A 57,671-nucleotide genomic window follows, 5' to 3' on the forward strand; every position below is an offset into this window, starting at 1 on the left:
AGGGATCCTTCAGAAGGAAAAGTTTCTATCTTCGGTAAGAGCCCAAAACACCGAGATGTTCGCAATCGCCTTGGAGCAATGCTGCAAGAAGTGAGCGTCATTGATAGTGTGTCAGTAGAAGAAGCAATTGATTTGTTTCGTAGTTATTATACGAATCCAATTGCAAAAGAAACATTACTTAAGTTATCAAATTTAGAATCAGAAAGAAAGCAAAGGTGTGAAAAGCTATCTGGCGGGCAAAAAAGACGTTTAAATTTTGCACTCGCGCTTGCTGGGAATCCCGATTTACTTTTCTTAGATGAACCAACAGTAGGGATGGACATCACGTCTAGAAAAAGCTTTTGGGATACAATTCGAAAATTGGCAGATGAAGGAAAAACAATAATTTTAACAACACATTACTTAGAAGAAGCAGATGCATTAGCAAATCGAATTTTATTATTTGCAAATGGAAAAGTGATTGTTGATGGAACACCAGATGAGATGAAAGCAACAATTTCTCAAAAAACAATATCGTTTTATGTAAAAGAGGAAGTGCCGACGAGTATGCTTCGTAGCCTACCTCATGTTACAAGTGTCCAGTGGCATGAAAAGCGTGTGGTGCTGACAACAGATGATCCAGATGCTACGATACAGGAAATTTTTAACAAAAATTTGCCGGTCATGGATATTGCTGTGGAACGGGGCAGCCTGGATGAAGCTTTTGAACAGTTTGTTGCAAATCAGAAGGAGGGAATTGCATGAGAGCGTTTTGGATGCAATGCAAAATAGAAATATTACGTACGTTTCGCAATAAATTATTTATCTTTTTCTCATTATTAATGCCGGTTATGTTTTATTACATTTTTACAAATGTGGTGCCAGTGCCGCAAAACGGAGATGCATGGAAAGCACACTATTTAATTTCGATGGCTACTTTTAGTATTGTAGGAACAGCACTCTTTAGTTTTGGTGTTCGTCTGTCACAGGAAAAGGGGCAAGGGTGGACACAGCTTTTACAAATTACACCGCTGCCAGAGGGAGTATATTTAGCAGCTAAAATTATTGCTCAAACGGTTGTAAATGCTTTTTCAATCATCGTTATTTTCATCGCGGGTATAGTCATGAATGATGTACAGTTAACAATTGGACAGTGGATTGGCGCTGGATTATGGTTATTGGTTGGTGTTACACCATTTTTAGCACTTGGAACAATTATCGGTGCAATTAAGAAAGCGGATGCGGCTACTGGACTAGCGAATATATTAAATATGTGTTTAGCGATTCTAGGCGGCTTGTGGATGCCGATTGAAATATTTCCAAAGACGTTAAGAAGCATTGGGGAATGGACACCGACATATCATTTTGGAAGTGGAGCTTGGGACATTGTTGCTGGCAAGACAATTGGTTGGGAAAATGCGGCAATTTTGGGAGGTTATTTTATCGCTTTTGTTGTACTATCAATATATATAAGAAAAAGACAGGAAGCGGTATAAAATGATCGAAAAGAAGCAGTTTGAAATTTTTCCAAAACATATGGGATTTTTCCCTTATATATGGCTCGTATATTTGTTTTTTCCTCTTTACTACCTGATGGGGCAATCAGGATGGAAATTGATATTAGGAGGCGGGATGCTTATACTCTTTGTTATTGCATACCGCCAGCTTTATTTTGTGCCAAAGAATTATGTGATGTGGGCCTGTATTCAAATTGTAATTACGTTCTTATTTAGTACGTTTTATAACCCATATATGATTTTCTTTGGGTTTTTTATAGCCAATGCAGTGGGATTTGCACCGACAAAAAAACAATTTCGATTGTTATTTTTCTTTTTGATCGTCATGATTGGTTCTTTTATGTTGGTGAATATGCGCGTGTTTATAAATACGTCTGCCATAACTGCAATCCCGATGTTTATTTTAATGATTGTTACACCATTTGGCATGCGGAATTTTAATCAAAAAAAGATATTAAGAACACAATTAAGTGAAGCAAATGAACAAATTCGCGATCTAGTGAAGCGCGAAGAACGTCAGCGTATTGCAAGAGATTTACACGATACGTTAGGACATACGTTATCGCTTATTACATTAAAAAGTCAGCTTGTTGAGAAGCTGATTGTGAAAAATCCGGAACGCGCTTGTCTAGAGGCAAAGGAAATTACGCAAACATCAAGAACGGCGTTAAAACAATTACGAGAATTAATTTCTGATATGCGGATGATTACTGTCGAAGAAGAGTTAGAGCAAGTGAAGGTAATTCTTCAAGCTGCTAGTATGTCGCTTGAGGTGCACCAGGAGACAAGTACGAATGTATTATCGCCGCTAGAACAAAACATTGTGGGAATGTGTTTACGTGAAGCGGTGACAAATGTGGTTAAGCATAGTAAGGCAACAGAGTGCGTGATTTCGTTACTTGAAGCACAGGGGAAATTGATCGTACAAGTAAAGGATAATGGCATTGGATTACAAAAAAATCACGATGGGAATGGTATTCTTGGCATGAGGGAGCGATTGGCTCTTATTGATGGAGTACTTAAATTAGATGATATTCATAATGGAACGATGTTAACGATACATGTTCCAATTGTTATAAGAACAGGGAAAGAGGGTGTGCGTGCATGATCCGAATCATCATTGCAGAAGATCAGCGTATGCTTCGCGGAGCGTTAGGAGCTTTACTAGATTTAGAGGATGATATTGAAGTTGTTGGGCAAGCGGAAAACGGAGAAGAGGCTTTAAAGCTAATTGAAACATTGCAGCCGGATATTAGTATTATGGACATTGAAATGCCGATTCAAAGCGGGCTGGATGTTGCTGAAACATTACGGAAGCAGCAATCATCGTGCAGAGTTATGATTTTAACAACATTTGCTCGTCCCGGTTATTTTGAGCGCGCAATGAAAGCAAATGTACATGGATATTTATTAAAAGATAGTCCGAGTGAAGATCTTGCAGCGGCAATTCGTAATGTTATGAATGGAAAACGAGAAATTTCTCCTGAGCTTATGTTTGGACTATGGCAAGAACAAAATCCGTTAACAGATCGGGAAAAAGAAGTTCTCCTATTAGCGAAAGAAGGAAAGACGACAAATGAAATCGCAAAAACACTATATCTTTCATCTGGAACCGTTCGAAATTATATTTCGGATGTTTTAACAAAGTTGGATGCAAAAAATCGGATTGAGGCGATTACGATTGCAGAAGAAAAAGGGTGGATATGAAAAAAGATGTTTACCAATGTGAATCGGTAAACATCTTTTTTATTATTTTCTATTTTGTACATCAATCACTTCATTCACTTGTGGTAATGCTTTGTAACCGTGTGCTAGGAATGCTTTGTCTACTTCTGTTGCTACGGCATTACCATATAAGTCTTTTGCAGCTTGTACAATGTGAGAGTGAAGAGATTCGAAATCTTCTGCTGATGTTGCATAGTTTTGCAGGGCACGCATAACGATTTTACTTACTTTATCGTTACCTTGTTTTGCAACTGTTACACCGTTATATGTTTTTCCTTCTACCAATTGATAAAGAACGTGACTAATAATCCCTGAATTTTGATGAGACTCTTGGTTGTTTCCATCATTATAGAAATCTTGTAAGTTTGTATATAGTTTTTTACCATGGTCACCGATTTCGTTTGGAATATCACGAATTGTTGGGCCGTCTAATGTATCACCCATAATCCAGTTTCCTTTGTCTTTCTTTACGTAAAACTCTATTTGTGTTCCCCAGAAGTCCGCAAGCCCTTCATTTAATGCATTTGTTTCATCGTTTGGATATTTTACAACTTTATTTTTAGTTGTTCCGCTAAATACAGCATGTCCAAATTCATGTGCGGTTACATCAATAGCAGATGTTAATTTTCCGTTTAAGCCATCGCCAAACACCATTTGGTTCCAAACTGGATGCCAAAAGGCGTTTTCATAGTTTGTTTTTACACCATCACTTACTTCAGTAGAATCAAATCCATGTACGCTTGCAACAATTTTTGCATCTTTATTATCGTAGCTTTTTAGATTGTGTTTCGTTTTATAATAATCATAAATAGCACTCATGTTTTTCATAACACCAACAGCTTCTTTATCGACAAATGTAGTTGATGTACTAGAAACGAGTGTACCAGGATAACCAGCTTGATCATATCCGCCTTGCGAATCTGCATAGTTTGCATCATAAATATAAATACCATTACCACGCATTAAATCAGCTAAATAAAATTTTCCATCAGTTCCTTTTGCGATATTAAATAATGTCTTTTCTAGTAGTGCGTTTACACCAGCTCCGTGTTTTTTTACTGAAGATAACTGCGGAATCCCAGCTTGTGGAACAGGTTGTTTTTCTTTATTTTTTACGATTTTTTCTTGGAATAACATTTCACTATGGATTAAATCAATAATTGCTTGACCGTTAATGATTTGATCGTCATTTTCATATGTAAATGTAATAACATCTGCATATGTGTAGCTACCGTCTTGTTTTTTATAAATGACAGTTTCACCAGTAAATTCTTTTTCTAACGCATCATTTGGAGTTTGAAGAGCATTTCGTAAGAAAGTTTTCACTTCATTTTTCGACAAAAAATTTGTTATAGTAAGATTAGGTTGTTGTGCTAAATTTTGGGCAACCTTACCGCTGACAGTTGTAATTACTCCATTTTTATCTACTTTTACAATTAAGTCTTGGCCGTATACTTTGTAGCTTTTATAAGTTTGGGTAAGACGTACTTCTGTTTGATTTTCTTTTGTCTCTTTATTTGTCAGTTGGAAATCAACGCTTTTTTCAGTGGTAACTTGTTCTTGTTGTGCTTTTGACCCTTGCACTTCACCTTTTAAGTACTTTTTCGCGATGTTTTCTTTCGTGTCATTTTGAGGTTCTGTTAATTTTCCGATTGTTAGACCGGGCTGAGCAACTTCAACTTTTACTTGGTTATTATTAATTTCTTGAGCATGAATTGCTTCAGTTGATAAAGGACAGAGTAGACCGAAAGTAAGAAGGGCACTAGTCATTTTTTTATAATTCATCTCTAACACTCCTAATCTTGTATTTGTATGAGATAAATTGTAAGAGGAAGTTGCTAAATTTTATATAAATTATGCAATATTTCATATCGAAAATTGTCGAAAGGGCCTTATTGTAGTGGTATGACCACTTAAAAAATAAACTGCTATAAACGGGATGGTGAGCTAACATGCATGCACAAAAGCTGGGAGCCGAAATTAAAAACATTAGAGTAATGAGAGGTTTGACACAAAAGCAGCTATCTGATAACATATGTCATCAGTCGGAAGTGAGTAGAATAGAATCAGGAGTAGTATATCCAAGCATGGACATACTTCAGGGAATTGCAGCGAAGCTAAAAGTACCTATCATTCATTTTTATGAAGTACTGGCTTATTCTGATATTGAACGAAAAAAACAATTTAAGAGTCATATTAAATCGCTAAGCAAACAAAGGAGATATGAAGAAATTTATAAAAAGGTATGGGATGAATTAAAGAAAGAAGAAGATCATCCAGAGTTTCAACAGTTTCTTCTTTGGTACCATCACTTATCGGCGTATGTGTTGAAAAAAGTGAATTATGAATACTGCATTTTGGAATTAAAAAAATTAATAAATCAGCAATTAGTAGGTATAGATGTATTTCAAAATTTATATATCGAAAATTCAATTGCAAATATTTATGCGGAAAATGGATGTATTCAAAAAAGCATCGAACTTTATCAAAATATTTTAAAACAGTTGGAGTCGTTACATAGTAGCGAGGAATTTGCTATAAAGGTTGGCTATAATTATGCAAAGGCATTGTATTTAGATGAACAGTATGAGAAAGCGCTTAAGCAAGTTGAAAAAGCAATTGAAACATCATGCTGTAATAGTAACATGACACTCATTGGGCAGCTGTTTTATCAAAAAGGAGAATGTCTTGAAAAGCTAGGGCATTCAGAAGATGATATTAGAATTGCTTATGAAAAAGCTCTTTTCTTTTTTGAACTATTAGATTTATGTTCTTACAAAAAGACGCTTTTAAAAAAAATGAATGTTTAAATATGAAAAAAATGGATATGCATAATTACATGTTTTGTGGATAAAATTTCATGTTATATTAAAAGAAAGATATGGAGGGAATGGAATATGAAGAAACTTCTTGTTGGTAGTTTATTGACGTTAGCAATGTTAGCGGGTATTTCATTTGGAACTGCGGTAGTAGATCAAAATCAAGCAGTAACAAATCATAACGAGGTAGTACAATTAGCTTCAGACTTACCATTTGAATATTAAAATAGAAAAAAACAACCGTCTAATTAAGACGGTTGTTTTTTTATGTCTTTTTCTAAATTTGTATTCCCTTTTGTAATAAATTCTATACGTCTTCAGCATAGACTAGTTTACCATTCAAGGGTATTGCTGCTCCGGCGTTTTATTCCCCTAATGGATGAAAGGTCCGCTACTAATTTAAATAGTGTTAAATCTTTTTGCAGGAGAACAGTTCCACAATGCAAGTGCATGTGCGACATAACCAAATCTTATTTGCATAGGTACCCCGCCTTTTCTGTATTTATAGAAAAAAAGAAAATAATGTTCCGATCCATTCCTTTCCTTTGTCAGAAAGGGATAGAGAAGAAACATCATCCATAGAAAGTAAGATGGAAGCTTTTAAGTCTTGCTCAATTTCTTTCTTTACTTGTTCTAAAAACGGTGAGTCATATAATATACAATTGATTTCATGATTAATATATAAGCTTCGCTTATCAAAATTTGCAGTTCCAATATCACAAATACAGCCATCTACCATTACAATTTTTGCGTGAAAAAATCCATCTAGAAATTCATGAATATGACACCCTGCTTTAATAAGCTTCCGACAATATGGAAGTTTTGCTTCACGAACAAATGGATGATCTGCTTTTTTAGGAACGAGTATAATAATACGAACGCCTCTTTTTCGAGCGCGCAGCAATGCGTTCATTAGTTTTTTTCCAGGAATAAAATAGGGCGTACCAATATACAGTTCTTTTGTGGCCTTTTCAATAAGGTCGAGAAATGTTTGTTGTAAATATGCACCGTCAGTTGGTATGAACCGATGAGAAGTTTCTCCTTTTTTTAGTATTGGAAAATAACAATTTTCATGCAATAAGTCTTCATTTGTATCATCGCGCCAATCATGTAGAAACTGCGTTTGTAAATCTTGTACACCTTCTTCAGTAAGGCGTAGATGATAGTCACGCCAAGGCCCTAGTTCTTGGTTGTGCCCTAAATATTCTTCCCCGATGTTGAATCCTCCAATGTACCCAATTTTTCCATCAATAATTGTAATTTTTCTATGATTTCTTTGGTTAACGGAGAAAAAGAGAAATGGAAGGCGAATTTTATGACAAAATGAAAAGTGCACACCGTGTTGTTTTAATTTACAAATCGTTTGTTTTGATAAATGATGGCTGCCGATTCGATCAAGAAGAAGGCGCACTTCAATACCTTGCTCTGCTTTTTCCATTAAAAGCTGTAAAAATGTGTGACTAATTTCATCATTTTTTACGATAAAAAACAAAATATGTACATGGTGTTTAGCGTGTTGTATATCAGTAAATAGTTCCTTATATAATGTTTGACCATATGTATAAAGTTTAAAATTACTATGGCGTACAGGAAAGGAACGCGGTTTAAGATTGTTCAAATGAATTTTTCTTCCATAGATGAAGTCAAAAGTTGCCCACAGTAAGAGAAAGATAAGGACGAGAAATAAAAAGTTCATGTAATCATTCCCCCCTCTATATTCATTTTTATCCTGCTATTCGAAGACAGTAATCCCCAGCCCTGAATATTCAGAGGCTACTGGCATTGGCATGAGCCAAATTGATTCAACTAATCATCAATGGGAATGAAAAAACCCTACTGATGGAAGTGTCGCTTTATAGTTTCACCGAAATAAAAAGCTTTATGAAAAAATATATTGTTGTATAACAAAAAACTGTTGACTGAATGCTCACTCATCATATAATGGGAGTAGGGGTAACAAATTCAGAAAATTATTTATTTTCGAAGATTCGAAAATAAAAATCATACTACATGGAGAGGGGCTGGCAGAAATTATGAATAGCTTATTAATTGTAAATTGGTTGGCGACAATTGCCATCATAGCGTATGCAGCATATTTATTTGTGTATCTAATACGAACACGAATTACCTACATACGATTAGGAAAGAAAGTAGAGTTTGATCGCCGCTTTAAAGAAAGATGGGACCTGATTAAAGGGAATGTCTTCGGACAAAAGAAGCTGCTCAAAGATAAAAAAAGCGGCATTATGCACGTTATGTTTTTTTACGGATTTATTCTTGTCCAGTTTGGAGCAATTGACTTCATATGGAAAGGCTTAGCACCAGGATCACATCTTCCACTTGGACCACTATATTCTGCATTTACATTCTTCCAAGAAATCGTCACACTTATCATTTTAATCGCAGTCTTTTGGGCTTTTTATAGAAGGTATATTGAGAAGCTTGTTCGTTTAAAGAGGAACTTTAAAGCAGGGCTAGTTTTAATTTTTATCGGCGGCTTAATGTTATCTGTTCTCCTTGGTAATGGAATGGGCATCATTTGGCATGGCGAGGAATTATCATGGAGTGAACCGATCGCTTCTGCAATCGCTTACTTATTTTCTGGAATTGGCGAAACAGCTGCAATTACCCTGTTCTATTTTGCGTGGTGGATGCATCTACTTATTTTGTTAACGTTTTTAGTTTACGTTCCACAATCGAAACACGCGCATTTAATTGCAGGACCAGCAAATGTATACTTTAGCCGTTTAACAAACCCAGGGAAATTAGAAAAAATTGATTTTGAAGATGAAACGCAAGAAACGTTTGGCGTTGGGAAAATTGAAGACTTCAAACAAACGCAGCTTATTGATTTATATGCATGCGTAGAGTGCGGCCGCTGCACGAATATGTGCCCGGCAACAGGAACTGGTAAGATGCTGTCGCCAATGGATTTAATTTTAAAATTGCGTGACCATTTAACAGATAAAGGTGCAGCAGTAACGTCGCGCGCACCGTGGGTACCAACCGTTGCATTTAACAATACAAAAGGCAACCAATTAGCGATGATGGCAGCTGGAGATGGACAACATGAATCGGCAGCAACGCTCACATACAATCCAAGTTTAATTGGCGATGTCATTACGGAAACGGAAATTTGGGCTTGTACAACGTGCCGTAACTGTGAGGATCAATGTCCGGTTATGAACGAACATGTTGATAAAATTATTGATTTACGTCGCTACCTCGTTTTAACCGAAGGAAAAATGGATCCAGAAGCGCAGCGTGCTCTGACAAATATCGAACGTCAAGGAAACCCTTGGGGATTAAATCGTAAAGAGCGTGAAACGTGGCGTACGATGGAAGAAGAAGTTGCCATTCCAACTGTGAAAGAAAAAACGAAAGCAGGCGAAGAGTTTGAATATTTATTCTGGGTAGGGTCTATGGGATCTTATGACAACCGAAGCCAGAAAATTGCGTTATCATTTGCGAAGTTAATGAATGAAGCTGGTATTTCCTTTGCGATCCTCGGAAATAAAGAGAAAAACTCAGGAGATACACCGCGCCGCCTTGGAAATGAATTTGTTTTCCAAGAGATGGCAAGTAAGAATATTGAAGAGTTCGAGAAAGCGGGCGTGAAGAAGATTGTGACGATCGATCCGCATGCGTATAACACGTTTAAAAATGAGTATCCGGACTTTGGATTACAAGCAGAAGTCTATCATCATACAGAACTGTTAGCACAGTGGGTGAAAGAAGGGCGCTTAAAGCCAGTTCACCGCGTAGAAGAAACGATTACGTATCACGATTCTTGTTATTTAGGACGTTATAACGAAGTATATGAAGCGCCGCGCAATATTTTAAAAGCGATTCCAGGTGTGAAGCTTGTTGAAATGGAACGTAATCGCGAAACAGGAATGTGCTGCGGAGCTGGCGGCGGTCTGATGTGGATGGAAGAGACGGCTGGTTCGCGTATTAACGTGGCACGTACCGAACAAGCACTTGCTACATCGCCGACGATGATCGGTACGGGCTGTCCGTATTGCTTAACGATGATCAGCGATGGTACGAAGGCGAAAGAAGTGGAAGAGCGCGTGCAAACGCTTGATATAACAGAGATTTTAGAGCGCTCTGTCATCGGACCGAAGAAAGAAGCAATGTAACATATAAGAATCCGTACAACTTTAGATAAAAGGAGGTGCAAACCGTGCACCTCTTTCTCACAACAGCTGCACTGAACGAGCGTTCAATCAACGCCGTAATAAAAAGAAATGGGGGAATATGTTTTGACAAGAACAGTAATTTTAAGTGCTGCAAGAACACCTGTTGGAAAGTTTGGGGGAGCTTTAAAGGATGTAAAGGCAACGGAGCTTGGAGGAATTGCAATTGGAGCGGCATTAGAGCGCGCGAATGTTGCAGCAAGTGATATTGAAGAAGTTGTATTTGGAGCGGTTATTCAAGGAGGACAAGGGCAAATTCCATCTCGCCAGGCAGCTAGAGAGGCAGGGATTCCGTGGGAGACTCGTACAGAAACAGTGAATAAAGTTTGTGCATCCGGACTTCGTGCTGTAACGTTAGCAGATCAAATTATTCGTACTGGCGATCATTCGTTACTTGTAGCAGGCGGCATGGAATCGATGAGCAATAGTCCATATATTTTACGCGGCGCACGCTGGGGATATCGTATGGGGCATAACGAAGTTGTCGACTTAAATGTGGCAGATGGTTTAACGTGCTCATTTACCGGCATGCATATGGGTGTGTACGGCGGCGATGTTGCGAAAGAAGACGGTATTTCCCGTGAAATGCAAGACGAGTGGGCGTACAGAAGTCATATGCGTGCGACTGCAGCGCAAAAGGAAGGCCGCTTTGAAGAAGAAATTGTCCCTGTATCTGTGCCGCAGCGAAAAGGGGAACCGGTAGTCGTAGCGCACGACGAAGCACCGCGCAAAGATACAACACTTGAAAAATTAGCAAAGCTAAAACCTGTATTTGATAAGGATGCAGCGGTTACGGCTGGGAATGCACCAGGTTTAAATGATGGGGCAGCGGCGCTCGTATTAATGAGTGAAGAGCGTGCGAAGGCGGAAGGAAGAAAACCCCTTGCAACGATTTTAGGGCATACAGCAATTGCGGTTGAAGCAAAGGATTTTCCGAGAACACCAGGCTATGCCATTAACGAGTTATTAAAGAAAACAGGCAAGAAAGTGGAAGACATTGATTTATTTGAGATTAATGAAGCGTTTGCTGCTGTAGCAATTGCAAGTGCAAATATTGCAGGCATTGATCCAGAGAAGATTAACGTAAACGGCGGAGCGGTTGCGATGGGGCATCCAATTGGAGCAAGCGGGGCGCGCATTATCGTTACTCTTATTCATGCATTGAAGCAGCGCGGCGGCGGAATCGGAATCGCTTCTATTTGCAGCGGCGGTGGTCAAGGCGACGCAATCATGATTGAGGTTCAGTAAAAAAGGGGGCTATAAACATGACAGTACAAAAGATTGTCGTAATTGGTTCGGGGCAAATGGGTTCTGGAATTGCACAGGTGTGTGCGATGGCAGGGTATGACGTATATATGCAAGATTTAAAACAAGAGCAGTTAGACCGCGGAATTGGGATTATTACGAAAAATTTATCTAGACAAGTTGAGAAGGGCCGCATGAGCGAAGAGGATAAGCAGGCAACGTTAAATCGTCTGACAGCAACGCTTACACTAGATTGTGTAAAAGAAGCAGACCTTGTCATCGAAGCGGCTGTGGAAAGAATGGACATTAAAAAGCAAATTTTTGCGAATTTAGATGAATTAGCACCGGAGCATACGATTTTGGCAACAAATACATCTTCGCTGCCAATTACTGAAATTGCAGCTGTTACAAATCGTCCAGAAAAAGTCATCGGTATGCACTTTATGAATCCAGTTCCGGTTATGAAGCTTGTCGAAATTATTCGCGGCTTAGCAACAGAGGACGCTGTATATGAAACGATTGAGGATATTACAAAAAAAATCGGCAAAGTCCCAGTTGAAGTAAATGACTTCCCAGGTTTTGTTTCTAACCGTATTTTATTGCCAATGATTAATGAGGCAATTTATACGTTATATGAAGGTGTGGCAACGAAAGAAGCAATCGATGAAGTTATGAAGCTTGGGATGAATCATCCGATGGGACCGTTGACACTTGCTGATTTTATCGGTTTAGATACGTGTTTATACATTATGGAAGTACTGCATGAAGGATTGGGGGATAGCAAATATCGACCATGCCCGCTCCTACGTAAATATGTGAACGCAGGCTGGTTAGGACGTAAGACAGGACGCGGTTTTTACGTTTATGAATAATAAACACCTCTTTCGGTGTACTAGTGGTCTTACTAAATCGTTCAATCACAATAGAAAATAATTTGAGGTGGAGCAGATGAATTTTCAATTTACAGAAGAGCAGCAAATGATGCGGAAAATGGTTCGGGACTTTGCCGGGAAGGAAATTGCTCCCTTTGTTCCTACTATGGAACAAGGGGTGTTTCCTCGAGAAGTCCTAAAGAAAATGGGTGAGCTTGGACTAATGGGGATACCGATTCCAGCGAAATACGGCGGAGCGGAAATGGATTTTATTTCGTATATTTTAGCCATTCATGAAATTTCAAAAGTAAGCGCTACCGTAGGGGTGATTTTAGCGGTACATACCTCTGTTGGAACGAATCCTATTTTATATTTTGGAACAGAAGAGCAAAAACAAAAATATCTTCCAAAGTTGGCAGCTGGTGAATATTTAGGGGCATTTGCATTAACAGAGCCAAGTGCGGGATCAGATGCTGGGAGTCTGAAATCAAGAGCAGTTAGGCAAGGTGATGAGTACGTTATTAACGGTTCGAAAGTATTTATCACAAACGGCGGCGAGGCAGATACATATATTGTCTTTGCTTCTACGAATCCGGAGGCAGGTACACGCGGAATATCGGCATTTATTGTTGAAAAAAATACACCGGGTTTAATTGTTGGAAAAGATGAACACAAAATGGGGTTATTAGGTTCTCGTACAGTGCAATTAACGTTTGAAGATATGAAAGTTCCTGCTGAAAATTTGCTTGGCGAGGAGGGTCAAGGTTTTAAAGTGGCGATGGCAAATTTAGATGTTGGTCGCATCGGTATCGGGGCACAGTCACTTGGTATCGCTGAGGCAGCGCTGGAGTGTGCTACTGATTATGCGAAAGAGCGTCATCAATTTGGCAAACCAATTGCTGCGCAGCAAGGATTAGGATTTAAGCTAGCGGATATGGCAACAGCTGTCGAGGCAGCTCGCCTGCTCGTATACCGCGCTGCATCGTTAAGAGCACAAGGTTTACCGTGCGGGAAGGAAGCGTCAATTGCAAAATTATTTGCTTCCAAAACAGCAGTAGAAGTTGCTGTTGAAGGTGTGCAGGTGCTTGGCGGTTATGGCTATACAAAAGATTATCCTGCGGAGCGCTTCTTCCGCGATGCAAAAATATGTGAGATTTATGAAGGAACAAGTGAGATCCAGCGCTTAGTTATTAGTAGAGCGCTTTAAGGGGGAGATAGAGATGCATTTTAAACTATCAGAAGAGCACGAAATGATTCGGAAAATGGTTCGTGATTTTGCGAGAAATGAAGTGGCACCAACGGCAGCGGAGCGCGACGAAGAAGAACGCTTTGACCGCGCCTTGTTTGATCAAATGGCGGAGCTAGGTTTAACTGGTATTCCGTGGCCTGAAGAGTACGGCGGAATTGGAAGCGATTACTTAGCTTATGTGATTGCGGTAGAAGAGCTGTCACGCGTTTGCGCATCTACAGGTGTAACGTTATCGGCGCATACATCGCTTGCAGGATGGCCAATTTTTAAATTTGGTACAGAGGAGCAAAAGCAGAAATATTTACGCCCAATGGCAGAAGGAAAGAAAATAGGTGCTTATGGCTTAACGGAGCCGGGTTCTGGCTCTGATGCTGGTGGAATGAAGACGACAGCAAAGCGTGATGGCAATCATTATATTTTAAACGGTTCGAAAATTTTCATTACAAACGGCGGAATTGCGGATATTTATGTTGTATTTGCACTGACAGATCCAGAATCAAAGCAGCGCGGTACAAGTGCATTTATTGTGGAAAGCAGTACACCAGGATTTTCCGTTGGAAAGAAAGAGAGCAAGCTTGGTATTCGTTCTTCACCGACGACGGAGATTATATTTGAGGACTGCCGCATTCCTGCTGAGAACTTACTTGGCGAGGAAGGGCAAGGATTTAAAATTGCAATGCAAACATTAGATGGCGGCCGTAATGGTATTGCGGCGCAAGCGGTTGGTATCGCACAAGGCGCACTTGCTGCTGCTGCTGATTATGCGAAGGAACGCCAGCAATTTGGGAAACCAATTGCCGCGCAACAAGGAATTGGCTTTAAACTAGCGGATATGGCGACTGGGGTAGAGGCGGCGCGCTTGTTAACATATCAAGCGGCTTGGCTTGAATCAGAAGGTTTACCGTATGGAAAAGAATCAGCAATGTCGAAACTATTTGCAGGAGATACAGCAATGAAAGTGACAACAGAGGCTGTGCAAGTATTTGGAGGATACGGTTATACAAAAGATTATCCAGTGGAACGCTTTATGCGCGATGCAAAGATTACGCAAATTTACGAAGGAACGCAAGAAATTCAGCGCCTTGTTATTTCACGTATGTTAACGAAGTAGAAATTATCCCGCTATTCGTGGGCAGTAAGCCCCCACTTCAAGATGCAGAGAAAAGCGTTGTCCAGCTTTGCCTCCGCTTTTCTAAAGAAGCTAGGTGGGGGATAACTGCTGGCATGTGCCCGATTGGGCGGGCTTTCTATCAGTGGGGGATGAAGAACCCCCCCACTGATGGAAGTTTCATTTTATGAGAAGCGTAGGGAATCTCCTACGCTTCTTCCTGCAAATTGAGAAAAAAGGAGTGAAGGAGATGGTTAAGCGCAATGTACAAGCATCTGTGAAAGATGAAAGACTTATTGCACTTCGGCGTGAGCAAATGATTAAAGGTGCTGTGCAGCTCTTTAAACAAAAAGGATTTCCTCGTACAACAACAAGAGAAATCGCAAAAGCGGCAGGATTTAGCATTGGTACGCTCTATGAATATATTAGAACGAAAGATGATGTACTTTATTTAGTGTGCGATAGCATTTATGAACATGTAAAAGAGCGCTTAGAGCAAGTGTTGTGCAGAGAAAAAGGAAATGTTGATAGCTTAAAAGCAGCGATTACAAACTATTTTAAAGTTATGGATGAATTACAAGAAGAGGTTCTTATTATGTATCAAGAAGTTCGTTTTCTACCAAAAGAATCGCTGCCTTACGTATTAGAGAAAGAATTTCAAATGGTGGGGATGTTCGAAGATATTTTGCAGCAATGTGTTCAAAATAAAGTATTTACTTTAACAAAAAAAGAGATTCAACTGCTTGCTCATAATATTTTTATTCAAGGACAAATGTGGGGATTTCGTCGCTGGGCGTTGCAGAAACTTTATACATTGGAAGAGTATACAGAGATGCAAATTCGTTATGTATTAAATGGTGCTCATATGATTCAAAACGAAAAAGGAAAATAACCTTTAATATGCATAGGGAATCACTTTATGATTCCCTATTTTTTTTGTGGCATATTTGGTGCAGTTTTGTTTATAATGAATAGTATGGATTTTTTTGAACAGGCCTTTATATAATTAGGATATATTTTAAGAAAGGAAGTGTCGCACAAGTGAATTTAAAGCAATTTTCACCAGAAGAGCTAAAAGAATTGTCCATGATCGAAGTTGTACATAGCTTGTTAGAGGAAAAAAAACAAGCAACACCGTTTCATGATCTAGTTCAAGAAATTGCTCAATTACTGGAACTATCTGAAGAACAAGTTGCTGCGAGAATCGCGCAATTTTATACAGATTTAAATATCGATGGGCGCTTTATCAATCTTGGAGAAAATCGTTGGGGACTACGTGGATGGTACCCATACGAGCAAATTGATGAAGAAATTTTACCTCAGCCGAAGTCTAAGAAGAAACGTAAAGTGGAAGAAGATGAATTAGATGACTACATCGGTGATGATGAAGACTTCGAAGATGAAGAAGACTTCGGAGAAGAAGAAGAAGATGTAGAAGATCTTGATGAACTTCTTGATGAAGATGATGATCTTGATGATTTAGAAGAAGAAGAAGAAGATGATGAAGACTTCGTTGATGAAGATGAATTAGAATATGACGAATCAGAAGAAGAAGAAGAGGAAGAGCTGTAGTTCTTGACTTTTCATTATCGTCCATGTAGAATCATTTTTGGGCTCTTTAAAAAAGACGATAACAACTTTTACGTGTAAATATAAAAGAAAATTGCTCCCTACTTATTACTTTTTGTGATAAAGGGAGCAATTTTCTTTTTTGTTTTTTGTTTAGAAAAACGAAAGAGTCTAACAATAAGATAAGGTAAGTGTTATCTACATCCGTTGTGATTTGCAGCGGTAATTATATAACAGCAAAGTGGAAGGGAGTACATTCATGACTAAGTATATTTTTGTAACAGGCGGTGTAGTATCGTCTCTAGGAAAGGGGATCACAGCAGCATCCCTTGGAAGACTATTAAAAAATCGTGGTTTAAATGTAACAATTCAAAAGTTTGACCCGTATATTAACGTAGACCCAGGGACAATGAGTCCATACCAACATGGTGAGGTATTCGTAACAGACGATGGTGCAGAAACAGATTTAGACCTTGGTCACTATGAGCGTTTCATTGATATTAACTTAAATAAATACAGCAACGTAACAACAGGTAAAATTTACTCTTCTGTTCTTCAAAAAGAGCGCCGTGGTGAATATTTAGGAGGAACAGTTCAAGTTATTCCTCACATTACAAACGAAATTAAAGAGCGCGTATTCCGTGCGGGCCGTGAAACAAATGCGGACGTTGTAATTACAGAAATCGGCGGAACTGTTGGTGACATTGAGTCTTTACCATTCTTAGAAGCAATTCGCCAAATTAAGAGTGATATTGGCCGTGACAATGTAATGTACATCCACTGTACGTTAATTCCGTACTTAAAAGCAGCGGGTGAAATGAAAACAAAACCAACGCAGCACAGTGTTAAAGAACTTCGCAGCTTAGGTATTCAGCCGAACATTATCGTTGTTCGTACAGAACTTCCTGTTTCTCAAGATATGAAAGATAAGCTAGCATTATTCTGCGATATTGATCCAAAAGCAGTAATTGAAGCACTCGATGCAGATACATTATATGCAGTTCCATTATCTCTTCAAGAGCAAAACATGGACCAAATTGTTTGTGATCATTTAAAATTAGACAATCCAGCTGCAGATATGACAGAATGGAATGCGTTAGTTGAAAAAGTACGCAATCTGTCTAAGAAAACAAAAATTGCTCTTGTTGGTAAATATGTAGAGCTTCAAGACGCATACATTTCTGTTGTGGAAGCACTTCGTCATGCAGGTTATAAATTTGATACAGATGTAGAAGTGAAATGGGTAAATGCTGAGCACGTAACAGCAGAAAATGTGAAAGAATTAGTTGGCGATACAGACGGTATTCTTGTACCAGGTGGTTTCGGGGACCGTGGCGTTGAAGGTAAAATCGCTGCAATTCAATATGCACGTGAAAACAAAGTTCCATTCTTAGGAATTTGCTTAGGAATGCAACTTGCATCAATCGAATTTGCACGTAACGTATTAGGATTAGAAGGTGCAAACTCTTCTGAAATTAATCCTGACACGCCTTACGCAATTATCGATTTATTACCAGAACAAAAAGATGTCGAAGATTTAGGTGGTACACTTCGTCTTGGTTTATACCCATGTAAGCTTACACCAGAAACAAATGCTTACAATGCGTATAACGAACCGGTTGTATATGAACGTCATCGTCATCGTTATGAGTTCAATAACCAATTCCGTCAAGACATGGAAAATGCAGGGTTCATCTTCTCTGGTACAAGCCCAGATGGTCGTTTAGTAGAAATTATCGAATTAAAAGAACATCCTTGGTTCGTGGCAGCACAGTTCCACCCAGAACTTGTATCTCGTCCAAACCGTCCACAACCGTTGTTCCATGACTTCGTACAAGCTTCTATTATTAATAAAGAAGGTAAGTAATGAGAAAAAGGCGTCCTACTATAGGGCGCCTTTTTCTGTTACTCATATTCATTTATAATGTCATCGATTGTAAATTTTAATCCGTGATATGCAAATAAAGCTGTCATTAAACTTGGAAAGCCATAACGAGAGCCATCATCATCTGGAATTAATGGTTTTACAAGTTTTGTATCGATATGTGCATCGGTGAATTGTTCTAATGACACTTCGCCTTCTTGTTCAGCTGAAATACCAACAATAAAATGACCGTTTTCCTGCAAATGTTTTGCTAGTGAAATAATCTCTTCATCTGTGGAAAAACGGCTAATAAGTAGTACGCGATCGGCAGCGGTTACGTCTGCTTGTTTACCGTCTTCAAATAAACGTTTTGCATTTTGCATAGGCTCTGCTCCGTATAGGGCTTCGTAAATTACACCTTCCATCTCTTTCGTACCGTGCAAATAAATGTACCCATCTCCGACTAATGCTTGTGCAAGTAAACGAGCGCTATCTTCTATATTCATTTCTTCTTCCTGAGCAATTTTTGTGAAATAGCCACCTAACTGAGTGGAAAAAATTTTAAACATGGTGATGCTCCTTTCTAGCATGCTTGCCGGCTTTCATTATAGCTTATTTATTCATAACGGTGCTAGCGCTAGGAAATAGGAAGCGGTAAAATAAGAAAGAATAGGAAGGAATTTGATAAAATGTAGCGAAAATAATCGAAAGAGATGCGAGAAATATAAATTATGCGTTTATTATAGAAAGGTTGGGGAGCATGGAAGGGAAAATTTTAATCGTTGATGATCAATACGGCATTCGTGTTTTATTACATGAGGTGTTTCAAAAGGAAGGTTACGAAACATTCCAAGCAGCAAACGGTTTTCAAGCCCTTGATATTGTGAAAAAAGATTGTCCGGATTTAGTTATTTTAGATATGAAAATCCCGGGTATGGACGGAATTGAAATTTTAAAACATGTGAAAGAAATTAATCAAGATATTAAAGTAATTTTAATGACGGCTTATGGTGAATTAGATATGATTCAAGAAGCAAAAGAACTCGGTGCGTTAATGCATTTTGCAAAGCCGTTTGATATTGATGAAATTCGGGGAGCCGTGCGAAAAGAAATCGCTGTACAAGCATAATCGTGAATTTTTTATTAAAAAGTATGAAAAAAAGCGTTTTCATGAACTGATGAGCAGGTGAATGCGGTTGAGTTTTTGAGTACAAGTTGGTATCCTATGGAGTGTAGAAAAAAGTCCGGTATGTGGTTATACATATTTTCCCTTATCGTGGTCATACTACCACCGATAAGAACTTATCGGATACAAAAAAACGTTTTTAGGAGGATTTACCATGCCTTTAGTTTCCATGAAAGAAATGCTAAACAAAGCGCTAGAAGGACAATACGCAGTTGGTCAATTCAACATGAATAACTTAGAGTGGACACAAGCTATCTTAGCTGCTGCGGAAGAAGAAAAATCTCCTGTAATTTTAGGTGTATCTGAAGGTGCAGCTCGTCATATGACTGGTTTCAAAACAGTTGTAGCTATGGTTAAAGCTTTAATCGAAGAAATGAACATCACTGTTCCTGTTGCGATTCACCTTGATCATGGTTCAAGCTTCGAAAAATGTAAAGAAGCAATTGATGCAGGTTTCACATCTGTAATGATCGATGCTTCTCACCATCCATTTGAAGAAAATATTGAAACTACTAAAAAAGTAGTAGAATATGCACATGCTCGTAACGTATCTGTAGAAGCTGAGCTTGGTACAGTTGGCGGACAAGAAGACGACGTAGTAGCTGAAGGTGTTATCTACGCTGATCCAGAGGAATGTAAGGAACTAGTAGCTGCAACAGGTATTGACTGCCTTGCTCCAGCATTAGGTTCTGTACATGGTCCTTACAAAGGTGAGCCTAACTTAGGATTCAAAGAAATGGAAGAAGTTCGTGACTTAACTGGTGTACCTTTAGTACTTCACGGTGGTACTGGTATCCCAACAGCTGACATCAAAAAAGCTATCTCTTTAGGTACTTCTAAAATCAACGTAAACACAGAAAACCAAATCGAGTTTACAAAAGCGGTTCGTGAAGTATTAAATAAAGACCAAGAAGCTTACGATCCTCGTAAATTTATCGGACCTGGCCGTGAAGCAATTAAAGCGACTGTAATCGGTAAAATCCGTGAGTTTGGTTCTAACGGTCAAGCATAATTCTAAAAATGACTTTAGAAACCGTCTAGCCTTTTAGACGGTTTCGTTTCGTTGTATAATGAAAGCGTGAACATTTTATAGAATAGACAAATTTCTACTTGTTAGGGCATTTAAAGAGAAATATTTTTGTAATTGTGTAAAAATAAAGGAAACAAATAGCATGGACATACTCGCAAGTGTAAAAACGTATCCGAAATAGTGAAATTACCCGTTTAAATAGGGATTAGATCGGGGAATGAATTCACAAGAAGGGGGTTTGAGATGGATAAGTTGCTAATTGAAGGCGGTGTGCCCTTACATGGTTCGATTCGTGTGAGCGGCGCAAAAAATAGTGCTGTCGCGCTTATTCCTGCGACCATTTTAGCAGACACACCAGTTACAATCGGTGGTGTACCTAATATTTCTGATGTGAAAATACTCGGTGATTTATTGGAGGAAATTGGTGGATCTGTCACATATCATCCAGACGAAGAAATGACAATTGATCCTTCGAAAATGGTAGCAATGCCTCTTCCAAATGGAAAGGTAAAAAAATTGCGTGCCTCTTATTATTTAATGGGAGCAATGCTTGGTCGTTTTAAACAAGCAGTAATTGGACTTCCTGGTGGATGTCATTTAGGACCAAGGCCAATTGATCAACATATTAAGGGTTTTGAAGCGCTTGGAGCACAAGTAACTAATGAGCAAGGTGCAATATATTTACGCGCAGATGAACTGCGGGGAGCACGTATTTATTTAGATGTTGTTAGCGTAGGCGCGACAATTAATATTATGCTTGCTGCAGTGCGCGCAAAAGGTAGAACAGTCATTGAAAATGCAGCGAAAGAGCCAGAAATTATTGATGTAGCAACACTTCTTACAAGCATGGGAGCTCGTATTAAAGGGGCAGGAACAGACGTGATTCGTATTGATGGTGTTGAATCGCTTCATGGTTGTTATCATTCTATTATTCCTGATCGCATTGAAGCTGGAACGTATATGATTTTAGGAGCGGCTTCTGGCGGTGAAGTTGTAATTGATAATGTGATTCCGCAGCATTTAGAATCTATAACGGCTAAGCTTCGAGAAATGGGTGTAAGAGTAGAAACACACGATGATCAAATTGTGGTAGATGGGGACCGTCAGCTAAAAATGGTGGATGTAAAAACACTCGTATATCCAGGATTTCCAACTGACTTACAGCAACCGTTTACGACGCTATTAACGAAGGCAAGTGGAACGGCAGTTGTAACGGATACCATTTACGGAGCGCGTTTTAAACATATAGATGAATTAAGAAGAATGAATGCGCAAATTAAAGTAGAAGGTCGTTCTGCTATCGTGACAGGGCCTGTTTTAATGCAAGGAGCTAAAGTAAAAGCGAGTGACTTACGTGCCGGAGCTGCTCTTGTTATTGCAGGTTTAATGGCAGAAGGGGTTACAGAAGTTACGGGATTAGAACATATTGATCGCGGCTATGAAAATTTAGAAGACAAGCTCCGAGGTCTTGGAGCGAAAATTTGGCGTGAAAAAATGACAAGCCAAGAGATTGAACAGATGAAAAATGCCTAAAGAGCTTTGCGTAGGTAAAGCGACATAAGGTAAATGGTATTAAATGTTAATTGTGGGAGAAATATTAAGGTTTAAAGGAGAGGGATTATAGTGGAAAGAAGTTTATCCATGGAATTAGTACGTGTAACGGAGGCTGCAGCGTTATCATCAGCACGTTGGATGGGACGCGGTAAGAAGGATGAAGCGGATGGAGCTGCAACTTCAGCGATGCGCGATGTATTTGACACAGTGCCGATGAAAGGAACTGTAGTAATTGGTGAAGGGGAAATGGACGAAGCGCCAATGCTATATATCGGTGAAAAATTAGGAACTGGATATGGTCCGCGCGTTGACGTAGCAGTTGATCCATTAGAAGGAACAAATATCGTTGCAGCAGGAGGATGGAATGCATTAGCAGTTATTGCAGTAGCAGACCATGGAAACTTACTACATGCACCTGACATGTACATGGATAAAATTGCGGTTGGCCCAGAAGCGGTTGGTGCTATTGATATTAATGCACCAGTTATTGATAACTTACGTGCTGTTGCGAGAGCAAAAAATAAAGATATTGAAGATGTTGTAGCAACTATTTTAAATAGACCACGTCATCAGGCGATTATTGAGGAAATCCGTAAAGCGGGAGCGCGAATTAAATTGATTAATGATGGTGATGTAGCTGGTGCTATTAACACAGCGTTTGATCGCACAGGTGTTGATATTTTATTTGGATCTGGCGGTGCACCTGAGGGAGTTTTAGCTGCCGTGGCATTAAAATGTTTAGGCGGAGAAATTCAAGGAAAGCTCCTTCCACAAGACGAAGCGGAATTAGAGCGCTGCAAAAAGATGGGGATTAGTGATATCGACCGCGTTCTTCGTATGGAAGATTTAGTAAGAGGTGATGATGCAATCTTTGCAGCAACAGGTGTTACGGACGGTGAATTACTGCGCGGTGTTCAATTTAAAGGAAGTACTGGTACAACGCATTCCCTTGTTATGCGTGCGAAATCGGGAACAGTTCGCTTTGTTGACGGGCGTCACAGTTTAAATAAAAAACCAAATTTAGTTATGAAGTAAAACTTCCATTAGTGGGAATTTTTCTTCATCCCTGCTACTGGAAATTATAACTAATCGTGCTTTTTGGGGCAGTCATCTTCACCTATCTTCTTTGACTTTGCAGAATTTTGAACACGGGCAGAAGGTGTTTATGAAATGGAAATATGGCTGTCTGTATAGATAAAATAAGAAGTATGCAAGTGATGGATAGAGCGAAGACAAATTTTGTTGTCTTCGCTTCTTGTATTTGTCTCGTAACATATTGATTAAAATGAGGTAAAAGGGTTACAATAGTGAATATTACTCTACTTGTACTTATTGCCTTTCATTTTATATGTATTAGCCTTCCGCAATTACCTTTACCCAATGAAAAAGAGAATAATATTAAAGTGTGGTGTCCGAATGAATTTAACAATTTCAGCATTAGAGAACATGAAGTTAAAAGAGTTATATGAACTTGCAAAAGAATTTAAGATTTCTTATTACAGCAAATTAACGAAGAAAGAGCTAATTTTTGCAATTTTAAAAGCACGAGCAGAAAAAGAAGGTTTCTTTTTCATGGAAGGTGTACTGGAAATTATTCAATCAGAAGGATTTGGATTCCTACGTCCAATCAACTATTCTCCGAGTTCTGAAGATATTTATATTTCAGCTTCGCAAATTCGTCGTTTTGATTTGCGTAATGGAGATAAGGTTTCTGGTAAAGTGCGACCTCCGAAAGAAAATGAGCGTTATTTTGGATTGCTGCAAGTTGAAGCGGTTAATGGAGATGATCCAGAATCGGCAAAAGAACGTGTGCATTTCCCTGCGTTAACACCGTTATATCCAAATCGTCAAATGAAATTGGAAACGGAAACGAAGAAATTATCAACACGCATCATGGATTTAATTGCACCAGTTGGGTTTGGGCAACGTGGTCTAATTGTTGCGCCTCCAAAGGCTGGTAAAACAATACTGTTAAAAGAAATTGCGCACAGCGTTACAACAAATCATCCAGAAGCAGAACTGATTGTACTTTTAATTGACGAACGCCCAGAGGAAGTAACAGATATCGAGCGTTCTGTAAAAGGTGATGTTGTAAGTTCTACTTTTGATGAAGTCCCAGAAAACCATATTAAAGTAGCTGAGCTTGTGCTAGAGCGTGCGATGCGTCTTGTTGAACATAAAAAAGACGTTATCATTTTAATGGATAGTATTACTCGTTTAGCGCGTGCTTACAACCTTGTGATTCCGCCAAGCGGACGTACTTTATCTGGTGGTATTGATCCAGCGGCATTCCATAGACCGAAACGCTTTTTCGGAGCGGCTCGTAATATTGAAGAGGGCGGTAGTTTAACAATTTTAGCAACAGCTCTTGTTGATACAGGGTCTCGTATGGATGACGTCATTTATGAAGAGTTCAAAGGAACAGGAAATATGGAGCTTCACTTAGATCGTTCTTTAGCGGAACGTCGTATTTTCCCAGCTATTGATATTCGTCGTTCTGGTACACGTAAAGAAGATTTATTAATTCCAAAAGAACATTTAGACAAGTTATGGGGTATTCGTAAAACAATGAGAGATACGCCAGACTTCATAGAAAGCTTCTTGCGTAAGCTACGTCAAACAAAGACAAATGAAGAATTTCTACAAAATATCCCTGCAGATTCAAAGAGATATGTCACGATGAAGTAATGCTAAAAACAGGTAGTTGCAAAATGCAGATAGCCTTGTTATAATTTCATCATGTGCGTTTCATCGCTATAGTTGTGATTGCAGCTAACGATGAAAAAACTCTGTTTCGAAAATGATTCAGGGCGGAAGGAGATGAAAAGAATGAAAGCAGGAATCCATCCAGATTACAAGAAAGTTGTATTTATGGATACAAACACAGGCTTCAAATTCTTAAGCGGATCTACAAAAGGTTCTAACGAAACTATCGAGTGGGAAGATGGTAATACTTATCCATTACTAAAAGTTGAGATCAGTTCTGATTCTCACCCATTCTACACAGGACGTCAGAAGTTTGCTACTGCAGACGGACGTGTTGACCGCTTCAATAAGAAATACGGCCTTAAGTAATAACAAACATAAAGCAGGCAAGTGTATATATCCGCTTGTCTGTTTTTTTTGCGAAAATATAAACCTTTACTTACTTAGAGTAAGAATAAGTAGGTAAATCCAAATTAAAAAACGACATAAAACCATCTTTTTTAGGTGGGCGAGAGCGTCTGGCCATGCATAGAAGTGGTCAGGACCTTTTACTGCCACATGCGAAGTTCAAACAAAGGGAGAAAGTAGCAGGCTCCTTTTTTTTCTGCATAGCAGCAATCTATATGTCGAAAAATCAAAATGGGTTCATATAGGTGAAAGGAGGAGCTTTTATGTACTTAATAAATCAACACGGTTGGCTTGAAGTGATTTGTGGAAGCATGTTCTCCGGGAAATCAGAAGAGCTCATCCGCCGTGTGCGCCGTACGCAATTCGCAAAGCAAAACGCGATTGTATTTAAACCGTGCATTGATAACCGTTATAGTGAAGAAGATGTTGTGTCGCATAATGGATTGAAAGTAAGAGCAGTTCCTGTTGCGGCTTCAAAAGAGATGTTTGAACACGTAACAGAAGATATTGATGTTATAGCAATTGATGAAGTGCAATTTTTTGATGGGGACATTGTGGAAGTGGTGCAAGAATTGGCAAACCGAGGCTATCGTGTAATTGTTGCCGGTTTAGACCAAGATTTCCGTGGTCTACCATTTGGACAAGTTCCTCAGCTTATGGCAATTGCGGAGCATGTAACAAAACTGCAAGCAGTATGTGCTGAATGCGGATCTCCTGCAAGTCGTACGCAACGTTTAATCGATGGGGAACCAGCTTCTTTTGATGATCCAATTATTTTAGTTGGCGCATCGGAATCATATGAACCACGTTGTCGTCATTGCCATGCTGTATCAATTAAACAGAGATAAAAACTCGCTACATAAGGCGGGTTTTTTTAGAAAATGCGAATAGTTAGATGTGAATCTGTTTTTAGGAGATATCTAGTTCCGCCCCCGGGCCTGAACAGTCGGCTCCACTTTTAAAATATAATTTGCGTTTTTTTTGTTATGTACCATATACTATGTGTATTAGAGACTAGGATGTTGAGGTGAATGGTGTGTTAGATCGTTTGCAAGCTGTAGAAGATCGTTATGAAAAGTTAAACGAGTTTCTAAGTGATCCAGAGGTTATTAGTGATCCGAATAAACTGCGTGAATATTCAAAGGAACAATCTGATATGCAAGAAACGGTAGAGGTGTACCGTGAGTATAAAGATGTTCGTGAACAATTAAGAGATGCAAAAGCGATGTTAGAAGAGAAGTTAGATGCTGACATGCGTGAAATGGTAAAAGAAGAAGTTTCTGAGCTAGAGGGACAAGAGAAGGAATTATCAGAGCGTCTGAAAATTTTACTTGTTCCAAAGGACCCGAATGATGATAAAAACGTTATCGTTGAGGTTCGTGGGGCTGCTGGTGGCGATGAGGCTGCTTTATTTGCTGGTGACTTATACCGTATGTATAGCCGTTATGCAGAGGTTCAAGGCTGGAAAACAGAAATTATTGAAGCGAGTTACACAGAACTAGGTGGATATAAAGAGATTATCTTTATGATCAACGGTAAAGGCGCTTTCGCAAAATTGAAATTTGAAAATGGTGCACACCGTGTGCAACGTGTTCCCGAAACAGAATCTGGCGGACGTATCCATACTTCTACAGCAACTGTAGCTGTATTACCAGAAGCAGAAGAAGTAGAAATCGATATTCATGAAAAAGATGTTCGTGTTGATACGTTTGCTTCTAGTGGCCCTGGTGGACAAAGTGTTAATACAACGATGTCAGCGGTACGTTTAACGCATTTACCGACTGGTGTAGTTGTTTCTTGTCAGGATGAAAAGTCACAAATTAAGAATAAAGAAAAAGCAATGAAAGTATTACGTGCACGTGTTTATGATAAGTTTAGACAAGAAGCACAAGCTGAGTACGATCAAAACCGTAAACAAGCTGTTGGTACGGGAGACCGTTCTGAGCGTATTCGTACGTATAACTTCCCGCAAAACCGTGTTACAGACCATCGAATCGGTTTAACGATTCAAAAGCTAGATCAAATCTTACAAGGTAAGTTAGATGATTTCATCAACGCCTTAGTGATGGAAGATCAGGCGCAAAAGATGGAGGCAGCTGAGTAATGCGTGTCTATGAAGCCCTGAAATGGGCTTCTTCTTTTTTACGTGAACATGGACGTGATGAAAATGCGGGAGAAATTGTCCTTTGTCATGTATTAAAGACGAATCGAACAGGTTTGATGATGAACATGCGTGAAGAATTAACGGAAGAACAAGAGAAAACTTTTACAAACTTTATTCATAAGCATGTGGAGGGTATTCCTGTTCAGTATTTAATTGGATATGAAATGTTTTATGGGCGCCCATTTTTCGTAAATGAAGAAGTGCTCATTCCAAGACCAGAAACAGAGGAACTTGTGCTAGGGGTGTTAACACGTATTCGCCGTAAATTTGGGGATAAACACATCCATGTGGCGGACATTGGTACTGGCAGCGGTGCAATTTCAATTACTCTGGCTTTAGAAAATCCGCATTTACATGTATACACAGTCGATATTGTCACGGAATCAATTGAAGTGGCGCGGAAAAATGCGACAGAACTTGAGGCGAATGTAACGTTCTATCACGGTGATTTATTGTCGCCATTTCAGGAAACGAAGCAAAAACTAGATGTCGTTGTGTCAAATCCACCTTATATTCCAGAAGAGGATTGGAGAGGTCTTTCTTCTGTAGTGAAAGAGCATGAGCCAAAGCGTGCACTTGTAGGTGGTGAAGATGGGCTTGATTTCTATCGACGCTTTATGGAGGAATTGCCAAAGGTACTGCAAGAAGAATCGATTGTTGCTTTTGAAGTGGGTGTAGGACAAGGTGAGGATGTGCGTGCTTTATTGAAAGAAACATTCCCACATGCACATGTGGAAGTGGTCTTTGATATTAATGGGAAAGATCGCATGGTCTTTGCGGAAATGTAATTTTAATTTGGAGCTGACCTGAAAATGGACTTTTGTCAGCTCCCTTTAGTGTATCAAGCATGTTGAACATTGTTGAAGGATCTTTATGTTGTGTCTAATCGTCGATATATTGTGAAAATCTCCGATATATCAATGGGCATGTAAGAAGGAATTAACCTCCCAAAGAAATCTACATCCCTTTTGAGTCAGTTTTCTTTGACCCGTAGCAGGAAAATGGTTTTTATATCGATTTTTCAATTTGTATTTATATATAAATCCATTTTAATTTTTAAACATAAAATTCGCTGCTAGGGAGAAAAAAGTGCTCTGCACTCGTTTTCTCCTTTTGTTTTAACTCTTGTCCGTGGCAGAAAAAGGTCCTGACCGCTACTATGCATGGCCAGACGCTCTCGCCCATCTAAAAAGAAAAGGGTTTTTTGTTCGTTTTTCAATTTATATAACCACCTAAAAAACGAATAGATTCTGAATTTAGTAGTTTAGAAAGAAAAAAACTTGTCTACACTGTTTTACTGAAGGGGCGGTGGAGAGAAGATGAAAAAACAAGCGATTGCTTATCTACTTTTATTATTAATTGGTGCACAAATGATTGCGCACTTTGGATATATGAAAGCTGATGCAAAAGGACCTGTCGTAATTCCGAAAGAGGCGATTCGATTACGTATTTTAGCTAATAGTGATTCGAAGGAAGATCAAGAGTTAAAACGTAAAGTGCGTGATGAAGTGAAAGCGCAAATCGATGGTTGGGTGGCAGAGTTAAAATCGTTTGAAGACGCACGCCGCGTCATTCAAAGCCGTATCCCAGAACTTCAACAAACAGTCGCAAAAACGTTGAAACGAGAAGGCAGTAAGGAAACTTTTACAGTTCAGTTTAATAAACATATCAAATTTCCAACGAAAGTATATGGGAATTTTATTTATCCAGCTGGAGAGTATGAAGCGGTACTTGTGACAATCGGAAAAGGTGAAGGGGCAAATTGGTGGTGCGTATTATTCCCGCCTATGTGTTTCTTAGACTTCTCAAGTGGTACAGCTGTAAAGCGCGAAGAGAATGTTGTTCAAGCAGAAACAATTGATGAAGACGATATAGAAGAAAATTATGCACAGAAAGAAATTGTAAAAGAAGAAGTAAAACAATCTCTTAAAGTGAAGAAAGAGACGCACATCGCACCGAAACAAAAAGTGAAAGCAAAGGCTGCGCAAGAAAACCGTATTGAAAAGGAATTACAAGAAGAAAGTAAGCAAGAAGAACCGCGTGTTAGTAAACAAGAAGAGCAAGTGAAGGTAGTAGAAGAAACGGAAGAAAAGCCAGAAGTAAAATTGTTTATTGTAGAAGCATTTACATCTTTATTTTCAAAATAAGTTCTAAAAGAGAATCCCTCCTCATATATAAAAGTATGGGGAGGGATTGTGTATGAAGCAAATTCGTTTTGCTACAAAAGCAGATGTGGAAAGACTGAAAACCTTTTTTGGACAAGCTCGGATGAAAGAAGAACGCTTAGATCAATTGTACGGGAATTTTATGATATTAGTAGATGAGGAACAGATTCAAGCGGCTGTTGGGTATGAGCAAGCTGGAAATGATGCGCTTCTTCGTTCGTGTTTATTCACACCTACTGTGGATAAAGCTACGTTCTTACATTTTTTCGAAACGTTTTTGCAGTATATGAAAGAGAAAAGTATTGAACAATTATATTTACTCACGAATAGTCCACAGTCCGTTACAATATTTAAGTTTTTTCAATTTGAAACTGTGGAAAAGGATGTTGTGTCAAAAGAAATACAGACATTAGAACATTTTTGTAAAAATGTAAATCAACCAAATGTAATTATACTAAATTGTCAGCTATTCACAAAGTTATCCACTGATTAAATGAGTTTATCCACATTTTGTGGATAAACCTTATTTGGCTTTTGGATAAATTTCATAGTAAACTATAAATAACAAGCATTTCATGGCAGAAAAGGACGTGAAAAAAATGAATACAAAAATGTGGACTGTGGATAATGTTGTGGAAATAAAAAAAGATTATCCACAATTACAAGAAGCAGCGCATTTATTACGAGAAAATGAAGCAGTAGCGTTTCCGACTGAAACAGTGTACGGACTTGGTGCGAATGCATTAAGTGATGAGGCTGTTGCAAAAATTTTTGAAGCAAAAGGAAGACCAAGCGATAATCCGCTTATTGTACATATTGGTACGGAAGAACAATTAAATGGTATTGTGGCTCATGTTCCGCCAGTTGCAAATGTGTTAATGAAGCATTTTTGGCCAGGACCTTTAACACTTGTTTTCCCGAAAAAAGAAGGGATTTCTGAAAAAGTAACGGCTGGATTACAGACCGTGGCAGTTCGTATGCCGGATCATCCGGTAGCATTAGCACTTATTGAAGCAGCGAGTGTACCGGTAGCAGCCCCAAGTGCGAATCGTTCTGGGCGTCCTAGCCCAACTCTTGCTTCTCATGTATATGAAGATTTAGACGGAAAAATTGCTGGTATCGTTGATGGCGGGGCAACTGGTGTCGGTGTTGAGTCTACTGTAGTAGATTGTACGAGTGAAATACCGACAATTTTGCGCCCGGGCGGTATTACAAAAGAGCAACTAGAAGAAGTGATTGGTCCTGTTTTATTAGATCCAGCATTAAAAGATGCAACGGAAAAACCAAAATCGCCGGGAATGAAATATACACATTATGCACCGAAAGCCCCGCTTAGTATTGTTGAGGGATCGCGTACATTTATTCAGCAACTTGTGGATAATAAAAAGCAAGAAGGTTATAAAGTAGGTGTATTAACAACAGAGGAGTATGAGCATGTATATAAAGCAGCCGTTGTTCTCTCTTGTGGAAAACGCAGTGATTTAGCAACCGTTGCGACAAAGCTTTATGATGTATTGCGTACATTTGATGCAAGTGGTGTCGATATTATTTTTAGTGAGTCGTTCCCAAGTGAAGGGATTGGTAGTGCCATCATGAATCGTTTAACAAAAGCGGCCGGTCACCAAATCATCTTCGAAAAATAAATTCTATCTCTCCTCGAACGTGCATATTGTGAAGTAGCAAGTCCGAGGGGGGACATTATGACAATTGAACATATTATAAGCGAATTGTTGCCGCTATGTATTATGGCATTTGCGCTAGGGCTTGATGCGTTTTCTGTTAGTCTGGGTATGGGGATGATTACGCTTAAGCTGCGTCAAATATTTTATATCGGCATTACAATTGGTACATTTCATATAATTATGCCTTTTATCGGTATGATACTTGGCCGTTTTTTATCAGAGCAATTTGGCTCCATTGCCACTATTATAGGTAGTATTTTATTAATGGGATTAGGATTTCACATTGTGTATACGTCAATGTCTCACGATGATGAGCATAGAAATGTTCCGGCCGGGGCGAGTTTACTATTGTTTGCTTTTAGTGTGAGTATGGATAGTTTTTCTGTCGGCTTAAGTCTCGGTATTTATGGAGCGCGTACGTTTGTCACAATTCTCATATTTGGTGTTGTGAGTATGATGCTTACTTGGTTCGGATTGCTAATTGGCCGTAAGGCGCATAGTATTCTTGGAACATATGGAGAAGTACTTGGCGGCGTTATACTTGTTGGGTTTGGAATAAAATTATTGTTTTCGGTATGAACGCAGCCAACTTCTTAGAGGGGATCACGGTTATGGTTAAATTAGCGAAACCGAAGAAAGAAGAAATAGAATCATTTTGTGAAAAGTTATAGCATAAAAGCCCAGCTACGATAAGTGGCTGGGCTTTTATAGTATATACATAATATATCGGCGCTTCTATAATGTACGCCAAAAATATACTTCTTGGTTGGAGGTCTCCAGTTAATATCTAGCTCCAGCGGCTAGAACATTCGGTGGCTTCGCGTCTTCCACCGAGGCAAAAAGCGCCTCTATGTCAGAAGCTCCATCCCCCTCTTGTTCTGGGCGAGCCGCCTCCGCTTTTATTTATGGCCTTACAAGTTCAAATTGCTCTCCAAGCTTTGCGTAGTTATGTCCAGCTAATCGGCTTATTGGTTTTAGTTCTTCAGCATGAATGCGTCCATTTTCATATAAGTGCTTAGCGATATGGAACCGTACAATGCGACCGATTAATAGATCGCATGCTGGGGAATCTTCTGTTCCGCCTAATTGAAGAGCGCGTTCTAATACACATTCCATACGAATACTTGCTTCTTTTACCCCTGGTACAGAAATTACATCGCTATCAATTGGTGTTAGTTTCGCAAGTTTAATTTCGCTTTCATTCGGAGGAAGATTAGCTGCTGTTTCGTTAATGGCTTCTGCATAAGATTCATCAGAAATATGAACGACAAATTCTTCTTTTTCCATCGCATTTCGTGCTGTATCTTTTGGTTCTCCGTCTTTTCGTTGTACAGAAACTGAGATAAGAGGCGGATTCGCAGCAACAATATTAAAATAGCTAAATGGGGCGCCGTTTAGTACCCCGTCATTTGTAACAGTTGTGACGAAGGCAACTGGGCGCGGAATAATACTTCCCGTTAGTAATTTGTAATTGTCTTTTTCAGTTTGTTCATTTGGATTAATAGACAGCATATATGTAATCTCCCTTCTTATATCTGTAACGCTTCTTTGTTTGTTTACAAGATAAAGGAGGAAAACTCCTGCTGAAAAAATATATTTTTGTAAAGGGTATGAAAAAAACCCCACAATTGTGAGGTTTCTTTATCTTGAATTCAAGATATTTAATTAAATTAAAGTGTAAGCGCCAGGTCCAATAAGTGCAACGCCAACTGCAACTGTGATTAAAACAAGGTTATATTCAAAACCGTTTTGTGTAACCCAGTAGCCGTTTTTACCGTGAACTGTGATGATAGATACTAACATCGTACCGACAATAAATAGAGCACCTATCCAAGTGAAAATACCAGCAGCAAATAAGAAACCGCCTAGTAATTCAGTTGCCCCGGCCATAAATGCCATAAATACGCCTGGGCGTAAGCCAATTGATTCCATCCAGCCGCCGGTTCCTTTTAAACCGTGACCACCAAACCAGCCGAATAATTTTTGAGCGCCATGCCCCATGAAAGTAATCCCGATAATAAGACGAATAATAAGAAGACCAATGTTCATCATTTTATAAAACCTCCAAAAAGTTATTTACTTATCTTATGTAAGTAATAATAAAATAGTTACTTACTTTAGTCAAGTGCATTTTATAAAAAACGAAAATAAATTTTATAAATAGTAAATGAAAAAATAATGATGTTGTTATGTTAAGATTTTTAGACAATTTGTGGAAAAAAAGCAAAAGAAGTTTACTTCCTTTCCAATTGAATTCAGACAGTCTGAATTGACCGGAATTTTGCAAGGCGATACAATAAGAGGCGGGTTGATAACTTCATTTTTTTATATGGGAATGTTTTTATGCCACTAAAGCAGTGAGCTATATGAGGTTTATTGTTGAGTAAGGATTATAAGGAGGATTATCCTATGTTTAAAAAATTATTTGGTTTTGGTTCTAAAACAAATGCAGAAACAATTGTATCGCCATTAACTGGAGAAGTGAAAAATATTGAAGAAGTACCAGATCCAGTATTCGCTGGTCGTATGATGGGGAACGGTGTTGCAATCGAACCAACTGAAGGTGTAGTAGTATCTCCGGTAGATGGTGAGATTGTACAACTATTCCACACAAAACATGCTGTAGGTATTAAAGCGAAAAACGGTGCAGAGATCTTAATTCATGTTGGGTTAGAAACTGTAAAAATGGAAGGTGAAGGTTTCGAAACGTATGTATCGGAAGGGCAAGCTGTTAAAGCTGGCGATAAATTAATCTCTTTCGATTTAGAATTAATTCGTGAAAAAGCTAAAAGTACAATCACACCAATCGTTATTACAAACACAGATGCAACAGAATCTATTGAAACAACTGTAGGTGTAACAGCTACAAAAGGCTCAACTGGAGTAATGAAAGTAACAATGAAATAATCGTTTGATGAATCGGGAATCCATTTCATAATCGAAATGGATTTCTTTTTTATGTCTGGTGTTGGAGTGGGGAATAGTGGTAGATTTTTTGTTTTCTTATATTACTATATATCCGTTTTAATTTTCTAACATATAAGCTGTTGCTATATAGAATAAAACATGATTGCTACTTGTTTGCTCCTTTTGTTTGAAACCTCGCATGTGGCAGGAGAAGGCCCTGACCGCTTCTATGCACGGCCAGAAGCTCTCGCCCTCCCCTAAAAAGAAAGGTTTTTTATGTCAGTTTTTTAACTTATATATACATTTCTTTTTTTCGTTACCATTGTGAGTTATGATGAAAATAGATATTCATCATAAGGAGTGGTGTTTGGTGAAGCGAGTATTATTCGTTTGTACAGGCAATACGTGCCGCAGCCCAATGGCAGAGGCGCTATTACGTTATCATGGTAAGGAGCAGTTTGACGTGCAATCTGCTGGTGTTTTTGCGGCGGTTGGTAGTGATGCATCTACTCATGCTAAAAATGCGCTACAAGAAAAAGGTATTCGGGTTGCACATTCTTCAAAGCAAGTGACGGCAGAGTTGCTAGAGTGGTCCGATGTTGTATTGACGATGACAACAGGACATCGTCAACTTCTATTAGCGCACCATCCAGAAGTAAGTGAAAAAGTGTATACATTATATGAATTTGTAGAAGGTACAAATAAGGATATTTCTGATCCTTTTGGTGGTTCGCTTGCTATATATAAAGCAACGCTGGAAGAAATGGAACAACTTGTGCACACTTTGGTGAAAAAGCATTCAGAAGGTTGATGTTTCGTGTATAATACGATATTGGAGATTATGCTGATTTAATGGGTAATATATCTTCTATTCTCAGAGGTATGAGGCGGAAGATATTGTTTATTTCACTGTCAGTGGAAAGAAGCAATCTTCACTGATTGGAAGTTTCACTTTATATTTGGAGGGATTTAGAATGAAAGTAGTTGTAGCATCTGATCATGGCGGAATGAATATTCGTAAAGAAATCGTGAGTCTATTAGAAGAATTGAACATTGAATATATTGATTTGGGTTGTGAGTGTGAGGCTGGTTCAGTAGATTATCCTGATTTTGCATTTCCAGCAGCAGAAATGGTTGCAAATGGTGAAGTAGATCGCGGTATTTTAATTTGTGGAACAGGCATTGGTATGTCAATTGCGGCAAATAAAGTACACGGCGTTCGCTGCGCATTAGTGCATGATACATTTAGTGCAAAAGCAACGAGAGAACATAATGATACGAACATGTTAGCGATGGGTGAGCGTGTAATTGGAGCTGGCTTAGCACGCGATATCGCAAAAATTTGGTTAACAACGGACTATGAAGGCGGCCGTCACGAAAATCGTGTAGGAAAAATTAAAGCATACGAAGCGAAGTAATTGTATTCTAACTTCTAGTAAGAAGTAATATAATTTGTTGAACCTACCTGCGAAAGGAAGAGCGTAATGAGTGAAATATTACAATTAAAAGAGCAGTTGCAAACAGCGCTTTTTGAGTTTCAAGAGCAAGCCACGCTGCGAAATGGGAACCTTTTTGTTGTGGGCTGTAGTACGAGTGAGGTGCTTGGTGAAAGAATTGGAACATCGGGAACGATGGAAGTAGCAGAGGCAATTTTTTCTGAGTTAAAACACTTTCAAGAGCAGTGTGGCATTACCCTAGCATTTCAGTGCTGTGAACATTTAAACCGTGCTTTAGTGGTAGAAAGAGAAGTCGCAGAAAAGCATCAGTTTGAGATTGTAACTGTTACGCCTGTCAGATCAGCGGGTGGGGCTCTTGCAACATATGCATATCATAATATGAAAGCCCCTGTTATCGTAGAGTTCGTAAAAGCGGATGCAGGTATTGATATTGGAGATACATTTATCGGTATGCATTTAAAACATGTAGCTGTTCCGGTACGCACGCGAGTGAAAGAGATTGGGCATGCTCATGTAACGATGGCAAAAACGCGTCCGAAGTTAATTGGTGGAGCGCGTGCAGCATATGCAATAAAAGAGGAAACGTTTACTTGTAGTTAAGTAATAAGCTTCTAATAAAAAAGGGCCAAATTTGGTCTTTTTTTCTTTTATCATGTGTGGAGTCGTGTTAGAATGTAGTTGAAAATGTGAAGATTTAAAAGAATTACAACTAGAACTTTCGTTTTTTCTTAGAAAATGAAGGGAAAATATCGGAAATAGGTGTAGTTCGTTCAGAAAAGGGGGATTTTGGTGGAGCATTTAAAACGTCAAGATGAAAAGGTGTTTGCTGCAATTGAATTAGAATTAGGAAGACAGCGTTCAAAAATCGAGCTTATTGCATCTGAAAACTTCGTAAGCGAAGCAGTAATGGAAGCGCAAGGGTCTGTATTAACGAACAAGTATGCAGAAGGGTATCCTGGGAAACGTTATTATGGTGGTTGTGAACATGTAGATATCGCCGAAGATATCGCACGTGATCGCGCAAAAGAAATTTTTGGCGCAGAGCACGTAAACGTTCAACCGCACTCTGGTGCACAGGCAAATATGGCTGTATACTTCACAATTCTAGAGCAAGGTGACACAGTGCTTGGTATGAACTTATCTCACGGCGGTCACTTAACACACGGAAGCCCTGTTAACTTTAGTGGTGTACAATATAACTTCATTGAATACGGTGTAGATCCTGATACACATCGCATTAATTATGAAGACGTATTAGAAAAAGCGAAAGAGCATAAACCAAAATTGATCGTTGCCGGTGCTAGTGCATATCCTCGTGTGATCGATTTCAAGAAATTCCGTGAAATCGCTGATGAAGTTGGTGCATATTTAATGGTAGATATGGCACATATCGCAGGACTTGTAGCAGCAGGCTTACACCCAAATCCAGTACCATACGCTGATTTTGTAACAACAACAACTCATAAAACATTACGCGGACCACGCGGCGGTATGATTTTATGTAAAGAACAATTTGCAAAGCAAATTGATAAATCCATCTTCCCTGGTATTCAAGGCGGACCGCTTATGCATGTAATCGCAGCAAAAGCAGTTGCATTTGGAGAAGCATTGCAGGGTAACTTCAAAGTATATGCACAAAACATTATTAACAATGCAAATCGTTTAGCAGAAGGTCTACAAAAAGAAGGTATTACTCTTGTTTCTGGTGGAACGGACAATCACTTAATTTTAATTGATGTTCGCAATTTAAATATTACTGGAAAAGTTGCAGAGCATGTATTAGATGAAGTTGGTATTACAGTAAACAAAAATACAATTCCATTTGATCCAGCTAGTCCATTTGTAACAAGCGGCGTTCGTATTGGAACTGCAGCTGTAACATCAAGAGGTTTCGGACTTGTTGAAATGGATGAAATCGCATCAATTATTGCTCACACATTAAAAAATCATGATAATGAAGCAGCATTAGAAGAAGCACGCGTGCGTGTAAAGGCCTTAACTGATAAATTCCCAATGTATAAAGAGCTATAAGATAGAAAAAAGAGATGGTGAACGTAGAGGACACCGAAAAACATACGTTTTTAATTTCATAAAAATTATGTAAAGCTAAAAGGCAACTTTCCATTCAACCTTGAACAGAAAGTTGCCTCTCCTTTTTATTTATTAACTTATTCACCACTAACTTGTTGTTTAGTTATTGCTACTAGACATTTTGTGATTTTTTCACTAACAGATCCATTTGCATGAGAAGTTAATACAGAACTTTTAGTTTATATAGAATAAGAAGAGAAAAATAAAAAACTCATACAAATAATCTGTATATCAAAATAGTATTTGTTCGATATACAGATTATTTGTATAATACTTATAAAATAATATAATGGCAATAAATACTATTTACATTACTGCTTTTAAAAGGTCTGCTACTAATGGAATTACTGCACCTAGAAATTTTAAAACTGCCATTGCAATTTGCATAAACAATCTCCCCTTTTTCTGAATATTTAATTATTTATTTATAATCTTAGTATACTTTAGGGTAATAAACTTTACAACTTATTTTGATATGCAATATTGCATGAAAGGTAAGTTGTTGAAAGGGTTATAATAATAGGAGTTGAAAGGTTCTAACAAAGCTATATACCTTATTTCATTTCAAGGGTAAATAGTCAAAACAAAAGTCCAAGTAGAGTAAAAAGGGTTGTCTCATAAGTCTGTGTAGCTGATTTATGGGACAACCTCTTTTTATGAGTAACAATTCAGCTACTTTCATTTTTATAGCATGGATCAGTTAATTCTACCAACGGTATATGGCGATTAATTCCATAATATCATGTAGTAAGAAATGATCAATGGCATGGAGGAACCAATAAGTGATGACTTGTTCTTCTCTTATTATCCAAAAAAATCTATTCTTGTCGTGATATTGCTAAGTTATTACGAGAACATTTACTGATGTCCAAACGTTTCTCGTTTTTGAGTAGACGTTCCTATATTGAGTTCATGTATGTCCTTTAGAGAAGAGAAAAAGTATGTTTTTTGTCTAAATAAGAAAAATAAATAAAAAATGACAGCTGTTTTACATCTATACTCCAAATTCACCCTTGAATATTAGAAGCGTTTTCTTTACAATCGTACATAGTGTAAAAACAGCGTGACCTCACGCATCAATATCATCTGAAGGAGCGATTCACATGGGAAAACTGTATGTTTTTGATCACCCTTTAATTCAGCATAAGATTACATATATTCGCGATAAGAATACAGGTACGAAAGAGTTTCGTGAACTAGTAGATGAAGTAGCAAGTTTGATGGCGTTTGAAATTACACGCGATCTTCCACTTGAAGAAATTGAAATTGAAACACCTGTAAGTAAAGCGAAAACAAAAGTGATTGCAGGTAAGAAGCTTGGTTTAATTCCTATTTTACGTGCAGGCTTAGGAATGGTAGATGGGATTTTAAAATTAATTCCAGCAGCAAAAGTAGGTCATATCGGTTTATACCGTGATCCAGAAACATTACAACCTGTAGAATACTATGTGAAACTTCCAACTGATGTAGAAGAACGTGATTTTATCGTACTTGATCCAATGTTAGCGACAGGCGGCTCTGCATCAGAAGCAATTACTTCCTTAAAGAAGCGCGGTGCGAAACATATTAAATTAATGTGTATTGTTGGTGCGCCAGAAGGGGTAAAAGTTATTCAAGAAGACCATCCTGATGTGGATATTTACGTGGCTGCATTAGACGAAAAATTAAACGATCATGGATATGTTGTACCAGGTCTTGGAGATGCTGGCGACCGTTTATTTGGAACGAAGTAAGACAACAGACGAGAAGATACCCTTCTCGTCTGTTTTTTTATACAACATATTATATAGTGAAATTGCATATAATATAGAAACTTCTCATTTGAGAAAGTCATATGAAATGTGAAAATTTATATATCTAGAAAGCATAATAGTGACAAACTTGTGAACTTTTTTCTTCTATTATAAAGAAAAAAGGTCTAGAAATTAGACGTCTTTTAACATTATTTTGAAGGAGAACGTTTTCAGTTATGGGAATAAATACCTAATACTCAAATTTTTTGATTTTTTTCGATTTGACGTTGACACTGTTTAACACCCTATTGTATGCTAACAACGGGGATAGATGGTAGGGTTTTCATTGACAAATTTTCGTCTATTCTTTGACAAAAAAATTAATTTTCTCATTTAAATAGGATTTATGCAAAAAAATGAGTTATTATTAACACATTCTTAACACATAGTGAATGAGGCTTTACATATGGAGGGATGAATCCTTGGAGGGAAACAAGCGTAGTCAATTTAAGGCGTATGCTTTAATGACTGGAATTCTTTCTCAGCTCGTTGGCGCTATTTTAGTTGGAATTTTTGGCGGGCAATGGATTGATGGTAAGCTTGGAACGTTTCCATTATTTCTAGTAATCGGGTTATTACTAGGACTTGGAACAGGGGTTTATGCTATGATTCGACTCATTCGACAATTTTATTCGGGAGAGCAATGATGATAGAAGTACATGAACTTGTCCAAAGACAAAAGAAATATATGTACAACCTTCTCGCACTCTTTGTATTAGGATGGGGCTTTACCTCATACAAAGATGTCTTTCTAGGACTGATTATCGGAACGATTTTCGGTTTTCTTAGTTTGCGCATCGTTGCACACAAGACGGACAAGCTGTTAGATCGCGTTACACAAGGAGAGACAGTGAAGTATAAAGCGACTGCAGTGAGTACATATTCGAGATTAGCCGCGATAGGGCTATTAATTTTATTTGCAGCAAAATATCAACATTTAATGGCGATGTGGAGCTTAGGATTAGGATTACTGACAGGATATCTTGTCATGATCATAGATTTTCTTTATCTACAGTATAAGAGCAGGGAAGAGAGGTGAATTACTAGTGGAACACGGTAAATTAGTTGAATTTCTAGGTTTAACGTTCGACTTGTCCTCTGTTATGATGACGACTGTTGCGGCAGTAATCGTATTTATCATCGCTGTTATTGGTACCCGTCGATTAGCTCTACGTCCAACAGGAATACAAAATTTCCTTGAATGGGTTATGGACTTCGTAAAAGGTATGATTAATAGTACGATGGATTGGCAAACAGGTGGACGCTTTTTAACGCTTGGAGTTACACTCATTATGTATATCTTTGTAGCAAACATGCTCGGTTTGCCGTTCATGATTGCGACAGCTGAAGGCGGGGAGCATATTGCATGGTGGAGATCTCCAACGTCTGACCCAGCAGTTACTCTAACTTTAGCCGTGATGGTAGTTGCCCTCACCCATTATTATGGAGTTAAAATGAAGGGTACGAAAGAATATTTAAAAGGCTATATTCAACCAATGAAATTCTTATTCCCTTTAAAGGTAATTGAGGAATTTGCAAATACATTGACGTTAGGTCTGCGTTTATTTGGTAACATTTATGCGGGTGAGATTTTATTAACGTTACTTGCTCAATTAGGAGCAAGCGGTGCGTTTGGCGCATTAGGTGCTGTTCTGCCGATGTTAGCATGGATGGGCTTCAGTATTTTCGTAGGCGCTATCCAAGCATTTATCTTTACAATGTTAACGATGGTATACATGGCTCATAAAGTAAGCCACGACCATTAATATATTTAAAGTAAGTACAAAATTTATTTTTTATTGATAAAAAGGAGGACTTTTAAAATGAGTTTAGGTGTAATCGCAGCTGCAATTGCAATTGGTTTATCTGCATTAGGTGCTGGTATTGGTAACGGTCTTATCGTATCTCGCACAGTTGAGGGTGTTGCTCGTCAACCAGAATTACGTGGTGTACTTCAAACAATCATGTTCATCGGGGTAGCGTTAGTTGAGGCGCTTCCAATCATCGGTGTAGTAATCGCGTTTATCGTATTAAACAAATAAGGGATAGCTCCCCTTACAATAAGTGGCGAAGATCGTTTTGAGACCTTCTTCGCCATTGCTTTATGAATGAAACATTACTTGTCTTTTCATTTGTTTAATTTAGATTTTTGAAGGGAGTGAATCCTTGTGCCAACTCTATTATTAGGAGCTGCTGCTGTCCCATACGGAACAGTACTTTATACAATTGTCGTTTTCCTAATTCTATTAGCATTACTTCGTAAATATGCATTTGGACCTTTAATGGGAATTATGAAGGAACGTGAAGATCATATTTCTAGCGAAATCGACGCTGCTGAAAAGAACAATGCAGAGACGAAAAAGTTAGTAGAAGAACAACGTGAAATGTTAAAACAATCACGTATTGAAGCGCAAGAATTAATCGAGAGAGCGAAAAAACAAGCAGAAGATCAAAAAGAAAGTATTATTGCTGCTGCCAAAGAGGAAGCGGTATCTATTAAAGAATCTGCTGTACAAGAAATTCAACGCGAAAAAGAGCAAGCAATTACTGCTCTTCAAGAACAGGTTGCTTCTTTATCTGTCCAAATTGCTTCTAAAGTTATGCAAAAAGAACTGAAAGAAGAAGACCAAGTTCAATTAATTCGCGATTATATTAAAGAGGTAGGAGAAGCGCGATGAGCAATGAGATTGTAGCTAAACGTTATGCTGTCGCTCTTTTTCAAATCGCAAAAGAAAAACACGTACTAGAAATGTTTGAGGAAGAACTGCGCCTTGTGCAAAGTGCTTTTGTAAGTAGTAAAGAACTACATACTTTTTTAGGACAACCAAACATTTCAGCAGAAAAGAAAAAACAATTTCTTTCTAGCGTGTTTTCTACTGTTTCTCAGCCAATTTTAAGCACGTTATATCTTTTAATCGATAATCATCGCGAAACATTAGTACCTGAAATTGTAGATGTGTATGTTGCACTTGCCAATGAAGAGCGTAACGTAGCTGATGCAACGGTTTACTCTACTCGTTCTTTATCAGAAGATGAGAAGCTTAGCATTGCAGAAGCATTTGCAAAGAAAACAGGAAAAGATGCAATTCGCGTTCAAAATGTTGTAGATGAAGATTTACTAGGCGGTATTAAAGTACGCATTGGAAACCGCATTTACGACGGCAGTTTACAAGGAAAGTTAGCACGTATTCAGCGTGAACTTATGAAGAATAGATAGGGGTGAAGCGCATGAGCATCAGAGCTGAAGAAATTAGCGCACTGATTAAGCAACAAATTGAAAACTATCAGTCTGAGATCGAAGTTAGCGATGTTGGTACAGTTATTCAAGTTGGTGACGGTATTGCACGTGCTCATGGTCTTGATAACGTTATGGCTGGTGAGCTTGTTGAGTTCGCTAACGGCGTTATGGGACTAGCACAAAACTTAGAGGAAAATAACGTAGGTATCATTATTTTAGGACCTTATACTGAAATTCGTGAAGGTGACGAAGTACGTCGTACAGGTCGCATCATGCAAGTGCCAGTAGGGGAAGAATTAATTGGTCGTGTTGTAAACCCACTAGGACAACCAGTAGACGGTTTAGGTCCAATTAACACAACAAAAACTCGTCCAATCGAAAGCCCAGCACCAGGTGTAATGGATCGTAAATCTGTTCATGAGCCACTTCAAACTGGTATTAAAGCGATTGACGCTCTTGTACCAATCGGCCGCGGACAACGTGAGTTAATCATCGGTGACCGCCAAACTGGTAAAACAGCTGTTGCACTTGATACAATCTTGAACCAAAAAGATCAAGATATGGTTTGTATCTATGTAGCAATCGGACAAAAAGAATCTACAGTTCGTAACGTAGTTGAAACATTACGTAAGCACGGTGCATTAGAGTACACAATCGTTGTAACTGCATCTGCTTCTCAACCTGCTCCATTATTATACTTAGCTGCATATGCTGGTGTAACAATGGGTGAGGAATTTATGTACAACGGCAAACACGTATTAGTTGTATATGATGACTTATCAAAACAAGCGGCTGCATACCGTGAATTGTCATTATTATTACGTCGTCCTCCAGGTCGTGAAGCGTATCCAGGGGATGTATTCTACTTACACTCCCGCTTACTAGAGCGTGCGGCGAAATTAAGTGATGCAAAAGGCGCTGGTTCTTTAACAGCATTACCTTTCATCGAAACACAAGCAGGGGACGTATCAGCTTACATCCCAACAAACGTAATCTCTATTACGGATGGACAGATCTTCTTACAATCTGATCTATTCTTCTCTGGTGTACGTCCAGCGATCGACGCAGGTACTTCTGTATCTCGTGTTGGTGGTGCGGCTCAGATTAAAGCGATGAGCAAAGTATCTGGTACACTTCGTCTTGACCTTGCATCTTATCGTGAATTAGAAGCGTTCGCTCAGTTCGGTTCTGACCTTGATAAAGCAACACAAGCGAAATTAAACCGCGGTGCACGTACAGTAGAAGTATTAAAACAAGGCTTACATAAGCCATTAAAAGTAGAGAAGCAAGTTATGATTCTTTACGCATTAACACGCGGATTCTTAGATGATATCCCAGTAGTAGATATCACTCGTTTCGAAGACGAGTTCCATGCTTGGTTAGATACAAATGCTGCTGAATTATTAACTGAAATTCGTACAACAACAAAACTTCCTGAAGACGAAAAAATGGCAACTGCTATTAACGGCTTCAAAAAAGTTTTCGTAGCATCTGAGTAATAAAAAGCGGAAGCGGCTCGTTAAGCCGCTCCACTTCTATATAAACAGGGCTCTTACATAGAGTGCTAACGGATATGAAGAGGAAAAGAGTAGGTGCACCTATTCTTTTCCTTCAATCATGAACAAGTATAACGATTAGGAAGATCGACAACATGGAGCTCTTTCTGATCATGCCAACTTCCGGAAAAAAGGTGGTGAAAACCTGTGGCATCTTTACGCGATATAAAAGCGAAAATTAACTCGACAAAGAAAACGAGCCAAATTACGAAAGCGATGGAGATGGTATCTGCATCGAAATTAAACCGTGCAGAACAAAATGCTAAATCTTTCGTTCCGTATATGGATAAGATTCAAGAAGTAGTAGCGAGCATAGCGCAAGGTAGCGGGGTAAATCACCCAATGCTAACAGCGCGTCCTGTGAAACGAACAGGATACATCGTTATTACATCGGATCGCGGACTAGCAGGTGGATATAACAGTAACGTTTTACGTGCAGTAAGCAACGTAGTGAAAGAGCGTCACAACATGGATGCAAACCAATACGCAATTATTGTACTTGGACGTCTAGGACGTGATTACTTAAAACGTCGTGGTTTTAATATCATTGATGAAGTAATTGGATTATCTGATCAACCAGTATTCGCTGATATTAAAGATATTGCTTCAAGAGCAATTTCGATGTTTACTGATGGTGCTTATGATGAATTGTATATTTACTACAATCATTATGTAAGTAAGATCTCACAAGAAGTAACGGAGAAGAAAATTTTACCGCTTACGGATGTGGCATCTGACAAAGCAACAACTTCATATGAATTTGAACCATCTGAAGAAGATATTTTAAAAGTATTATTGCCACAATACGCAGAGAGCTTAGTGTACGGTGCATTGCTAGACGGTAAAGCAAGTGAGCACGCAGCGCGTATGACAGCAATGAAAAGTGCTACAGACAACGCAATGGAAGTTATCGATACACTTACACTTTCCTTCAACCGCGCTCGTCAGGCAGCGATTACGCAAGAAATTACGGAAATCGTCGGCGGTGCAGCAGCGTTAGAATAAAAAAGCGGAAGCGGCTCGCTCAGAATGGGAGGGGGATGGAGCTTCAGACGTAGAGGCGTTCTTTGCCTCGCAGGAAGAAGCGAAGCCACCGACCATTCTAGCCACTGGAGCTGGATTGATAAAAAGCGGAATCGATAGTCTCGATGCAAAATATAAAAAATAAAACCGACTGTTCGCAGAAAAGCCGGTTAATTTAAAGAAAGCTAGGAGGGAACCCGATGAATAAAGGGCGCGTTACGCAAATCATGGGTCCGGTTGTAGACGTTAAGTTTGACGGCGGAAAGCTACCTGAAATCTACAATGCCCTTAGAATTAAAGAAGACACAATCGACTTAACTTTAGAAGTTGCGATTCATCTTGGTGATAATACAGTTCGTACAGTAGCAATGTCTTCTACTGATGGACTTGTTCGTGGTACAGAAGTAGAAGACACTGGTAAACCAATTTCTGTTCCAGTTGGTGATGCAACACTTGGTCGTGTATTTAACGTATTAGGTGATGCAATTGACTTAGGTGAAGAAGTAGCAGCGGATGTACGCCGTGATCCAATTCACCGCCAAGCACCTGCATTTGAAGAGCTATCTACAAAAGTAGAAATTCTTGAAACTGGTATTAAAGTAGTAGACTTATTAGCTCCTTATATTAAAGGTGGTAAAATCGGTCTATTCGGTGGTGCCGGCGTAGGTAAAACGGTATTAATCCAAGAATTAATTAACAACATCGCACAAGAGCACGGTGGTATCTCTGTATTCGCTGGTGTAGGTGAGCGTACTCGTGAAGGTAACGACTTATACCACGAAATGAGTGATTCCGGCGTAATCAAGAAAACAGCGATGGTATTCGGACAAATGAACGAGCCACCTGGAGCACGTCAACGTGTTGCGTTAACAGGTTTAACAATGGCTGAACATTTCCGTGATGAGCAAGGACAAGACGTACTTCTGTTCATCGATAATATCTTCCGTTTCACGCAAGCTGGTTCTGAAGTATCTGCCCTACTTGGTCGTATGCCATCTGCGGTAGGTTACCAACCAACACTTGCAACAGAAATGGGTCAATTACAAGAGCGTATTACATCAACAAATAAAGGGTCTATCACGTCTATCCAAGCGGTATATGTACCAGCCGATGACTACACTGACCCAGCACCAGCAACAACGTTCGCTCACTTGGATGCAACAACAAACTTAGAGCGTCGTTTAACACAAATGGGTATTTACCCAGCGGTAGATCCATTGGCATCTACATCTCGTGCACTATCTCCAGAAATCGTAGGAGAAGAGCATTATGCAGTTGCTCGTCAAATTCAGCAAACACTGCAACGTTACAAAGAGCTTCAAGATATCATCGCCATCTTAGGTATGGATGAGTTATCTGAAGAAGATAAATTAGTTGTACATCGCGCTCGTCGCGTTCAGTTCTTCTTATCACAGAACTTCCACGTAGCAGAACAGTTTACAGGTCAAAAAGGATCTTACGTACCTGTAAAAGAAACAGTTCGTGGATTTAAAGAAATTCTAGAAGGAAAACATGATGACCTTCCAGAAGACGCATTCCGTCTTGTTGGTGGTATTGAAGAAGTTGTTGAAAACGCGAAGAAAATGATGGCATAAGGCCTTAGGAGGGACGAATTATGAAGACATTTCCAGTCAGTATTGTAACTCCTGATGGACCGGTTTACGAAAACGAAGTTGAAATGGTAAGCGTAAGAGCAGAGAGCGGGGAAATGGGGATCTTAGCAGGTCACATTCCGACTGTTGCACCACTTAAAATTAGTGCAATTCGCTTAAAAAATGGTGGACATACAGATTACGTAGCAGTTAGCGGTGGCTTTATTGAAGTTCGCCCTGAGAAAGTAACAGTATTAGCACCATCTGCTGAAACAGCAAATCATATCGACGTTCATCGCGCAAACGAAGCGAAGCGCCGCGCTGAGCAACGTATGCAAGATAAACAAGCACATGTTGACTTCAAACGTGCAGAAATGGCACTTAAACGTGCGATTAACCGTTTGGATGTTTCAAATATGAAGTAAAGAAAAAAGCCGTAAAGGGATGAACCTTTGCGGCTTTTTATAATGTTTATTTTTGGATTTTCCTAAGTAAATCTAAAAACTGTTTTTTTTCCTCATGATTCAAATTGGAAAATTGTGATGCCTGAAAGTGTTCTTGATTCGGAACCACATCATGAAATAACTTTTTTCCTTCCTCAGTCAATGAAAGGTATTTTGTTTTCCATTCCTGCTCTCGTTTAATCAATCCTAACCTTTCCATTTTGCTTAACAGTTGTGTAATATTGCCTTTCGTAACAAAAAGCTTATTTGCTAATTCTTGTTGAGATAATTTTTCATGAGAACCGACTTGAACTAAGACGTCAAACTGGGCTACTGACAGATTCCATTTTTTTAAATGTTGATTCGATTGGCGAATACTCTGGTTGTATATTCGTGATAGACGGAACCATAACATTAAACCGAGACGTTCCTCTTGTTTAGATAATGAAGAATTGTTTATGTTTTCTTTCATCATGTCACCTAATTCTTTCTTATTTACATTGAATTTATGACTAAACTGATAGGATGTCAAGGTCTATAGTCGGTTACATACCGCCGTTTTAAGGTTTTAGATAAAATTGATTTATAACTAAACTGATAAAATGTCAATATTATGTCTAGTTTCCTTTGTAAGTTTTTGTTCCTTTTCTCCAATGTATCGACATAAGAATTTGAAATTTGATATAATATCTATAATTGCATTATTTAGAAAAATTAAAAAATAATAAATGATGCAAATGAATCATAATTTGTACTGAGTAAACTTGTTTTTATGAGGGGGAGAGGGTTTCACAATGGTAAATGTATATGAAAATAGTTATATGATTGTCGTCATTTTTTTGCTATTAGGTATATTGTTGCCGGTTGTAGCACTCACCTTGGGGAAATTGCTACGTCCACATAAACCAAGTGCAGCGAAGAAAACAACATATGAAAGTGGAATTGAGCCGTTTCATGATGCAAACGTCCGCTTCCATGCCCGCTATTATATTTTTGCATTGCTTTTTGTCATTTTTGATGTGGAAACTGTGTTTTTATATCCGTGGGCGGTAGCGTATGACAAACTAGGGTTATTTGCATTAGTGGAAATGCTCATTTTTGTTATTATGCTACTCATTGGTCTTGCATATGCTTGGAAAAAGAAGGTGTTACAATGGCTATAAATTTTGAAGATATTCATCCACAGGAACGTGCTGAGTTAGAAAGAAATATATTTTTTACGACGCTTGAGCAAGTAAAAGGTTGGGCACGCAGTAATTCATTGTGGCCGATGACATTTGGATTGGCATGCTGTGCAATTGAGATGATGGGAGTCGGTTCCTCGCATTATGACTTAGATCGATTTGGTTCGTTTTTCCGTACATCCCCGCGTCAATCGGATGTCATGATTGTATCTGGAACGGTAACGAAGAAAATGGCCCCAATTGTTCGTCGTTTATATGATCAAATGCCAGAGCCGAAGTGGGTCATTGCAATGGGGTCTTGTGCAACCGCGGGCGGACCGTATGTAAATTCGTATGCTGTTGTAAAAGGGGTAGATCAAATCGTACCGGTGGATGTGTACATTCCTGGTTGTCCGCCGAATCCAGCAGCTTTAATTTACGGTATTAATAAATTAAAAGAAAAAATTCGTTACGAAGCAAAGACAGGAAAGCAGGTGACGAATAAATGAGTAATCGAGATCAAAATATAGATGATATGAAAAAAGAATTAGCAAAACATGCAAAGGAAGAGGCAAAAAAGCGCCGCGCAGCACGTCAGGAAAATGAGGTTCATCATATAGAAGAAAAAGAGAAAGCGCTATCAAATGAGGGTGAAGTAGATATGGTGGAAGCAAAGCGCCGCGCAGCAGAGGAAGCGAAGGCAAAGGCGGCAGCGTTAGCGAAGCAGAAAGAAAAGGAGAAAGCAACCGAGCCGGAAGATGTGGAGAAAGAGAAAGCGATCGCAGTAGCGAAGGCAAAGGCAGCAGCGGCGGTCAAAGCAAAGGCGGCAGCGTTAGCGAAGCAGAAAGAAAAGGAGAAAGCAGCCGAGCTGGAAGATGTGGAGAAAGAGAAAGCGATCGCAGTAGCGAAGGCAAAGGCAGCAGCGGCGGCCAAAGCAAAGGCGGCAGCGTTAGCGAAGCAGAAAGAAAAGGAGAAAGCAGCCGAGCCGGAAGATGTGGAGAAAGAGAAAGCGATCGCAGTAGCGAAGGCAAAGGCAGCAGCAGCGGCCAAAGCAAAGGCGGCAGCGTTAGCGAAGCAGAAAGAAAAGGAGAAAGCAGCCGAGCCGGAAGATGTGGAGAAAGAGAAAGCGGTCGCAGCAGCGAAGGCCAAAGCAGCGGCAGCAAAGGCCCGCGCTGCTGGAGGAAAGAAAGAGGAAGAAGCGAAAGTAGACAAACCTTCGCAAAATCAGCCGTATTTAGATGTGTATGTTCAGGCAGTTACAGTGAAACTTGGCGAAGGTGTGCTAGAAGATTGCTATATTAATAGGTTGTCTAAAGATGTTCCAACGCTCGTTGTGAAATTAGCGCATTACTATGAAGTGATGGAGCTGTTAAAGAAAGATCCTGAATGTGCATTCAATTATATGTCAGAATTGCATGCAACAGATTTTGGGGCGCATATGGAAGTGTATGTGCATTTATTTTCTTACGGCAAGAAGCAATCTGTAGCGGTAAAAGTAAAACTTGACCGGGACGAGCCGAGAGTGCCTTCTATTGCATCGCTATGGAGCGGGGCAGATTGGCCGGAGCGCGAGGCGTATGATTTACTTGGTGTTATGTTTGAAGGGCATCCAAATTTAAAGAGGATTTTGATGCCAGATGATTGGATTGGTCATCCGCTGCGAAAAGATTATGAGCCGTTTGATGCGGGGGTGTAAAACATGATTCGTACAGAAGAAATGCTTTTAAATGTAGGGCCGCAGCATCCGAGTACGCACGGTGTGTTTCGGCTCGTCATTAAAATTGACGGGGAAATCATTAAAGAAGCTACGCCTGTAATTGGCTATTTGCACCGCGGCACAGAGAAAATTGCGGAAAGTTTGCAGTATACGCAAATTATTCCGTACACAGACCGAATGGATTATTTAGCAGCGATGACCAATAACTATGTCATCTGTCACGCAGTTGAGACGATGATGGCGCTTGAAATACCAGAGCGTGCTGAATATTTGCGCGTACTTGCAATGGAGCTTGGTCGCGTGGCGAGTCACCTCGTTTGGTGGGGGACCAATTTGCTTGATATTGGAGCAGTCAGTCCATTTCTATATGCATTTCGCGAACGCGAGATGATTATTAACCTACTGAATGAATTATGCGGAGCGCGTTTAACATTTAATTATATGCGTGTTGGTGGGGTGAAGTGGGATGCGCCGGACGACTGGATTGAAAAAGTGCGTGAGTTTGTTCCATATATGAGAGAGCAGTTAAAGGGATATCACGACCTTGTGAGCGGCAATGAAATTTTCTTAAACCGTGTGAAGGGAGTCGGTATTTACTCGGCAGAGGATGCCCTGCAATATTCGTTAAGCGGAGCAAACCTGCGCTGCACAGGCGTGAAATGGGATCTTCGCAAAGATGAGCCGTACTCTATTTATGACCGTTTTGATTTTGACGTTCCGATTGGTAAAGTGGGCGATGCTTGGGACCGTTATATTTGCCGAATGGAGGAAATTGAAGAGTCACTGAAAATTATTGAACAAGCGGTAGAGCAGTTTCCGAAAGAAGGAGCCATTTTAGCGAAGGTGCCAAAGATTATTAAACCACCAAAAGGTGAAGCATTCGTGCGAATTGAGTCACCGCGCGGCGAGATTGGCTGTTACATTGCAAGTGATGGAAAGAAAGAGCCGTATCGCTTAAAGTTTCGCCGCCCATCTTTTTATAATCTGCAAATTTTACCGCATATCTTGAAAGGTGAAAATATCGCAAACTTAATTACCATTTTAGGTGGCATTGATATTGTACTTGGGGAGGTTGATGGGTGATGATACAAAACCTCTTAGAGTCACCCGCAAGCTGGACGAATTTTCTTATCTTTTTCGGATTGGCAACGTTGTTGTTGTTTGTTGTTCTTGGCTTTGTTACATATGGGATTTTAGCAGAACGAAAAGTAATGGGATTTATGCAAGGGCGTATAGGACCGAACCAAGTGGGCGGCCGTTTTGGACTCTTGCAAACAGTAGCAGACGTGCTAAAACTTTTGCTAAAAGAAGATACGATTCCGAAATTAGCCGATAAACCGCTCTTCATATTAGCACCGGTCATTGCGTTTGCGCCGGCATTTATGGTACTCGCAGTTATTCCGTTTACAGATAAGTTGCAGTTTGCCGATATCGGCGTTGGCTTACTGTATTACATTGCAGTCTCGGGTATTACAACAATTGGTGTTGTAACGGGAGGCTGGGCGTCCAACAATAAATATTCGTTACTCGGCGGAATGCGAGCTGCAGCACAAATGATTTCCTATGAAATTCCACTTGTGATGAGCGTAATTGGGGTCATCCTTCTAACGGGTAGCTTGAATTTAAATGATATTGTAAAAGCGCAAGAAGGGGTTTGGTACATTTTCGTGCAGCCAATTGGTTTTATTGTCTTTTTAATCGCAGCTGTTGCTGAATTGAACCGAACGCCGTTTGATTTACCGGAAGCCGAATCGGAGCTCGTCTCTGGATATCATACGGAGTATTCGGGATTTCGCTGGGCGTTCTTTATGCTTTCGGAGTATGTGTATTTCTTTGGAATGGCATCGCTTATGACGGTACTATTTTTAGGAGGTTGGCAGCCAATTTCGTTTCTAGCGTTTATTCCAGGAGCTGTTTGGTTTGCGCTCAAATTTAGCGCGGTTGTCTTTCTATTAATTTGGTTCCGCGTGACGTTCCCGCGTATACGAGGCGATCAATTAATGGAGTTTGGCTGGAAAGTATTATTGCCGGTAGCACTTGCAAATATTTTTTTAGCGGCATTGATAAAAGAGTTGTTCTTCTAATCTAAAAGGGGGGCAGGAGTACAATGAAGGGATTACTTAAAGGTTTAAAGTATACACTTAGCAATTTAAGTAAGAAAAAAGTAACGTACGACTATCCAAATCAACCACTACCACTCCCAGATCGCTTTCGCGGTATTCAAAAGTTTTATCCAGAAAAATGTATCGTTTGCAATCAATGCGCAAATATTTGTCCAACAGACTGCATTCAACTAACAGGGAAAAAACATCCAGATCCAGAGAAGAAAGGGAAAATCATTGATACGTATGATATTAACTTTGAAATTTGTATTCTTTGCGATCTTTGTACGGAAGTTTGCCCGACAGAAGCGATTGTGATGACAAATAACTTTGAGCTAGCCGAATATTCGCGTGATGATTTATTCAAAAACTTACAGTGGCTTGATGAAAATAATCAACATGTGAGAAAGGAGAATAAAGCATGAGCGGCGAGTTAGTAGCATTTTTGGCATTAGCCCTGCTTGCGATTATGGGCGGTGTACTTATGCTGAACTTAACGAAAGTGATGCATATGATGCTCGCTCTAGTGTTTACCTTCCTTAGTATTGCTGGGCTTTATTTTATGTTATCAGCAGAATTTGTTGGGGTTGCCCAAATTTTGATTTATTCCGGTGCGATTACGATTATTATGATTTTTGGCATTATGTTAACGAAACATAATGATGAAGAAGAAGCACGTTTCGGCTTTCGTAAATTGATTGTTTTTCTTGCTGTTGTAATCTTTGGTGCGGTGATGTATTTTGCGGTGAATAATGTGGACTTTGAAAATGGACGTGTTCAAGATGGTATCGTACTTCATGAACAAAATACACGTCATATCGGTGAATTGTTGTATTCGAAGTATATAATACCGTTTGAGTTAACATCTGTTGTATTACTTGTTGCTCTTGTTGGTGCAATTGTACTTGCGAAGAAGGATGAGAAAAAGGAGGATTCGCATGAATAGTATTCCAGCTTCTGCATACTTGACGCTTGCGATTATATTGTTTTGCATCGGCTTATTTGGAGCGTTAACGAAGCGTAATACAGTAATTGTATTAATTTGTATTGAACTTATGTTAAATGCGGCGAACTTAAATTTAGTTGCCTTTAGTAAATTAGGAATGTTTCCAAATTTAAAGGGACAAATTTTTTCATTGTTCACAATGTCCGTCGCTGCGGCAGAAGCAGCGGTGGGTTTGGCAATTTTAATTGCTCTATATAGAAACCGCGAAACGGTCAATACAGATGAAATGGATTCGTTAAAGCATTAAGATGATGATCGAAAAAGGGGGGAGGAATTCATGATGGATTATGCATGGCTAATACCGCTTTTCCCGCTTGTGTCTTTCGTTTTACTCGTGATGTTTGGCAAGAAGTTAAAAGAAGGAAGCAGCTGGCTCGGCATCTTGCTCACCTTTCTTTCATTTGTGGGTGCGGTACTTGTATTAATAGAACGGCTATCATCAGAAACGGTAAAGCAGCAATGGACTTGGCTCCAAATTGGGGATGTGAATATTTCTTTTGGCTTTGAAGTAAATGCATTAAATGCATTAATGCTCTTTATTGTCACACTTGTGAGTTTGCTCGTTCATATGTATTCGAAAGGGTATATGCATGGCGATGAAAGACTCCATATTTTTTATGCATACTTAGGGCTGTTTACATTTGCGATGCTTGGACTTGTCATCTCTACTAACTTATTACAGCTTTATATATTCTGGGAGTTAGTAGGGCTCGGCTCCTTTTTATTAATTGGGTTTTATTTCTTTAAAGAAGAGGCAAAGGCAGCTGCAAAAAAAGCGTTTATTATGACGCGTATCGGGGATGTCGGCTTGTTTATTGGAATGATTCTATTATTCTGGCAAGTTGGCAGCTTTGATTATGAGGTAATCTTTCAGGCCGTACAAACTGGAGAGATTTCGGGGACGATGATTACATTAACGGCGATTTTAATCTTTGTCGGTGCAATTGGGAAATCAGGTCAGTTTCCGCTGCATACGTGGCTTCCAGATGCGATGGAAGGCCCAACACCAGTATCGGCGCTAATCCACGCAGCGACGATGGTTGCTGCTGGGGTATATTTAGTTGCTACTATGTTCCCGCTTTTCGCAGCGAGCGAAGCAGCGATGCAAACTGTTGCAGTTATTGGCGGTATTACGGCAATCTTTGCAGCATCTATTGGTATCGTGCAAACAGACATTAAGCGTGTATTAGCCTACTCCACGGTGAGTCAGCTTGGTTATATGATGCTTGCGCTCGGTTCTGCTGGGTACGTGGCGGGGGTTTTTCATTTAACGACGCACGCTTTCTTCAAGGCATTATTATTCTTAGCTGCCGGAAGCGTCATTCATGCGGTGCATACGCAAAACATCGAGGAAATGGGCGGTCTGTTTAAGAAGATGAAAGTGACCGGCTTATTGTTTTTAATTGGTACGTTTGCGATTAGCGGCGTTCCGTTATTTTCTGGATTTTTTAGTAAGGATGAAATCTTAGCGGTGACGTGGGAACGCGGCAATTACGGTTTATTTGTCCTTGCGGTAATCGCAGCTTTCTTCACTGCTTTCTATATGTTCCGCTTGTACTTCCTTGTCTTCACGGGAGAGGCGCGCGGGGAGCAGAAACATGTGCGTGAGTCTCCAAAGATAATGACAGTGCCAATGATGGTTCTTGGCGTCCTAGCGATTGTGGCTGGTTATGTGAATACACCTTGGTTCGGAACTTTTCTTGGGGATTGGCTTACAAAAGACGCGGCGTTTCAAGTGAGAGAGGTTCATGGCCCGGCCTGGATTATGATCGTGGCAACGCTCGTTTCAGTGGCTGGGATTGGTTTAGCATATTTGATATATGGAAAACGTACCATTTCACATGATTGGCTTGGCGGGAAGAATACTGCCATGTATAGCTTGCTCCAGGAGAAATATTATATTGATGAATTGTATAGCAAAACGGTGCTTCCGCTCGTTAAAGGAATTGCATATGTTCTATATTTCTTTGAAACGTATATTGTGGAAGGAACCATGCAGTTTATTAGCGGCATCGTAAAAGGTGTAAGTACGATTGGCTCGAAACTACAAAACGGACAAGTGCAAATGTACGGCACAGTTACAGCGGTTTGCTTAGCTGCACTCGTAATGATTCTGTTATTGACAGGGGGGTATGGACAATGAGTTCCTTTCTATTATCTTTCTTCATTTTCTCCCCGCTGCTTTGTATCATACTGCTGGCATTTGTACCGAAGAAAGAGGAAAGCGCAGCGAAGATTGTTGGTTTGCTTGGAACATTACTTCCGCTTGGGTCCGCGCTCTTTATCGCAAGTACATACGCATCGGGAAAAAGTTTAACGATGTTTGCAGAAAAGGTAAAGTGGATTCAATTTGGAAACTTTCCAAGTGTAGAGAAAGAACTGTTTACCATTTATTACGAACTTGGCATTGATGGCTTCTCACTCGTTATGATGTTTCTTACGGCATTATTGGCGACATTGGCAGCTATTACAGCCTTTTCCGTTACAAAGCACGTAAAAGGTTTCTATATGTTACTGCTTATGCTTGAAATCGGTATGCTTGGCGTCTTCGCCGCAGAAAACTTGCTACTGTTCTTCATGTTCTTTGAAATTACACTGCCAGCTATGTTTTTACTTGTTGGGAAATGGGGCAAATTTAGCAGTGAAAAAGCGGCGTACAGCTATTTAATTTATAACGGCATCGGTTCAGCGATTTTACTTATTGCTTTTTCCATTTTATTTGCAAGAGCAGGTACAACGAATATTGCAGAGCTGCAAGTCGTTTTAGCAGGAAAAGAAATGACGACGGTTGGTGAACTGTCTAACTCCTTGCAGCTTGGTTTATTTCTAGCGATTATGATTGCGTTCATGATTAAACTTCCAGTCTTTCCGCTGCACCGCTGGATGGTGAATGTCCACGTGGAGGCGCACCCAGCGGTAGTCATGCTGCATGCAGGTGTTCTCTTAAAGATTGGAGCATACGGAATTGTGCGTTTTGGAATGGGACTTTTCCCGGAGCAGTTTGAAAAATTCGCGGTGTTCTTAGGAGTTTTAGGAGTTATCAACTTGCTGTACGGGGCACTCTTAGCACTTGTTCAAACCGATTTCCGAAAGGTGCTCGCATATTCAAGTATTTCGCATATGGGAATTGTATTAATCGGTTTAGCTGCGCTGAACACGGCGGGAATGAAGGGGGCATTGTTCCAAGTCGTTTCCCACGGTTTAATTGCGGCGCTGTTGTTTTTCCTGCTTGGTATAATCGAGCAGCGCTTTCATACTTCTGATATTACAAAACTTGGCGGCTTAGCGAAGCAAGTGCCGGTGCTTAGCGGATTCTTGTTAGCGGGAAGTATGGCTTCGCTCGGACTTCCTGGAATGTCCGGCTTTGTGAGTGAATTTCTCGCATTTCTTGGCTTGTTTCAGGAGCACCGGGTATTAGCGGCAATCGGAGTAATCGGGATTATTTTAACAGCAGTGTACGTACTCCGGGCAGCTATGCAAGTTATATTTGGAAAAAGCGAATGCGAAGCGAAGGGCGATATACACGGGTGGGAATATATTCCGGTGGTGATCTTGCTGGCATGTATTCTCATCATTGGTATTCTGCCAGATGTACTAGGTGAACCGCTTCGTGACACATTACAATCGTTAGGAGGTAGGTAGAAGATGGATATGAAAACATTACTAGACTTATCATGGCATCTAATGACGCCGGAATTCATCCTGCTTGGCGGGGCTATTCTTCTATCACTTCTTGATTTGTTTGCAAAACAAACGTTTGAGCGCCGGAATTTATCGTACGGGGCAATTGGTGTGGTCATACTCGCACTTGTGGCGCTTGTTACATTATACGGTGCACCGGCTGGAGAGATTTTAGATGGATCTTTTGTATTAGACGGATTTTCAAAAGCATTTAAAACGCTCTTATTGCTCGGCGGCATTCTTGTATTACTTCTTGCGGTAGAAGATGATGATAAGCAGCCGATTGAAGACCTGGGAGAGTATTATTACTTATTTTTAACAGCACTTCTTGGTGCGATGTTTATGGCATCTAGCAGTGATCTTATTACACTGTTTATCGGTCTTGAATTATTGTCGTTGCCTTCGTACATTTTAGTCGGTATTCGTAAGAAGAATAAAGCTTCGAATGAAGCGGCAATGAAGTATGTAATAAATGGTGGTATTTCTACGGCAATTACGTTGTTTGGAATGAGTTATTTGTACGGACTGACAGGTTCAACAAATATTTTAGATATGCAGCGTTTATTTATGCAAGGTGTGAGCGGCGATATACAACTGTTGTTGTCACTTGCGTTTATCCTGCTTTTTATCGGTTTGTCTTTTAAAATTGCAACTGTCCCATTTCATATGTGGGCACCTGATGTGTATGAAGGAGCAGTAACGCCTGTTACGGCATTGTTAGGAACCGTATCGAAAATTGCTGGATTTGTAATGATTGTTCGCATTTTTTTAGTCATTTTCGCAGCTATTCCTGTGCAAAATGGGGCAGCATCACTATTTAGCAATATGAGCATCTATATTGCGGTTCTTGCAAGTGTAACG

Annotated in this window: 62 protein-coding genes (2 of these 62 cut by a window edge); 55 read left to right on the forward strand and 7 right to left on the reverse strand. The window is 39.4% G+C overall.

Features of this window, described 5'->3' with window-relative positions; all coding sequences use genetic code 11:
* The 4 genes in view from WAZ07_RS06950 to WAZ07_RS06965 are tightly spaced (at most 1 nt apart) and all read left to right on the forward strand, a layout consistent with a single transcriptional unit that may run on beyond the window.
* Positions 1-744, forward strand: partial view of an ABC transporter ATP-binding protein gene (locus tag WAZ07_RS06950; protein WP_336471869.1) — the 3' portion only. Its footprint begins 159 nt before the window's first position; only the last 744 of its 903 coding nucleotides appear in the window; its start codon lies off the left edge, out of view; it ends in the stop codon at positions 742-744.
* On the forward strand, positions 741-1,475 hold the full coding sequence (locus tag WAZ07_RS06955) for an ABC transporter permease (RefSeq protein ID WP_336471870.1): 735 nt from the start codon (positions 741-743) through the stop codon (positions 1,473-1,475). Before WAZ07_RS06950 ends, WAZ07_RS06955 begins: the two co-directional genes overlap by 4 nt.
* A gap of 1 nt (position 1,476) precedes the next feature.
* Positions 1,477-2,604 (forward strand): sensor histidine kinase, encoded by a 1,128-nt coding sequence (locus WAZ07_RS06960; protein ID WP_336471871.1) that lies wholly within the window; start codon positions 1,477-1,479, stop codon positions 2,602-2,604.
* A complete protein-coding gene (locus WAZ07_RS06965; RefSeq protein WP_090917979.1) occupies positions 2,601-3,203 on the forward strand; it encodes a response regulator transcription factor in 603 nt (200 codons plus the stop codon). The genes WAZ07_RS06960 and WAZ07_RS06965 overlap by 4 nt, the downstream gene beginning before the upstream one ends.
* Positions 3,204-3,245: 42 nt before the next feature.
* Here WAZ07_RS06965 and WAZ07_RS06970 read toward each other — a convergent pair whose 3' ends face one another.
* Positions 3,246-5,006: a M4 family metallopeptidase gene (locus WAZ07_RS06970; RefSeq protein WP_336471872.1), complete on the reverse strand. Its 1,761-nt coding sequence runs from the start codon at positions 5,004-5,006 to the stop codon at positions 3,246-3,248.
* A gap of 167 nt (positions 5,007-5,173) precedes the next feature.
* On the opposite strand from WAZ07_RS06970, the gene WAZ07_RS06975 reads away from it, so the two are divergent.
* Both WAZ07_RS06975 and WAZ07_RS06980 read left to right on the forward strand, forming a co-directional pair.
* Positions 5,174-6,031: a helix-turn-helix domain-containing protein gene (locus WAZ07_RS06975; protein WP_336471873.1), complete on the forward strand. Its 858-nt coding sequence runs from the start codon at positions 5,174-5,176 to the stop codon at positions 6,029-6,031.
* 87 nt (positions 6,032-6,118) lie between these two features.
* Positions 6,119-6,265, forward strand: coding sequence for a quorum-sensing peptide PapR (locus tag WAZ07_RS06980; protein WP_336471874.1), 147 nt, complete (start codon positions 6,119-6,121; stop codon positions 6,263-6,265).
* A gap of 277 nt (positions 6,266-6,542) precedes the next feature.
* On the opposite strand, the gene cls is transcribed toward WAZ07_RS06980, so the two are convergent.
* Positions 6,543-7,736: a cardiolipin synthase gene (cls, locus tag WAZ07_RS06985; RefSeq protein WP_336471875.1), complete on the reverse strand. Its 1,194-nt coding sequence runs from the start codon at positions 7,734-7,736 to the stop codon at positions 6,543-6,545.
* Positions 7,737-8,073: 337 nt separating this feature from the next.
* Between cls and WAZ07_RS06990 the strand changes: the two genes are divergently transcribed.
* The 8 genes from WAZ07_RS06990 to pyrG all read left to right on the forward strand — a co-directional run bounded on the left by WAZ07_RS06990 (position 8,074) and on the right by pyrG (position 18,149).
* Positions 8,074-10,182, forward strand: a complete 2,109-nt coding sequence (locus WAZ07_RS06990) for a (Fe-S)-binding protein (protein ID WP_336471876.1) — start codon at positions 8,074-8,076, stop codon at positions 10,180-10,182.
* A gap of 108 nt (positions 10,183-10,290) precedes the next feature.
* Entirely contained in the window at positions 10,291-11,487 is a 1,197-nt protein-coding gene (locus WAZ07_RS06995; RefSeq protein WP_336471877.1) for an acetyl-CoA C-acetyltransferase, read from the forward strand.
* A gap of 17 nt (positions 11,488-11,504) precedes the next feature.
* Positions 11,505-12,356: a 3-hydroxybutyryl-CoA dehydrogenase gene (locus tag WAZ07_RS07000; RefSeq protein WP_336471878.1), complete on the forward strand. Its 852-nt coding sequence runs from the start codon at positions 11,505-11,507 to the stop codon at positions 12,354-12,356.
* Positions 12,357-12,432: 76 nt separating this feature from the next.
* Complete coding sequence (locus WAZ07_RS07005; protein ID WP_336471879.1) at positions 12,433-13,563, forward strand: acyl-CoA dehydrogenase; 1,131 nt, start codon at positions 12,433-12,435, stop codon at positions 13,561-13,563.
* Positions 13,564-13,576: 13 nt separating this feature from the next.
* Positions 13,577-14,716 (forward strand): acyl-CoA dehydrogenase AcdA, encoded by a 1,140-nt coding sequence (gene acdA, locus WAZ07_RS07010; RefSeq protein ID WP_336471880.1) that lies wholly within the window; start codon positions 13,577-13,579, stop codon positions 14,714-14,716.
* 247 nt (positions 14,717-14,963) lie between these two features.
* Positions 14,964-15,605, forward strand: coding sequence for a TetR/AcrR family transcriptional regulator (locus tag WAZ07_RS07015; RefSeq protein WP_336471881.1), 642 nt, complete (start codon positions 14,964-14,966; stop codon positions 15,603-15,605).
* A 149-nt stretch (positions 15,606-15,754) separates the two neighbouring features.
* Positions 15,755-16,285: a DNA-directed RNA polymerase subunit delta gene (gene rpoE / locus WAZ07_RS07020; protein WP_336471882.1), complete on the forward strand. Its 531-nt coding sequence runs from the start codon at positions 15,755-15,757 to the stop codon at positions 16,283-16,285.
* A gap of 256 nt (positions 16,286-16,541) precedes the next feature.
* Positions 16,542-18,149, forward strand: coding sequence for a CTP synthase (pyrG, locus tag WAZ07_RS07025; RefSeq protein WP_090917957.1), 1,608 nt, complete (start codon positions 16,542-16,544; stop codon positions 18,147-18,149).
* 38 nt (positions 18,150-18,187) lie between these two features.
* Here the strand turns inward: pyrG and WAZ07_RS07030 are convergent, their stop codons facing one another.
* Positions 18,188-18,715, reverse strand: coding sequence for a DUF2529 domain-containing protein (locus tag WAZ07_RS07030; protein WP_336471883.1), 528 nt, complete (start codon positions 18,713-18,715; stop codon positions 18,188-18,190).
* Positions 18,716-18,906: 191 nt separating this feature from the next.
* Between WAZ07_RS07030 and WAZ07_RS07035 the strand changes: the two genes are divergently transcribed.
* The 9 genes from WAZ07_RS07035 (at position 18,907) to prmC (ending at position 27,982) form a co-directional block, all read left to right on the forward strand.
* Positions 18,907-19,275, forward strand: coding sequence for a response regulator (locus tag WAZ07_RS07035; RefSeq protein ID WP_090917952.1), 369 nt, complete (start codon positions 18,907-18,909; stop codon positions 19,273-19,275).
* Positions 19,276-19,486: 211 nt separating this feature from the next.
* The gene (locus tag WAZ07_RS07040) at positions 19,487-20,344 is read left to right on the forward strand and encodes a class II fructose-bisphosphate aldolase (RefSeq protein ID WP_336471884.1); all 858 of its coding nucleotides are present in this window, start codon (positions 19,487-19,489) and stop codon (positions 20,342-20,344) included.
* A gap of 261 nt (positions 20,345-20,605) precedes the next feature.
* Complete coding sequence (locus tag WAZ07_RS07045) at positions 20,606-21,895, forward strand: UDP-N-acetylglucosamine 1-carboxyvinyltransferase (RefSeq protein ID WP_090917948.1); 1,290 nt, start codon at positions 20,606-20,608, stop codon at positions 21,893-21,895.
* 90 nt (positions 21,896-21,985) lie between these two features.
* Positions 21,986-22,951, forward strand: coding sequence for a class II fructose-bisphosphatase (glpX, locus tag WAZ07_RS07050; protein WP_090917947.1), 966 nt, complete (start codon positions 21,986-21,988; stop codon positions 22,949-22,951).
* 381 nt (positions 22,952-23,332) lie between these two features.
* Complete coding sequence (rho, locus tag WAZ07_RS07055; RefSeq protein WP_020059786.1) at positions 23,333-24,604, forward strand: transcription termination factor Rho; 1,272 nt, start codon at positions 23,333-23,335, stop codon at positions 24,602-24,604.
* Between the two features lie 141 nt (positions 24,605-24,745).
* A complete protein-coding gene (locus WAZ07_RS07060; protein ID WP_034635411.1) occupies positions 24,746-24,991 on the forward strand; it encodes a type B 50S ribosomal protein L31 in 246 nt (81 codons plus the stop codon).
* 302 nt (positions 24,992-25,293) lie between these two features.
* Entirely contained in the window at positions 25,294-25,878 is a 585-nt protein-coding gene (locus WAZ07_RS07065; RefSeq protein WP_336471885.1) for a thymidine kinase, read from the forward strand.
* A 188-nt stretch (positions 25,879-26,066) separates the two neighbouring features.
* On the forward strand, positions 26,067-27,134 hold the full coding sequence (gene prfA / locus WAZ07_RS07070; protein WP_139207720.1) for a peptide chain release factor 1: 1,068 nt from the start codon (positions 26,067-26,069) through the stop codon (positions 27,132-27,134).
* Complete coding sequence (gene prmC, locus WAZ07_RS07075; protein ID WP_336471886.1) at positions 27,134-27,982, forward strand: peptide chain release factor N(5)-glutamine methyltransferase; 849 nt, start codon at positions 27,134-27,136, stop codon at positions 27,980-27,982. The genes prfA and prmC overlap by 1 nt, the downstream gene beginning before the upstream one ends.
* 287 nt (positions 27,983-28,269) lie before the next feature.
* On the opposite strand, the gene WAZ07_RS07080 is transcribed toward prmC, so the two are convergent.
* On the reverse strand, positions 28,270-28,413 hold the full coding sequence (locus tag WAZ07_RS07080) for a hypothetical protein (protein ID WP_336471887.1): 144 nt from the start codon (positions 28,411-28,413) through the stop codon (positions 28,270-28,272).
* Positions 28,414-28,513: 100 nt separating this feature from the next.
* Here WAZ07_RS07080 and spoIIR point away from each other — a divergent pair, with 100 nt between their 5' ends.
* The 4 genes from spoIIR to WAZ07_RS07100 all read left to right on the forward strand — a co-directional run bounded on the left by spoIIR (position 28,514) and on the right by WAZ07_RS07100 (position 31,620).
* Positions 28,514-29,341 carry a stage II sporulation protein R gene (gene spoIIR, locus WAZ07_RS07085; protein WP_336471888.1) on the forward strand — a complete coding sequence of 276 codons (828 nt, stop codon included), beginning with the start codon at positions 28,514-28,516 and terminating at the stop codon, positions 29,339-29,341.
* A gap of 52 nt (positions 29,342-29,393) precedes the next feature.
* Positions 29,394-29,852, forward strand: a complete 459-nt coding sequence (locus WAZ07_RS07090) for a GNAT family N-acetyltransferase (protein WP_336471889.1) — start codon at positions 29,394-29,396, stop codon at positions 29,850-29,852.
* 106 nt (positions 29,853-29,958) lie between these two features.
* Positions 29,959-31,002 (forward strand): L-threonylcarbamoyladenylate synthase, encoded by a 1,044-nt coding sequence (locus WAZ07_RS07095; RefSeq protein WP_336471890.1) that lies wholly within the window; start codon positions 29,959-29,961, stop codon positions 31,000-31,002.
* A 57-nt stretch (positions 31,003-31,059) separates the two neighbouring features.
* The gene (locus WAZ07_RS07100; RefSeq protein WP_336471891.1) at positions 31,060-31,620 is read left to right on the forward strand and encodes a manganese efflux pump MntP; all 561 of its coding nucleotides are present in this window, start codon (positions 31,060-31,062) and stop codon (positions 31,618-31,620) included.
* 324 nt (positions 31,621-31,944) lie between these two features.
* Here the strand turns inward: WAZ07_RS07100 and WAZ07_RS07105 are convergent, their stop codons facing one another.
* The gene (locus WAZ07_RS07105) at positions 31,945-32,553 is read right to left on the reverse strand and encodes a flavin reductase family protein (RefSeq protein WP_336471892.1); all 609 of its coding nucleotides are present in this window, start codon (positions 32,551-32,553) and stop codon (positions 31,945-31,947) included.
* 153 nt (positions 32,554-32,706) lie between these two features.
* On the reverse strand, positions 32,707-33,093 hold the full coding sequence (locus tag WAZ07_RS07110; protein ID WP_336471893.1) for a DoxX family protein: 387 nt from the start codon (positions 33,091-33,093) through the stop codon (positions 32,707-32,709).
* 357 nt (positions 33,094-33,450) lie between these two features.
* Between WAZ07_RS07110 and WAZ07_RS07115 the strand changes: the two genes are divergently transcribed.
* From WAZ07_RS07115 to WAZ07_RS07190, 17 genes are all read left to right on the forward strand, one after another.
* Positions 33,451-33,948: a PTS sugar transporter subunit IIA gene (locus WAZ07_RS07115; RefSeq protein ID WP_090917928.1), complete on the forward strand. Its 498-nt coding sequence runs from the start codon at positions 33,451-33,453 to the stop codon at positions 33,946-33,948.
* A gap of 370 nt (positions 33,949-34,318) precedes the next feature.
* Complete coding sequence (locus WAZ07_RS07120) at positions 34,319-34,759, forward strand: low molecular weight protein arginine phosphatase (RefSeq protein ID WP_336471894.1); 441 nt, start codon at positions 34,319-34,321, stop codon at positions 34,757-34,759.
* Between the two features lie 163 nt (positions 34,760-34,922).
* On the forward strand, positions 34,923-35,366 hold the full coding sequence (gene rpiB, locus WAZ07_RS07125; RefSeq protein ID WP_336471895.1) for a ribose 5-phosphate isomerase B: 444 nt from the start codon (positions 34,923-34,925) through the stop codon (positions 35,364-35,366).
* Between the two features lie 66 nt (positions 35,367-35,432).
* The gene (locus WAZ07_RS07130) at positions 35,433-36,005 is read left to right on the forward strand and encodes a TIGR01440 family protein (RefSeq protein ID WP_090917925.1); all 573 of its coding nucleotides are present in this window, start codon (positions 35,433-35,435) and stop codon (positions 36,003-36,005) included.
* A 189-nt stretch (positions 36,006-36,194) separates the two neighbouring features.
* Positions 36,195-37,436 (forward strand): serine hydroxymethyltransferase, encoded by a 1,242-nt coding sequence (glyA, locus tag WAZ07_RS07135; RefSeq protein ID WP_336471896.1) that lies wholly within the window; start codon positions 36,195-36,197, stop codon positions 37,434-37,436.
* A gap of 1,163 nt (positions 37,437-38,599) precedes the next feature.
* On the forward strand, positions 38,600-39,229 hold the full coding sequence (upp, locus tag WAZ07_RS07140) for a uracil phosphoribosyltransferase (protein ID WP_020061432.1): 630 nt from the start codon (positions 38,600-38,602) through the stop codon (positions 39,227-39,229).
* Positions 39,230-39,626: 397 nt separating this feature from the next.
* Positions 39,627-39,671 carry a DUF4024 domain-containing protein gene (locus WAZ07_RS26190; RefSeq protein ID WP_368087050.1) on the forward strand — a complete coding sequence of 15 codons (45 nt, stop codon included), beginning with the start codon at positions 39,627-39,629 and terminating at the stop codon, positions 39,669-39,671.
* 40 nt (positions 39,672-39,711) lie between these two features.
* Positions 39,712-39,936: an AtpZ/AtpI family protein gene (locus WAZ07_RS07145; protein ID WP_139207717.1), complete on the forward strand. Its 225-nt coding sequence runs from the start codon at positions 39,712-39,714 to the stop codon at positions 39,934-39,936.
* Positions 39,936-40,328, forward strand: coding sequence for an ATP synthase subunit I (locus WAZ07_RS07150; protein WP_090917920.1), 393 nt, complete (start codon positions 39,936-39,938; stop codon positions 40,326-40,328). The genes WAZ07_RS07145 and WAZ07_RS07150 overlap by 1 nt, the downstream gene beginning before the upstream one ends.
* A gap of 7 nt (positions 40,329-40,335) precedes the next feature.
* Positions 40,336-41,055: a F0F1 ATP synthase subunit A gene (gene atpB / locus WAZ07_RS07155; RefSeq protein ID WP_090917918.1), complete on the forward strand. Its 720-nt coding sequence runs from the start codon at positions 40,336-40,338 to the stop codon at positions 41,053-41,055.
* A 57-nt stretch (positions 41,056-41,112) separates the two neighbouring features.
* On the forward strand, positions 41,113-41,331 hold the full coding sequence (gene atpE, locus WAZ07_RS07160; RefSeq protein ID WP_020061436.1) for a F0F1 ATP synthase subunit C: 219 nt from the start codon (positions 41,113-41,115) through the stop codon (positions 41,329-41,331).
* Positions 41,332-41,457: 126 nt separating this feature from the next.
* Positions 41,458-41,967, forward strand: coding sequence for a F0F1 ATP synthase subunit B (atpF, locus tag WAZ07_RS07165; protein WP_336471897.1), 510 nt, complete (start codon positions 41,458-41,460; stop codon positions 41,965-41,967).
* A complete protein-coding gene (locus tag WAZ07_RS07170) occupies positions 41,964-42,506 on the forward strand; it encodes a F0F1 ATP synthase subunit delta (protein WP_090917914.1) in 543 nt (180 codons plus the stop codon). Before atpF ends, WAZ07_RS07170 begins: the two co-directional genes overlap by 4 nt.
* A gap of 11 nt (positions 42,507-42,517) precedes the next feature.
* The gene (atpA, locus tag WAZ07_RS07175; RefSeq protein WP_090917913.1) at positions 42,518-44,026 is read left to right on the forward strand and encodes a F0F1 ATP synthase subunit alpha; all 1,509 of its coding nucleotides are present in this window, start codon (positions 42,518-42,520) and stop codon (positions 44,024-44,026) included.
* Positions 44,027-44,230: 204 nt separating this feature from the next.
* Positions 44,231-45,088, forward strand: a complete 858-nt coding sequence (gene atpG / locus WAZ07_RS07180; protein WP_090917911.1) for an ATP synthase F1 subunit gamma — start codon at positions 44,231-44,233, stop codon at positions 45,086-45,088.
* Between the two features lie 218 nt (positions 45,089-45,306).
* Complete coding sequence (gene atpD, locus WAZ07_RS07185; RefSeq protein ID WP_336471898.1) at positions 45,307-46,701, forward strand: F0F1 ATP synthase subunit beta; 1,395 nt, start codon at positions 45,307-45,309, stop codon at positions 46,699-46,701.
* A 20-nt stretch (positions 46,702-46,721) separates the two neighbouring features.
* Complete coding sequence (locus tag WAZ07_RS07190) at positions 46,722-47,123, forward strand: F0F1 ATP synthase subunit epsilon (protein WP_090917905.1); 402 nt, start codon at positions 46,722-46,724, stop codon at positions 47,121-47,123.
* A 46-nt stretch (positions 47,124-47,169) separates the two neighbouring features.
* On the opposite strand, the gene WAZ07_RS07195 is transcribed toward WAZ07_RS07190, so the two are convergent.
* Positions 47,170-47,613 (reverse strand): MarR family winged helix-turn-helix transcriptional regulator, encoded by a 444-nt coding sequence (locus WAZ07_RS07195; RefSeq protein ID WP_336472101.1) that lies wholly within the window; start codon positions 47,611-47,613, stop codon positions 47,170-47,172.
* Between the two features lie 322 nt (positions 47,614-47,935).
* Here WAZ07_RS07195 and WAZ07_RS07200 point away from each other — a divergent pair, with 322 nt between their 5' ends.
* The 11 genes in view from WAZ07_RS07200 to nuoN are tightly spaced (at most 30 nt apart) and all read left to right on the forward strand, a layout consistent with a single transcriptional unit that may run on beyond the window.
* Positions 47,936-48,304 carry an NADH-quinone oxidoreductase subunit A gene (locus tag WAZ07_RS07200; RefSeq protein ID WP_336471899.1) on the forward strand — a complete coding sequence of 123 codons (369 nt, stop codon included), beginning with the start codon at positions 47,936-47,938 and terminating at the stop codon, positions 48,302-48,304.
* On the forward strand, positions 48,295-48,813 hold the full coding sequence (nuoB, locus tag WAZ07_RS07205) for an NADH-quinone oxidoreductase subunit NuoB (protein ID WP_020061447.1): 519 nt from the start codon (positions 48,295-48,297) through the stop codon (positions 48,811-48,813). The genes WAZ07_RS07200 and nuoB overlap by 10 nt, the downstream gene beginning before the upstream one ends.
* On the forward strand, positions 48,810-50,000 hold the full coding sequence (locus WAZ07_RS07210) for an NADH-quinone oxidoreductase subunit C (protein ID WP_336471900.1): 1,191 nt from the start codon (positions 48,810-48,812) through the stop codon (positions 49,998-50,000). Before nuoB ends, WAZ07_RS07210 begins: the two co-directional genes overlap by 4 nt.
* A gap of 3 nt (positions 50,001-50,003) precedes the next feature.
* Entirely contained in the window at positions 50,004-51,104 is a 1,101-nt protein-coding gene (locus WAZ07_RS07215) for an NADH-quinone oxidoreductase subunit D (protein WP_336471901.1), read from the forward strand.
* Positions 51,104-52,105, forward strand: a complete 1,002-nt coding sequence (gene nuoH, locus WAZ07_RS07220) for an NADH-quinone oxidoreductase subunit NuoH (RefSeq protein WP_336472102.1) — start codon at positions 51,104-51,106, stop codon at positions 52,103-52,105. The genes WAZ07_RS07215 and nuoH overlap by 1 nt, the downstream gene beginning before the upstream one ends.
* Before the next feature lie 23 nt (positions 52,106-52,128).
* Positions 52,129-52,548, forward strand: a complete 420-nt coding sequence (gene nuoI / locus WAZ07_RS07225) for an NADH-quinone oxidoreductase subunit NuoI (protein WP_336471902.1) — start codon at positions 52,129-52,131, stop codon at positions 52,546-52,548.
* Entirely contained in the window at positions 52,545-53,069 is a 525-nt protein-coding gene (locus WAZ07_RS07230; RefSeq protein ID WP_336471903.1) for an NADH-quinone oxidoreductase subunit J, read from the forward strand. Before nuoI ends, WAZ07_RS07230 begins: the two co-directional genes overlap by 4 nt.
* Positions 53,062-53,376 (forward strand): NADH-quinone oxidoreductase subunit NuoK, encoded by a 315-nt coding sequence (nuoK, locus tag WAZ07_RS07235; protein WP_090917815.1) that lies wholly within the window; start codon positions 53,062-53,064, stop codon positions 53,374-53,376. The genes WAZ07_RS07230 and nuoK overlap by 8 nt, the downstream gene beginning before the upstream one ends.
* Positions 53,377-53,406: 30 nt before the next feature.
* Positions 53,407-55,272 carry an NADH-quinone oxidoreductase subunit L gene (gene nuoL, locus WAZ07_RS07240; RefSeq protein WP_336471904.1) on the forward strand — a complete coding sequence of 622 codons (1,866 nt, stop codon included), beginning with the start codon at positions 53,407-53,409 and terminating at the stop codon, positions 55,270-55,272.
* Complete coding sequence (locus tag WAZ07_RS07245) at positions 55,269-56,771, forward strand: NADH-quinone oxidoreductase subunit M (RefSeq protein ID WP_336471905.1); 1,503 nt, start codon at positions 55,269-55,271, stop codon at positions 56,769-56,771. Before nuoL ends, WAZ07_RS07245 begins: the two co-directional genes overlap by 4 nt.
* A gap of 9 nt (positions 56,772-56,780) precedes the next feature.
* On the forward strand, positions 56,781-57,671 hold the 5' portion of the coding sequence (gene nuoN / locus WAZ07_RS07250; protein WP_336472103.1) for an NADH-quinone oxidoreductase subunit NuoN. Its footprint extends 630 nt past the window's final position; 891 of the gene's 1,521 nt are visible here — the first part of the coding sequence; its start codon is at positions 56,781-56,783; its stop codon lies off the right edge, out of view.

Source organism: Bacillus bruguierae (assembly GCF_037104725.1).
GTDB lineage: Bacteria > Bacillota > Bacilli > Bacillales > Bacillaceae_G > Bacillus_A > Bacillus_A bruguierae.

Bases quoted from the DNA above. Each gene is read 5' to 3' on its own strand.
- atpE (WP_020061436.1), top strand. From the start codon at position 41,113: ATGAGTTTAGGTGTAATCGCAGCTGCAATTGCAATTGGTTTATCTGCA.
- WAZ07_RS07000 (WP_336471878.1), top strand. From the start codon at position 11,505: ATGACAGTACAAAAGATTGTCGTAATTGGTTCGGGGCAAATGGGTTCT.
- WAZ07_RS07230 (WP_336471903.1), top strand. From the start codon at position 52,545: ATGAGCGGCGAGTTAGTAGCATTTTTGGCATTAGCCCTGCTTGCGATT.
- nuoI (WP_336471902.1), top strand. From the start codon at position 52,129: ATGAAGGGATTACTTAAAGGTTTAAAGTATACACTTAGCAATTTAAGT.
- nuoH (WP_336472102.1), top strand. From the start codon at position 51,104: ATGATACAAAACCTCTTAGAGTCACCCGCAAGCTGGACGAATTTTCTT.
- WAZ07_RS07190 (WP_090917905.1), top strand. From the start codon at position 46,722: ATGAAGACATTTCCAGTCAGTATTGTAACTCCTGATGGACCGGTTTAC.
- upp (WP_020061432.1), top strand. From the start codon at position 38,600: ATGGGAAAACTGTATGTTTTTGATCACCCTTTAATTCAGCATAAGATT.
- WAZ07_RS07040 (WP_336471884.1), top strand. From the start codon at position 19,487: ATGCCTTTAGTTTCCATGAAAGAAATGCTAAACAAAGCGCTAGAAGGA.
- WAZ07_RS07060 (WP_034635411.1), top strand. From the start codon at position 24,746: ATGAAAGCAGGAATCCATCCAGATTACAAGAAAGTTGTATTTATGGAT.
- rpiB (WP_336471895.1), top strand. From the start codon at position 34,923: ATGAAAGTAGTTGTAGCATCTGATCATGGCGGAATGAATATTCGTAAA.
- WAZ07_RS06975 (WP_336471873.1), top strand. From the start codon at position 5,174: ATGCATGCACAAAAGCTGGGAGCCGAAATTAAAAACATTAGAGTAATG.
- WAZ07_RS07150 (WP_090917920.1), top strand. From the start codon at position 39,936: ATGATAGAAGTACATGAACTTGTCCAAAGACAAAAGAAATATATGTAC.
- WAZ07_RS07045 (WP_090917948.1), top strand. From the start codon at position 20,606: ATGGATAAGTTGCTAATTGAAGGCGGTGTGCCCTTACATGGTTCGATT.
- WAZ07_RS07065 (WP_336471885.1), top strand. From the start codon at position 25,294: ATGTACTTAATAAATCAACACGGTTGGCTTGAAGTGATTTGTGGAAGC.
- WAZ07_RS07245 (WP_336471905.1), top strand. From the start codon at position 55,269: ATGAGTTCCTTTCTATTATCTTTCTTCATTTTCTCCCCGCTGCTTTGT.
- nuoL (WP_336471904.1), top strand. From the start codon at position 53,407: ATGATGGATTATGCATGGCTAATACCGCTTTTCCCGCTTGTGTCTTTC.
- WAZ07_RS07110 (WP_336471893.1), bottom strand. From the start codon at position 33,093: ATGATGAACATTGGTCTTCTTATTATTCGTCTTATTATCGGGATTACT.
- cls (WP_336471875.1), bottom strand. From the start codon at position 7,736: ATGAACTTTTTATTTCTCGTCCTTATCTTTCTCTTACTGTGGGCAACT.
- WAZ07_RS07015 (WP_336471881.1), top strand. From the start codon at position 14,964: ATGGTTAAGCGCAATGTACAAGCATCTGTGAAAGATGAAAGACTTATT.
- nuoB (WP_020061447.1), top strand. From the start codon at position 48,295: ATGGCTATAAATTTTGAAGATATTCATCCACAGGAACGTGCTGAGTTA.
- nuoK (WP_090917815.1), top strand. From the start codon at position 53,062: ATGAATAGTATTCCAGCTTCTGCATACTTGACGCTTGCGATTATATTG.
- WAZ07_RS07215 (WP_336471901.1), top strand. From the start codon at position 50,004: ATGATTCGTACAGAAGAAATGCTTTTAAATGTAGGGCCGCAGCATCCG.
- prmC (WP_336471886.1), top strand. From the start codon at position 27,134: ATGCGTGTCTATGAAGCCCTGAAATGGGCTTCTTCTTTTTTACGTGAA.
- WAZ07_RS07105 (WP_336471892.1), bottom strand. From the start codon at position 32,553: ATGCTGTCTATTAATCCAAATGAACAAACTGAAAAAGACAATTACAAA.
- WAZ07_RS06990 (WP_336471876.1), top strand. From the start codon at position 8,074: ATGAATAGCTTATTAATTGTAAATTGGTTGGCGACAATTGCCATCATA.
- WAZ07_RS06965 (WP_090917979.1), top strand. From the start codon at position 2,601: ATGATCCGAATCATCATTGCAGAAGATCAGCGTATGCTTCGCGGAGCG.
- WAZ07_RS07005 (WP_336471879.1), top strand. From the start codon at position 12,433: ATGAATTTTCAATTTACAGAAGAGCAGCAAATGATGCGGAAAATGGTT.
- atpD (WP_336471898.1), top strand. From the start codon at position 45,307: ATGAATAAAGGGCGCGTTACGCAAATCATGGGTCCGGTTGTAGACGTT.
- pyrG (WP_090917957.1), top strand. From the start codon at position 16,542: ATGACTAAGTATATTTTTGTAACAGGCGGTGTAGTATCGTCTCTAGGA.
- WAZ07_RS07095 (WP_336471890.1), top strand. From the start codon at position 29,959: ATGAATACAAAAATGTGGACTGTGGATAATGTTGTGGAAATAAAAAAA.
- WAZ07_RS07030 (WP_336471883.1), bottom strand. From the start codon at position 18,715: ATGTTTAAAATTTTTTCCACTCAGTTAGGTGGCTATTTCACAAAAATT.
- WAZ07_RS06960 (WP_336471871.1), top strand. From the start codon at position 1,477: ATGATCGAAAAGAAGCAGTTTGAAATTTTTCCAAAACATATGGGATTT.
- WAZ07_RS06970 (WP_336471872.1), bottom strand. From the start codon at position 5,006: ATGAATTATAAAAAAATGACTAGTGCCCTTCTTACTTTCGGTCTACTC.
- WAZ07_RS07035 (WP_090917952.1), top strand. From the start codon at position 18,907: ATGGAAGGGAAAATTTTAATCGTTGATGATCAATACGGCATTCGTGTT.
- WAZ07_RS07170 (WP_090917914.1), top strand. From the start codon at position 41,964: ATGAGCAATGAGATTGTAGCTAAACGTTATGCTGTCGCTCTTTTTCAA.
- WAZ07_RS07115 (WP_090917928.1), top strand. From the start codon at position 33,451: ATGTTTAAAAAATTATTTGGTTTTGGTTCTAAAACAAATGCAGAAACA.
- WAZ07_RS06995 (WP_336471877.1), top strand. From the start codon at position 10,291: ATGGGGGAATATGTTTTGACAAGAACAGTAATTTTAAGTGCTGCAAGA.
- WAZ07_RS07130 (WP_090917925.1), top strand. From the start codon at position 35,433: ATGAGTGAAATATTACAATTAAAAGAGCAGTTGCAAACAGCGCTTTTT.
- WAZ07_RS07200 (WP_336471899.1), top strand. From the start codon at position 47,936: ATGGTAAATGTATATGAAAATAGTTATATGATTGTCGTCATTTTTTTG.
- WAZ07_RS07100 (WP_336471891.1), top strand. From the start codon at position 31,060: ATGACAATTGAACATATTATAAGCGAATTGTTGCCGCTATGTATTATG.
- WAZ07_RS07090 (WP_336471889.1), top strand. From the start codon at position 29,394: ATGAAGCAAATTCGTTTTGCTACAAAAGCAGATGTGGAAAGACTGAAA.
- WAZ07_RS06980 (WP_336471874.1), top strand. From the start codon at position 6,119: ATGAAGAAACTTCTTGTTGGTAGTTTATTGACGTTAGCAATGTTAGCG.
- rho (WP_020059786.1), top strand. From the start codon at position 23,333: ATGAATTTAACAATTTCAGCATTAGAGAACATGAAGTTAAAAGAGTTA.
- spoIIR (WP_336471888.1), top strand. From the start codon at position 28,514: ATGAAAAAACAAGCGATTGCTTATCTACTTTTATTATTAATTGGTGCA.
- acdA (WP_336471880.1), top strand. From the start codon at position 13,577: ATGCATTTTAAACTATCAGAAGAGCACGAAATGATTCGGAAAATGGTT.
- WAZ07_RS07210 (WP_336471900.1), top strand. From the start codon at position 48,810: ATGAGTAATCGAGATCAAAATATAGATGATATGAAAAAAGAATTAGCA.
- WAZ07_RS07195 (WP_336472101.1), bottom strand. From the start codon at position 47,613: ATGAAAGAAAACATAAACAATTCTTCATTATCTAAACAAGAGGAACGT.
- atpA (WP_090917913.1), top strand. From the start codon at position 42,518: ATGAGCATCAGAGCTGAAGAAATTAGCGCACTGATTAAGCAACAAATT.
- WAZ07_RS06955 (WP_336471870.1), top strand. From the start codon at position 741: ATGAGAGCGTTTTGGATGCAATGCAAAATAGAAATATTACGTACGTTT.